Raw genomic sequence first — 57,671 nt, forward strand, 5'->3', positions numbered from 1 at the left:
TTTGGCACGCTGTTGAGTTCTCAAGGTACGGACGCTTCCTTTGTTCCCGTTTCCGGGCCCTCCGGGCGCTTCCTTCGTTTCCGACTCTATCAGACCGTTTCTCGATCCGATTTCCTCGGTGCTTTCCAGGTTTCCGCTTTCGCGTTTCCCTTTCCGGCGATTCCGACTCTATCAGAAGCGTTTCAGCCGAGCTAATCGGCTTCGTGATTCGAATCAATCGGAGATGGCTCTTCGGAAATTCAATTTCCGGTGAGAGCGAGAGAGATACTAGCCAGTTGCGCCCGAACTTGTCCAGTCCGTCGCAACCGTTTGAATCTACCTCCCCACGCTGACCGTGTCAACGGTTTTTGTGGGCGAAGAGGACAGTACCAGGTCAGAGGGGTCGTACGCACATCACGCGGCAGTGGGGAGACCCGCGCTGCGGTCCGGTTCGTCGACGTCGCCCGTCTCGCCCTCACGTACTGCCCGGCCGCCGAGCACGTACACGTACACGAGGAACGCCAGCTCGGCGGTGATGCCGATGGTGATGCGGGCCCAGGTGGGGAGACCCGACGGCGTGACGAAGGCTTCGATCAGGCCGGAGACGAACAGGACCAGAGCCAGGCCGATGGCCATACCCAGGGCCGCGCGGCCTTCTTCGGCGAGGGCGTCGCGGCGGGTGCGCGGGCCGGGGTCGATGACCGTCCAGCCAAGGCGTAGCCCTGTACCCGCCGCCACGAAGACAGCGGTCAGTTCAAGAAGGCCGTGTGGGAGGACCAGGCCGAGGAAGGTGTCCAGGCGGCCGGCCGAGGACATGAGGCCGATGCCCACGCCCAGGTTCAGCATGTTGGAGAAGAGGACCCAGAGGACGGGCAGCCCCAGGAACGCGCCCAGGACCAAGCACATGGCCGCTGCCTGCGCGTTGTTCGTCCAGACCTGGGCCGCGAAGGAGGCGGCGGGGTGGCTGGAGTAGTACGTCTCGTACTCGCCACCGGGTCGCGTCATGTCCCTGAGCGTCTCTGGGGCGGCGATCGACGACTGGACTTCGGGGTGGGTGCCGATCCACCAACCGATGATCGCGGCCAGGGCGGTCGAGAGCAGGGCCGCCGGAATCCACCATCTACGCGCGCGATAGACGGCTGCCGGGAATCCGGCGGTCAGGAAGCGGGCGGCGTCCCGCCAGGACGCGCGACGGGTGCCGGTCACCGTGGCGCGGGCTCGGGCGACGAGCTGGGTGAGACGGGCCGTGAGCTGCGGGTCCGGCGCCGAGGACTGTATCTGCGAGAGGTGCGTCGAGGTGCGCTGGTAGAGGGCGACGAGTTCGTCGGCCTCGGCGCCTGTCAGGCGGCGGCCACGGCGCAGCAACTGTTCGAGTCGGTCCCACTCGGGATGGTGGGCGGTGACGAAGACGTCGAGGTCCATGGTCGGCTGCTGCTCCAGGCACTGGGTGCGTACGGTCCGTACTACTGCGGCGCGCTGCGGGCCAGCTTGGCAGACTGAGGTTTCCGAGGGTCGGGGAAGGTCGCTGCTTCGGCGGCACTGGTGAAGGTGTCGCTTCGGCGGCGACGGTGAAGGGTGGGTACCGGTGAGTGCTCTGGTCACGGGGGACGCGGTCGTACTGGGGCTGCGGCCCGCACGGCTGCCCAGTCGCGCTTTCGCGCTCCTCATCGACATGGCTGTCGCTTGGGCCGCCTACCTGATCGTGTCGTTCGCCCTGCTGCTGGCCACCGCGTCGCTCGACGATGCCGCACAGGCGGCGATAGCCGTCGCGATGTTCGTCCTCGTACTCGTCGGAGTGCCCATAGCGGTCGAGACGCTGACGCACGGGCGCTCTTTGGGAAAGCTCGCCTGCGGTCTGCGGGTGGTGCGTGACGACGGCGGGCTGATCCGCTTCCGGCACGCGCTCGTGCGCGGGGCGATGGGCGTCGTCGAGATCCTGTTGACCTTCGGGGTCGTGGCCTGCATCGCGTCGTTGGTTTCGGAGCGGGGGCGGCGGATCGGGGACGTGTTCGCGGGGACCCTGGTCGTACGGGAGAGGGTGCCGGGCGGGCGGGCGGCTGCCGTGCCGCCCCCTCCGCCCTGGCTGATGGGACGTTTCTCCGGGCTCGATCTGTCGGCAGTGCCGGACGCTCTGTGGCTGGCGGTACGGCAGTACCTGACGCGGATGGGCCAGCTCGACGCGCAGGTGAGCTGGGCGATGGCCGTCCGGCTGGCCGACGACATGGTGGCGCGGACTGGAGCGCCGGCGCCGGAGGGTGTGCCCCCGGCCGCGTATCTGGCGGCGGTCATGGCCGAGCGGCAGACGCGGGACGCGCGACGGGCGTTCGGGGCGGCACGGGCGACTGGCGGGGGCAGCGGGCTCGGCGGCGACCTCACCGGAATCAGGGATTTCGGTACGCCGATGGGCGGGGCAGCATCGGCGATGGGCGAGCCGTCAGGCGGGAAGCCCGCCGCACCGGCGTCCCACGGCCTGGCGTTCCGCGGCCCGGTGCCCTACGGGGCGCTGCCCGCCCCGGCCGCGCCCGTCTGGGCCCCCACTCCCCCGCGTATGCCACCCGCGACCGCCCCGTCCGCATCCGCGGCATCCACCTCCAGCGCCTCCGCCCCCTCGGCGCCGAAGCCGGGGTTCGAGCCCGAGCCCGAGCCCGATGCCTGGTCCGCCACGGGCTTCGTACCACCTGCCTGAATCACCCGGCCCGCCCGGCCCTGCGCGATCGGCCGCCCCCAGGCCCCGGCCCCCGCCCGCCCGTCCAGGTCGCCCGCCCGCGCCTGCCAGGCACGAGCGGCACCGCGGGATGGATACCTACGGCGCCCAGACCGACGGCGGGCTTTCGAGGGATTCGAGCTCGATTCCAGGAGCTGCCAGGACCACGTCACCGGCGATGTGGACGAGGTGCTGTTCGCCCGTGTCCAGGGCGCTGACCTGGTATTCGTCCACGGTCAGAGGGCCGTTGTCAGTGGCGTGCGCTTCACTGTTCACCAAGGCCCAGGACTGGTCGAGGGTGCGGGGAGCCAGGACCGGGTCGGTGAAGGCGACGAGGCGTACGCGGGTCGCGGGGGAACCGGGGGTGAGGCGGAGCAGACGTGACGTGGCGATGAGGAATGCCGGGGAAGAGCCGGTGAAGGCGTGGGCGGGGACGTTGCCTTCGGTGGCGTGAGTGCCGGTGGGGTCGGTGCGGACCCAGGTGACGCCGTCGAGGGCGGCACCGCGCACCTGCCAGCTGCCGGCGTGGAGTTCGAGACGGATGGGGCGGCCGCGGTCGTCGAGGGCGAGGTCGACGGAGCCGGCGGGGTCGCCGGAGGGGGTGGTGATCTGGGAGACGTAGCGCCAGCCGGAGGGGCCGGGCGCGCAGTGGAAGTGTTCTTCGCCGAGGGGGGTGTGATCGTGCGGATCGTGAAGCGAATACCGGCCGCGGGGCATGGGGTCTTGTGGTCCTCGGGGGCGTAGGGGTGGACCGTTGTACGGAGCGGGGTACGGGGCAGGCCCCCGGCACGGGGGTCCGGGGGCCTGCCTTGTACCGCTGCTCTCGCTACTGCGTACTCGATACCGCGGCTGCTGAATCCGTTGGATCCGTTGGATCCGTCAGTCGCGGAATCGGTAGCCGGGTCAGTAGCGGTAGTGGTCCGGCTTGAACGGGCCCTCGACCTCGACGCCGATGTACGCGGCCTGCTCGGGGCGGAGCGTCGTGAGCTTCACGCCGAGCGAGTCGAGGTGGAGGCGGGCGACCTTCTCGTCGAGGTGCTTGGGCAGCACGTAGACGTCGGTCGGGTACTCCTCGGGCTTGGTGAACAGCTCGATCTGGGCCAGGGTCTGGTCCGCGAACGAGTTGGACATCACGAACGACGGGTGGCCGGTCGCGTTGCCCAGGTTCAGCAGGCGGCCCTCGGAGAGGACGATGAGGACCTTGCCGTCGGGGAACGTCCAGGTGTGGACCTGCGGCTTGACCTCGTCCTTGACGATGCCGGGGATCTTGGCGAGGCCAGCCATGTCGATCTCGTTGTCGAAGTGGCCGATGTTGCCGACGATCGCCTGGTGCTTCATCTTGGCCATGTCCGCGGCCATGATGATGTCCTTGTTGCCCGTCGTGGTGACGAAGATGTCGGCCTTGTCGACCACCTCGTCGAGCGTGGTGACCTGGTAGCCGTCCATCGCCGCCTGCAGGGCGCAGATCGGGTCGATCTCGGTGATGATCACTCGGGCGCCCTGGCCGCGCAGGGACTCCGCGCAGCCCTTGCCCACGTCGCCGTAGCCGCAGACGACGGCGGTCTTGCCGCCGATGAGGACGTCGGTGGCGCGGTTGATGCCGTCGATCAGGGAGTGGCGGCAGCCGTACTTGTTGTCGAACTTGGACTTGGTGACCGCGTCGTTGACGTTGATCGCCGGGAAGAGGAGGGTGCCGTCGCGGTGCATCTCGTACAGACGGTGGACACCGGTGGTGGTCTCTTCGGTGACGCCGCGGATCTCGGACGCCAGCTGCGTCCACTTCTGCGGGTTCTCGGAGAGGGTGCGGTTCAGCAGGGTGAGGATGTAGCCGTACTCCTCGCTGTCCGCGGTGGACGGGTCCGGGGCCGCGCCGGCCTTCTCGAACTCGACGCCCTTGTGGACCAGGAGCGTGGCGTCACCGCCGTCGTCCAGGATCATGTTCGGGCCGCCGGTCGGGGAGTTCGGCCACGTGAGGGCCTGCTCCGTGCACCACCAGTACTCCTCGAGCGTCTCGCCCTTCCAGGCGAAGACCGGGACGCCCTGGGGGTTCTCGGGGGCGCCGTTGGGGCCGACCGCGATGGCGGCGGCGGCGTGGTCCTGGGTGGAGAAGATGTTGCAGGAGGCCCAGCGGACCTCGGCGCCGAGGGCGACGAGGGTCTCGATCAGGACGGCGGTCTGCACCGTCATGTGCAGGGAGCCGGTGACCCGGGCGCCGGCGAGCGGCTGGGTGGCGGCGTACTCCTTGCGGATCGACATCAGGCCGGGCATCTCGTGCTCGGCGAGGGTGATCTCCTTGCGCCCGAAGGCGGCGAGGGAGAGGTCGGCGACCTTGAAGTCCTGGCCGGCGTCGACAGTCGTCATGGCGAGCTGCTCCTCGTGGATGGGTCGAGGGTGGGTACGGAAGGTCTGCGGGCGCGCCGGGGCACGGCGACGGCCACACGGACACCAGCGGGTGCCCGGGGCGGACATCGCGATGTCCGGGCGGACACCGGAGTGTCCGTGGGCACCAAGCGGTGCCCGTCGCGCTCACAGCGCAGTCCGTCGGAGGCCCTCTCTCCCTCGGCCGGTGCGCGTGGCGTACCGACCGACCGCCATCAGCAGCGACGTCTGGCTCTGGTCACGAATCTACACCGATCGGCCCAGCCGCCCCCAGCCCGTCCCGGATGACGAGGTGGCGAAATCCAGAGTCGCGAGCCTCCCCAAAGGGGGTCTTTCAGGACTCGGTGGCCCGTACTCGACGAGAACTCAGTGCCCCGTGCCGCCCGGCGTGGCCGCCGGGTCCGGGCCCGCCGCGGCTTCCGCGGCACTGTAGATGTCCGGCTCCAGGTAGATCACCCGGGCGATCGGGACCGCCTCGCGGATGCGGGCCTCGGCCGCGTTGATGGCGTGGGCGACCTCGGCCGCCGTGTCGTCGTGCTGGACCGCGATCTTGGCCGCGACCAGCAGTTCCTCCGGGCCCAGGTGGAGCGTACGCATGTGGATGACGGAGGTGACCGTGTCGCCGTCGACGATCGCCGTACGGATCTTCTCCACCTCCTCCATGCCGGCCGCCTCGCCGAGCAGCAGGGACTTCGTCTCGACCGCCAGGATGAGGGCGATAAGGATCAGCAGCGTGCCGATGCAGAGGGTGCCGACGCCGTCCCAGACGCCGTCGTCGGTGGCCAGCGCGAGGCCCACGCCGCCGAGGGCGAGGACGAGTCCGATCAGGGCGCCCGCGTCCTCAAGGAGGACTACAGGGAGCTCGGGGGCCTTCGCCCGGCGCACGAACTGCGACCAGGAGAGCGCGCCCCGCGTCTCGTTCGACTCCTTGATGGCCGTACGGAAGGAGAAGCCCTCGGCGACGATCGCGAAGACCAGGACTCCGACGGGCCAGTACCAGGCCTCGATCTGGTGCGGGTGCTTGACCTTCTCGTAGCCCTCGTAGAGGGCGAACATGCCGCCCACCGAGAACAGCACGATCGAGACGAGGAAGGCGTAGATGTAGCGCTCCCGGCCGTAGCCGAAGGGGTGTTGGGGCGTCGCCTCACGCTGCGCCTTCTTGCCGCCGACCAGCAGCAGCCCCTGGTTGCCCGAGTCGGCCAGCGAGTGGACGCTCTCCGCGAGCATCGACGACGAGCCACTGAAGAGGAACGCCACGAACTTGGCTGCCGCGATCGCGAGGTTGGCGCCGAGCGCCGCCACGATCGCCTTGGTTCCGCCTGACGCACTCATACGTGCACGTGTTCCCTTCGTCGGTGTCGCGGCCGCCCGGGTGCCGCCATACGGCCGCACATTGTTGCATCAGGCCACGACAGTGGCGCGAAAAACGGTGCCCGTTCCGGACAGTTCGGCCTTTTCGCCTGCCCGGACGAAGGCCGCCTGACCCGGGGCGAGCCGCAGGTCGCCGAGTTCCACCGCACCCGCCGTGCACAGGACGATCTGCGGGGTCCCGGCCGTCAGGTCCGTCGGAGCCGCGCCCTCCGCCCGTACGAAACGGGACAGGCGGAACTCGTCGATCGGGGTGTCGTAGAGCTCCTCGCCCATCTCCGACGCCTCGGGGCGCAGCACGCCCGGGTCATTGGCCTCGAAGCGGACGACCTGGAGGAGCTGGGGAACGTCCACGTGCTTCGGGGTCAGGCCGCAGCGCAGCACGTTGTCCGAGTTGGCCATGATCTCCACGCCCATGCCGCTCAGATACGCGTGCGGGACGCCCGCGCCGAGGAACAGGGCCTCGCCGGGCTGGAGCCGGACGTAGTTGAGGAGCATGGCCGCGATGACGCCCGGGTCGCCCGGGAAGTGGTGGGCGAGCGTGGCGTAGGCCCGGTAGGCGTCGCCGCCGAGGCGCTCGCAGGCCGCGGCGGCCTCGGTCACCGTCGCCGCCATCTCCTGCGGATCGGCGGTCAGTACGGCCGTGAGGACCTCGCGCAGCGCCGCCTCTTCGGGGTGGGCGCGCAGAAGGTCCACATACGGCTTGAGGGAGTTCACGTCGAGCGAGGCGAGAAGTTCCGCGGATTCTTCCGGAGCCCGGAACCCGCACATGCCTTCGAACGTTGTCAAGGCACAGATCAGTTCGGGCTTGTGGTTGGCGTCCTTGTAATTGCGGTGCGGGGCGCCGAGCGGAACGCCCGCGCTTTCCTCGTCCGCGTAACCCCGCTGCGCCTGGGCGAGATTGGGATGCACCTGAAGCGAGAGGGGGGCGCCTGCCGCCAGCAATTTGAGAAGAAAAGGAAGACGGGGGCCGAACTTGGCGACGGCCGCGTCACCGAGCTCCGTCGTCGGGTCCGCTGCGATGACGTCGGAGAGCGGGATCTCGCCCGCACCCCGGTCGATACGGGACGGGGCGCCCGGATGCGCGCCCATCCACATCTCGGCCTGGGGCTCACCGGTCGGGGTGGTGCCGAGCAGTTCCGGGATCAGCGTCGTGGAGCCCCAGGCGTAGGGGCGCACGGTGTTGGCGAGACGGTCCATGGTTCGCGTGGTCTCTTTCGCGTGGTCTCGTACGGGTTCGGTCGCTGTGCGCTTCGGCAGCTGTCGGTCTCGGTCTCGGTCACTGCGGGCAGCCGTCGGCGTCGGTCATGGTCGGCAGTCGTCGGCATCGGCCACGGCCGGGAGCAGTCGGCGTCGGCTCGGCGTCGCCCGCTGCTGTCCTCGGCCACTGGGTGTCCTCGGCCACGGGGGCGCGTCGGCACCGAGCTGCACCAGGCGTCATCGGGCTGCACCGGCGGCGCCCTACGCCGGGGGCGGCGTCGACGCGAGGGCGAGGTACGCGGTCGCGAAGTCCGTGAGGGCGAGGAGCTCCGCCAGGCATTCCAGCTCCGTGCCCTCCTCCGGCTCCAGCTCGCTGATCTGCGCCTCGTGGTTCAGGGCGAGTTCGCGTGCGGCCGGGGCCGCGGAGAGGCCGTCGGCCGGGCGGTCGCGCAGCAGGACGACCCGGGCGTGCAGCGTCGCGGGCTCTTCCACACGGTCGCGGAAGAAGTCGTCCGGGTCGGCGCCCTCCCCGAGGGCGCCCGCGAGCAGGATGCCGTGCGACGCCAGCGTCTCCGGCAGCTCGCCGGCGAGTGCGGGGCGCCCCGCGAGCTCGGCCAATACGGTCGCGAAGCGGCGGCCCGCCGGGGCGGCGGCCTCGCCCTCCGTCCAGACGAGGGGAAGCGAGTCGGCGAGTTCCGTCGCGAGGGTCTTCGCCGGGTTGCTGTACGTGGCGATGGCCGGGCCGCAGCGTTCCGCGGTGCGGTCAAGGCGGTCGGCGATCTTCTCCAGCGTCTCCGGAGGCGCGGACATCAGCCCGAGGCGGTCGAGCAGGGCGAGGATGGGGGTGAACAACGCCCACAACGCGCTCGGGGAGGCGGCCGGGGTCCTCCCGTCCTCGTACAGCTCGTGCGGGGCCGTCGCCAGCGGCACCACCAGGCCGTGCACACCGTCGACGGCCTCGGAGAGCGGGGAACCCTTCGGGGCGACGGCCACGACCGTGCAGCCCCGGCGGTAGGCCTGCTCCGCGAGGAGCGCCAGGCCGGGCTCGCTGCCGTCCGTCGTCGTGATGAGCAGGAGGTCGACGGAGCCCGCCCAGCCGGGCAGGTTCCAGCGAAGGGCGCCGGCCGCGGCGGCCACTCCTGTCGAGACGAGGCGGGCGACCGGCGCGGAGGCTCCGGCCAGCGCGGTGACCAGGTCGGCCACGCCCTCGGCGGCGGTGCCGGGGCCCGCGACGAGTACGGCTCGGGGGCGGCCCTCGGGCTGTAGCTCCGCGATGCCCGCCTCGATGGCGTGCCGGGCGGCGGTACGGACGCGGGCGCCGGCCTCCGCGGCTCCGCGCAGCAGACCGCGGCGGTCCGCGCGGGCCAGGGCTTCCGGCGCGTCGAGCAGCGACTCATCGAGCATGTGCGGCGGCCTCCGGGGCGATCGGGGTTCCGGGTCACTCGGTTCCCGGCTGGTGCGCCGGGCGGGGTCCGCGGGACCGGGGTCCGCGCGGGGTGGGGTCAGGCCGGGCGGCGGGCCTCGTCGACGAGGAGGACGGGGATGCCGTCGCGGACCGGGTACGCGAGGCCGCAGTCCGCGCCGGTGCAGACCAGCTCGGGCGTCTCCTCGGCCGTGGCGTCCTTGAGCGGGGCGTGGCACGCGGGGCAGGCGAGGATGTCGAGGAGGCCGGCTTCGAGCGGCATGGGGGTCCTTCCGGAACGTCTTCGTCGTCTACGTATACGTGAATCGGGTGCCGTGGATCAGGTGCCCGGATCAGGCCTTGTCACCCTACCGCCGGGGTGGGGTGTGGGCTCCCCGGATGGCGTGGCCGGACCGGTGGTGGCGGCGGATGCCGCACACCGGCCCGGGAGGCCGCCGGGACCAGGCCCGGCGGCCGAAATGGGACCCCGGCCCCCCACCGTCCGGCGCTGGACGGCGCTGGACGGCGCTGGAGAGCACGGGACGGCGCGGGACTACGCCCGTACCAGCGCCAGGACCTCGTCCCGCAGCTTCGCCATCGTCGGCTCGTCACGCGCCTCGACGTTCAGCCGCAGGAGGGGCTCGGTGTTGGAGGGGCGCAGGTTGAACCACCAGTCGGCCGTGGAGACCGTCAGGCCGTCCAGCTCGTCCATGGTGACGCCCTGACGCGTCGCGAAGGCCTCGCGGACCGCCTCCGTACGGGCGGTCTGGTCGGTCACCGTCGAGTTGATCTCGCCCGAGCCCGTGTAGCGGTCGTACGCCGCCAGCAGGCGGGAGAGCGGGGCCTTCTGGGTGCCCAGGGCGGCCAGGACGTGCAGGGCCGCCAGCATGCCGGTGTCGGCGTTCCAGAAGTCCTTGAAGTAGTAGTGCGCGGAGTGCTCGCCGCCGAAGATCGCGCCCGAACGCGCCATCTCCTGCTTGATGAACGAGTGGCCGACCCGGGTGCGGACCGGGGTGCCGCCGTTCTCGCGGACGACCTCCGGGACGGACCAGGAGGTGATCAGGTTGTGGATGACCGTGCCGCCCGGGTGCTTGGCCAGCTCACGGGCCGCCACCAGCGCGGTCACGGCGGACGGGGAGACTCCCTCGCCGCGCTCGTCCACCACGAAGCAGCGGTCGGCGTCGCCGTCGAAGGCGATGCCCAGGTCGGCGCCCTCGGCGCGGACGCGCTCCTGGAGGTCGACGATGTTGGCGGGGTCCAGGGGGTTGGCCTCGTGGTTGGGGAAGGTGCCGTCGAGCTCGAAGTACATCGGTACCAGCGTCAGCGGCAGACCGGCGAAGACGGTCGGGACGGTGTGGCCGCCCATGCCGTTGCCCGCGTCCACGACGACCTTGAGGGGGCGGATGCCGGAGACGTCGACCAGGGACTTGAGGTGGGCGGCGTAGTCCGCGAGGGTGTCGCGCTCGTCGAGCGTGCCGGCCGTCGCCGCGGCTTCCGGAGCGCCCGACTCCGACCAGGCCTCGACCAGGGCGCGGATGTCGGCCAGACCCGTGTCCTGGCCGACCGGGGCGGCGCCCGCGCGGCAGAGCTTGATGCCGTTGTACTGGGCCGGGTTGTGGGACGCCGTGAACATGGCGCCGGGCAGGTCCAGCTTCCCGGACGCGTAGTAGAGCTGGTCCGTGGAGCACAGTCCGATCATCGTGACGTCCGCGCCCTGGCGGGCCGCGCCGCGCGCGAACGCCGCCGACAGCCCGGGCGACGAAGGACGCATGTCGTGTCCGACCACGATCGCGTCGGCGCCCACCACCCGTACGAAAGCCGCTCCGAACAGCTCGGCCAGGGACTCGTCCCACTGATCCGGCACCACCCCGCGGACGTCGTACGCCTTCACGATCTGCGACAGATCAGCAGCCACGGCCCAACCCTTCTGAATTCATCTGCGGGGACATGCGGCCCCCTGGTCCGAGGCTACCGGCTGAGGCTGTCAGGGCTGCGGCGCCTGTGGAGAACCGGACGGCGGTGGAACTCGGCGGGCGTCGGCCCCGGCGGGCTCGGGGCGCGAAAGGGCGGGGCGCGAAAGGGCGGGGTGCGGAGGGGCGGGGCGGGGAGGGACGGTGCGCAAAGGGGCGGGGCGGGGAGTCGCGCGTCCAGCACGCTCAGCCCCCTCGGCCTCCTCGCCCCGTCAGGGCTCCGGTGAGCGCAGCACCCGGAGGTGGCCTCGGCGGGCGACCTCCATGGGGTCGGCCGCGCGGGCGCCGCCGGCTTCGGCGGCGCGTTCGTGGGGGCGGGCCGCTTCCCGTACCGCGTTGGCAAGCGCTTCCAGATCGTCGCCGCTGGGGCGACCGGGCGCGGACGCGTCGGTGAGGCGGACGACCTCCCAGCCGCGGGGCGCGGTGAGGCGCTCGCTGTGCTCGGCGCACAGGTCATAGCAATGGGGCTCGGCATAGGTGGCGAGCGGGCCGAGGACTGCGGTCGAGTCCGCGTAGACGTACGTCAGTGTCGCGACGGCAGGGCGGCCGCACGCGGTGCGCGAACAGCGACGTACAGGGCTCACGACGTTGGACGGTACCGCACTCTTGAGCGGGCCGCGACGACTCTCCACCGGGTCACTCCACCGTGTCGCGGTGTGAGCTCGGGCACAGCGGCCCCGTGAGCAACTGGGCTGACCTGCACGGGAAGAGGGCCGCACGGTCTGTGACCGGACCGATTACGTTCCGTACTTGAGAATCTTCCGGTCAAACGACGTGAAATCCACTGTCTCGTATGGGCCGGTAATCGCTCTCAAGCGAGAGGGAAACGGTCATCCCGCGACATGCCGCGGAACGGGCCGCCGCCGCGATCGCACGGCGCTTCGGAGGGCTACGCTGCGTCAGTGATGGACAGTTCCAGTTCCGGCATCGGCGCCGGCCCCGACTCCGTACCGGCCGGCCCGCGGCCCCGCCGCCGCGACCGGCACGGCAGGGGCATGCGCGGACCCGTGGCCCCGCCGCAGGTGCCGCTCTCGGCGAGCCGCGCGGAGAGCTTCCGCGACCTGGTGCGGGACTCGGTCGAGCGGCTGGAGCGACGTTGGCCGCAGCTGGCCGACGTCGACTTCCTCGTCTCCGACGTGCCGCTGCCCGAGTCCGACGACGACGGGTGGAGCGACGAGGCCGTGCCGCTGGGGCGCGCGCTGCCCGCGTCCAAGGGCTCGCCCGCGCGGATCATCGTGTACCGGCGGCCGGTCGAGATCCGCACCAAGAGCCGGGACGAGCGGGCCCTGCTCGTCCACGAGGTCGTGGTCGAGCAGGTCGCCGAACTCCTCGGCCTGGCACCGGAGTCGGTCGATCCCCGCTACGGACAGGACTGAACCGAACCGAACGCGTTCACACGCGGAAAGACTCAGTCGTCCAGTACCGACAGGTCCTGCTTCGCCGTTGGGACCGCGACCGTCCCCTTGTCGTCGGGGAGCGTCTGCACGGTGAACATCGGGATGCCGTCCTGCGGCAGCGCCAGGGTGCGGGAGGCGTAGACGGGGCCGCTGCCCGGCTGGGTCTCGACCGTCAGCGCGTACGAGCCCTTGAGCCCGGACGGGACCGGCGGCTCCACCGCCAGCGTGGTGCCGGCCTTCACGGTGTACGTCTTGGTCTGCGACTCGCCGCCCTCGGTGCCGGGCGACGCGGTGACCTTGACCGTGGCGGCGGCGGACGGCGCGGTGAGCGCCAGCGTCGAGCCCTTGGCCCGGTTGTCGGCGGCCGTGGACCGGTCGCCGACCGGCGCGGTGGCCGGAATGTATGCGGTCTCCTGCTTGTCACCCGTGCCGCGCACTACGCGCAGCGCCGCCACGATGGGCGTTTTTCCGCCATCCGAAGTTGGGGTGAGCAACAGGGAACCCGCCTCGCCCCTCATCACGTTCTTCAGATCAAAGGACGCCGTCATCCCCGACTTCACGTGGACGGTGTCCAGACCAGCAGGGGTGAAGCCGCCGCTCGCACCGGCGAGGCGCACCTTGAGATCGGCGTCATCGGCGCCCTTGGCGTACACCACCAGGCGTACGTCAGTGGCGTCGCCCGGGATGCCCGGGAGGACCTGGCTCGCCGCCGGGTCGGCCGACGCGGGCAGCCAGTCCGCGCCCGCCTTCGCGTCCGATGCCTGCACGACCGCGCCGACCCGTCCGGAGCGGGTCGTGACGTGAACCGTCAGGTCATCGGCCGCCGCCGAGGTCAACGTTGACAACAGAACAGGGACGCTGGATTTCGCGGGGACCGTAATGCCCTCCCCCACCTCCGACTTGATGACGCCGTCCTTGCCGAACAGCTCGATGTCGGCGACCGCCGCGGAGTCGTCGGGGTTGGTCAGGTGGACGTAGTCCTGACGGGTCTTGGCGGTGGAGGCGCCGGGGAACCAGAAGTCGGTGTCGGGTTCGGTGCAGCGGGTGCCGAGCACCGCGCGCGTGTCGCCCGCCGAGACCACCGTGGTCTGCTGCGCCGCCCAGCCGGGCGCCAGCGGGCCGTCGGCGGACCCGGCGAGCGCGGGTGCGTCGGAGCCGTCGGCCGTGGCCGACGCGGGCTTGCCGGGCTCCTTGAGGGTGACGACCGCCTTGTTGGGGTCGGGCTTCTCGGGGGTCTTCCCCTTTTTGCCCTTCTTGTCCTTGTCGGCCGCCTTGGCCGGGGTGCCGTCGGTGAGCGGGGTGACGGCGGGCTTCAGCACGGCGCTGCCCGCCGTGCCCGCCTTGGCGCCCGCGTCGCCGCTGCCCTTCGGGGTGTACGTGGTGTACGTGGTCTCCGCCAGGTCGGACAGGCTGGGCGCCGGGCACAGCAGGCTGGAGCGCTCGACGGGCAGTCGTGCCGGAGCCTTCGCGTCGGCCTTCCCCGAGTCGCCGCCCGGCGCCGTGACGGCCGCGAAGCCGGTGACGGCGGCGAGGGCGACGGCGGCCGCGATCAGGGAGAGAGTGCTGCGGTTCACTGGTTGCTCCCGTCGGGGCGGTGCGGCTGCTCGGTGTCGTGGCCCTGGCCGTCGTGGCCCTGGCCGTCGTAGCCCTGGCCGTCATGGCTCCGGCCGTCGTGGCCCTGGCCTCCATGGCCCTGGCCGGGGATGCGGCCGCCCTCGCCGCCCTGGCCCTGCGCGTGACCCTGCCCCTGGCCCGGCGCCTGGTCCGCGCCGTAGCCATAGCCGTAGGGGTCGTACGCGGTCTCCTGCGGCGGGTACTGCTGCTGTTGGTACGGGTCGTACTGCTGGTACTGCTGCTGGTACGGGTCGTACTGCTGCTGCGGGTACTCGGCGTTGGTGTACGTCGGCGCATCCCACTGTCCGTAGGACTGCTGCTGCGGGACGTCGGCGTACTGGGTGGCCGCGTACGGGTCGTGTTCGGGGGCCGGGGGCGCGGTGGCCGGCGGGGGCGGGAAGTCCTGGTCCGCCGGGTCCTCGCCCTGCGCGGACGGCTCGGCGCCGGCCGCCTCGGCCTCGGCCTCCGCCTGGGCACGCAGGCGGCGGGCCCGGCGGCCCTCGCCGTCCCGGGCGGGGGGCAGCACCGGCTGCTCCTCCTCGGGCAGGTCGTCGTCGATCCGGCGGCGACGGCCCGGCAGGGCGAGCACGACGAGCACCAGGGAGAGGAGCGACTGGGCCCAGATCCACGCGGTGTGGGTGAAGGGAGCGTCGTAGGTGATGTCCAGACGGCCGCCGTCGGCGGGGAGTTGGAAGCCCTGGGCCCAGCCGTCGACGGTGGTCTTCTTCAGCGGCTTGCCGTCGAGGGTCGCGGTCCAGCCGGGCGCGGCCCGGTCGGCGATCCGCAGGACGCGGCCGTCCGCACCGGCCGGGATCTTGGTGTGGACGTCGACCGGGTCGGCGGCGACGGCCACCGGCTCGGCGGTACTCGTCTGCGCCGCTCCCGCGGCGGCGGCGGAGGCGGCGGCGGGCGGCACGATGACGGCGCGGGCGACCTGCCGGTCGACGCGCCACAGGGCGCTGCCGTCGAGCTGGCTGAGCCGGCTGAGGCCGGGGGTGGTGTCCAGGACCCGGCCGAACGCGCCGGGCGCTCCGTCGCGTACCAGCACATAGCGCACGGCGAAGCCGCTGAGCTGGGAGGACTGGTCGGCGCCGGAGCCCGCGACCAGGTTGGCAACGACCTTGTCCAGGCGCGGGTCGCTGCCTCCGGAGACGGCGAGTTCGGCGTCGCCGAGGCGGCCGCCGGAGCCGCGGACCAGGGTGTAGGAGACCTTGGCGGCCGAAGTGCCGCCCAGGACGAGGGTGCGGGCCTGGTCGCGGGTGCCGCTCTCCTCCGCGACGAACGCGGGCACCTGCACCGGGTCGCGGCGCTCCAGCGGGCCGTCGGCGCCGCGCAGCATCCAGCCGCCCGCCGCGATCAGCGGAGCGGCAGCGGCGGCCAGGGCGATCAGCGCGGCGACGGGCTGGCGCCAGCCGAAGCCGTGGGCGGCGACGCGCTCCTTGGCGCCTTCGGCGCCGAGGACGGTTGCGGCGATCAGGGCGAGGCCGTAGAGGAGGGTGGCCGGGCCCGCCCAGCCGTCGTTGTTGGAGAGGGCGGCGAAGAGGAACCCGGTGAGGGCGACGGCCCAGGCGGTGCGGATCGCGAACTCCCGCTCGCCGCGCAGCAGTGCGGCGAGCGCGGCCAGCACGAAGCCGACGAGGAGCAGTCCGCCGACCGTCTTGGGGCCGCCGGGGCTGGCGCCGAGCAGGTCGAGCGCGGAGGCCGTGCCGTTGCCGTACTCCAGGCCGGCCTCACGGAAGAAGCCGGACGGGCCGGTGAGCAGGGTCAGCGACCAGGGGGCGAGGATCAGGAGAGGGGTGCCGACGGCGGCGAGGAAACGCAGTCCGTAGGCGGTGAGGTCGTCGCGGCGCAGCGCCAGGACCGCGAGGCCCAGGAGCACGGCGAGCGGCCAGACGACCGGGGTGAACGCCATGGCGGCGGTGAGCAGCAGCGCGTACGTCCACGTCGCGCGCCACGAGCCCCGGCCCTCGCCGCGGAACCCGGCGGCGGTGATGCCCGCGCGGGCGATCAGCGGGAGGAGCACGGCGAGGACGGCGGTGCCCAGGCGGCCGGTGGCGAGGGCGCCGGTGGCGGCGGGCAGGAAGGCGTAGGCGACGGCCGCCCAGGCGCGCAGCAGGCGCGACTCGACGAGCGGGCGGGAGGCGAAGTAGGCGGTGAGCCCGGCCAGCGGGACCGAGCAGACCAGCAGCAGGGTCAGTGCGAAGCCGGTAGAGCCGAAGCAGAGGGCGGCGAGGGCGGCGATGACCGCGAGGTAGGGCGGGGCGGTCTGGGTGCCGCCGGTGCCGATGGGGTGCCAGGCGTCCGCGTAGCGGCCCCACAGGTCGCCGACGTCCGGGGGCGCGGGGAGCAGGGCGCCGCCGGAGAGGGCGCCGCCGCCGAGCAGTTCGCGGCAGGCGACCAGCGAGATCAGCAGGAGCAGGGCGAACAGGACGGGCGCGGGTTTGCGGGCGATCTTCTTCAGCCGCGCGAACTGCTCGATCTCAAGGAAGTCGGCGTCGTCGCCGCCGGGCCCCGACTCGACGGCGCCGTGCCGGGAGCCGCCGGTGTCCTCGGTCCCGGCGCCGAGGCTGGAGGCGACCTGTTCGACGGTGGCGCGGACGGTGGCGCCGGGCGGCGGGAAGAGCGGTCGCAGCTCGCTCGCCTCCACCCCGCTCTTGCCGCGGGCGCGCCGTCCGGTGAGGATCCGGCCGGGCCGCAACAGGGTCGCGGACAGGCCCATGATCTCGTCGACGGCCTGGCCGGGAGCCTTGCCGAGCAGATACGCGAGGGTGCGCAGCACGGTGCCGACGAGGATGCGCAGGAAGACGTAGGGCAGCGCGGCGGGGCGCGAGTTGACGAGCATCGTGTAGACGGCGCCCGCCTTGTCGACCCGGTGCGGGTCGACGGCGGAGCGGCCCGCACAGTCGACGGTGCGGCGCTCGCGGGCGGCGGCCTCGGCGTGCCGTACGACGGCTTCGGGGGCGACGAGGACGGAGTGCCCGGCGGCGTGCGCGCGCCAGCACAGGTCGACGTCGTCGCGCATCAAGGGCAGTCGGCGGTCGAAGCCGCCGAGCTGCTCCCACACGTCGCGGCGGATCAGCATGCCCGCGGAGGACACCGACAGCACCGGGCGGACCTGGTCGTGCTGGCCCTGGTCCTGTTCGCGCCGGTCCAGGCCGGTCCAGCGGCGGCCGCTGCGGGCGATGGAGACGCCCACTTCGAGCAGCTGCTTGCGGTCGTACCAGCCGCGCAGTTTGGGGCCGACGATCGCGGCGTGGGCGTCGGAGTCGGCGACGCGCAGCAGTTCGGCGAGGGCGTCGGGCGCGGGGGCGCAGTCGTCGTGCAGCAGCCAGAGCCACTGCACGGGCTCGCCGTGCGGCAGTTCCGGCAGGTCGTAGGTGTCGTCCCGCCAGCTGCGCGAGACGGGGTCCCAGCCGCTGGGGCGCTTCAGGTACGGGAGCTCCTCCGGGCCGAGCACCCCCGCGGAGCGGACGGCCTCGTCGACGGCGGCGCCGAAGCCGGTGCGGCGCGCGAGGTGCAGGACGCGGTCGGCGCCCAGGGCCTCGGTGACCAGGCGGGCGGAGTCGTCGGCGCTGCCGGTGTCGGCCGCGTACGCGCTCTGCACGGGACGCTCCTGACCGAGCAGGCCGGCGAGGGCGTCGGGCAGCCAGCGCGCGCCGTCGTGCGAGACGAGCACGGCGGTGACGACGTGTCTGGGGAACTCGGGTGCCGCGGCCTCGGAGTACGGGGCCGTCGACTGGCTGTGCACGGACATCGAGGTACGGGCCCCTCCGGCCGGGGTCCGGGGGTTGGGGGCCCCGGAGGCTGCTGTGCTGACTGGCAGCGCCCCACACTAATGGTTGGGGAACGCGGCAGTCCGCCGCCTGCGCGGGCCGGGTGGAGCCGGAGGGGGCCCGGACGGGGTCCGGAGGGGGCAAAGCCCCCGAAAAAACTAGACCGCCGCCTTCTTCAGGCGGCGGCGCTCGCGTTCGGACAGTCCGCCCCAGATGCCGAAGCGTTCGTCATTCGCGAGGGCGTATTCGAGGCACTCGGAGCGGACTTCGCAGGCGAGGCAGACCTTCTTGGCCTCCCGGGTGGAGCCGCCCTTCTCGGGGAAAAAGGACTCGGGGTCGGTCTGGGCGCACAACGCGCGCTCCTGCCAGCCGAGTTCTTCGTCCACATCGTCGACCAGCAGCTCCTGGAACACCTCGGTCATGTGCACCCCTCGTCTGTCTTTGCTGCCCCGTGATGCTGCCGCTACCGATTTCGGGCGAACGACACGAGTGAAATTACAAGTGTGCGGATCCGGGCCAGTCAAGCCGAGATCTGCTATTGGGCCCCGTATTCACTCTGCGGAACCAAAGCTATACGGAAAGTGTTCAAATCGGCAAAAACCATGACACATGCCAATGGCTCAATCGCACCCTCCGTCACCTGCCCAGAGAAGACGAGCCCAATATCGATCTTGTTGCGTCCGGGTGACGGAAGCGACTGGGATCACAGTCCGGTCACGAGGGCGCGATGGCGTTTACACGCACGGTTGCAGCGCCACATCTCCGGTGGCGCCGGTGCACAAACCTTTCTCCGTACGCAGTAACCGGATGAGGTGAAACATTACGGCCAAATCGGGTATTGAGTTGACAGCCGGGCTCTTCTTGGTCACCTTTGTTGCATGCCAGCCACCGCAGCGCTCTTCGCGACCCACGTCCGTGGGTTCCGCAGCGCTGTCCAGGCGCGCTGTTGCTGTTCCAGCTGTTGATGCCGTAGCGCTCCAGCTTCTTCACCGCGTTCCCCCGCCCTTCCGGGCCCCCGCGAACACGCCTTTGCGACACCCCCGCACTGCTTCTTGAGTTACTGCCGAGGAACCACCGCATCCATGAACAGCGACAGCGACCTTCAGATCGCCGGCGACATCCTTGAGGTCCCGCACCTCCTCCAGCCCGCCCGCGAGCACCCGAGCACCGTCGCCGACTTCGTCGGCCTGGCCCGCTCGCTCGCGGCCGACCCCGCCCAGTGGGAGCAGCTCGTCCAGTACGACGCGGCCAGCCGCTGGTACCACCGGCTGCGCACCGGACCCGGTTACGAGGTCTGGCTGCTGTCCTGGGTACCCGGGCAGCGCAGCGGGCTGCACGACCACGGCGCATCCTCGGGCGTACTGACCGTGCTCCAGGGCGAGTTGACCGAGCGCACCGAGCGCGGCGCCCGCACCCTGGCGGCCGGGGCCCAGCGGGTCTTCGCGCCCGGCTATGTCCACGAGGTCGTCAACGACTCCCTGGAACCGGCCGTCAGCCTGCACATCTACTACCCGGGTCTGACCGACATGCCGATGCACAGCACTCAGGCCGAGTTGTCCACAGCCGCCGCCCCCGATGTCGTGCCCGCCTGACAGACTGCTGTGCATGCGCATTGTGGTTCTGGCCGGCGGCATCGGCGGTGCCCGTTTCCTGCGCGGCCTCAAGCAGGCCGCGCCGGACGCGGACATCACGGTGATCGGCAACACCGGTGACGACATCCATCTGTTCGGGCTGAAGGTCTGCCCCGACCTCGACACGGTGATGTACACCCTGGGCGGTGGCATCAACGAGGAGCAGGGCTGGGGCAGAGCCGACGAGTCCTTCCACGTCAAGGAGGAGCTCGCGGCGTACGGGGTGGGGCCCGAGTGGTTCGGTCTCGGCGACCGCGACTTCGCGACCCACATCGTCCGTACGCAGATGCTCGGCGCGGGCTATCCGCTGAGCGCGGTCACCGAGGCGCTCTGCGCCCGCTGGCAGCCGGGCGTCCGGCTGATCCCGATGTCCGACGACCGGGTCGAGACGCATGTGGCGATCGAGACGGACGGCGAGCGGAAGGTCATCCACTTCCAGGAGTACTGGGTGAAGCTGCGGGCGTCCGTCGAGGCGACCGCGGTGGTGCCGGTCGGGGCGGAGCAGGCCAAGCCCGCGCCCGGCGTCCTGGAGGCGATCGCCGCCGCCGACGTGATCCTCTTCCCGCCGTCCAACCCGGTCGTCAGCGTCGGCACCATCCTGGCCGTCCCCGGCATCCGCGAGGCGATCGCGGAGGCGGGCGTTCCGGTGGTCGGGCTCTCACCGATCGTCGGGGACGCGCCGGTGCGGGGCATGGCGGACAAGGTGCTGGCCGCCGTCGGCGTCGAGTCGACGGCAGCGGCGGTCGCCGAGCACTACGGGTCGGGGCTGCTCGACGGCTGGCTGGTCGACACCGCCGACGGGGCCGCCGTGGACCGGGTGGAGGAGGCGGGCATCCGCTGCCGCGCGGTCCCGCTGATGATGACGGACCTGGACGCGACGGCGGCGATGGCGCGTGAGGCGCTGACGCTGGCGGAGGAGGTGCGCGCGTGAGCACCGACGCCGCGAGCTCTGACGTCACGAGCGCCCCGCCCTCGCACACCGACGCCGCGAGCTCTGACGTTACGAGCGCCACGGCCTCGCACACCGACGCCGCGGGCATCCCGCCCTCGTACACCGGCGCCACGAGCACGCCGGCTCCGTGCGCCGACTCCGCGAGCGCCCCGCCCTCGTACACCGACTCCGCGAGTGCCCCGCCCTCGTACCGCGTGCGGGCCGTCGGCGGGATACCGGAGGTGCGGGCCGGGGACGATCTCGCGAAGCTCATCGCTGCGGCCGCGCCCGACCTCGTGGACGGGGACGTCCTCCTGGTCACCTCAAAGATCGTCTCCAAGGCGGAGGGGCGGATCGTCGAGGCGACCGACCGGGAGGCGGCGATCGACGCCGAGACGGTACGGGTGGTGGCCCGGCGCGGCGCCCTGCGCATCGTCGAGAACCGGCAGGGCCTGATCATGGCCGCGGCCGGGGTCGACGCCTCCAACACTCCCGCCGGGACCGTGCTGTTGCTGCCCGAGGACCCCGACGCCTCGGCCGAGGCGATCCGCTCCGGGATCCGGGCCGCGCTCGGCGTCGAGGTGGGCGTCCTGGTGACGGACACCTTCGGGCGGCCGTGGCGCTCCGGGCTCACCGACGTGGCGATCGGCGCCGCGGGCGTGCGCGTCCTGGACGACCTGCGCGGGGGCACGGACACGTACGGCAACGAGCTGAACGCGACCGTGGTGGCCAGCGCCGACGAGCTGGCCGCCGCGGGCGACCTGGTCAAGGGCAAGGCGTCCGGCTTCCCGGTCGCGGTGGCCAGCGGCCTCGCGCACCTCGTCTCGGCGGACGCCGAGGGTGGCACCCAGGCGCTGGTGCGGGGCGCGGCCGACGACATGTTCCGCCTCGGCACCTCGGAGGCGATACGGACGGCGGTGACCCAGCGGCGTACGGTCCGCGCGTTCACGGACGAACCCGTGGACCCGGGCGCGGTGCGCCGCGCGGTGGCCGCGGCCGTCACGGCGCCGGCGCCGCACCACACCACGCCATGGCGGTTCGTGCTGCTGGAGTCCGAGGGGTCGCGGGTGCGGCTGTTGGACGCGATGCGGGACGCGTGGATCGCGGACCTGCGGCGCGACGGCAAGTCGGAGGAGTTCATCGCCAAGCGGGTCCGGCGGGGCCAAGTGCTGCGCGACGCGCCGTACTTGGTGGTGCCGTGCCTGGTGATGGACGGCTCGCACACCTACGGCGACGCGCGCCGGGACGCGGCCGAGCGCGAGATGTTCGTGGTCGCCACGGGCGCGGGCGTGCAGAACTTCCTGGTGGCGCTGGCGGGCGAGCGGCTCGGCTCGGCGTGGGTGTCGTCCACGATGTTCTGCCGCGATGTCGTACGGGAGGTGCTCGGGCTGCCCGAGAGCTGGGACCCGATGGGCGCGGTGGCGGTCGGACACCCGGCGGAGGAGCCGAAGGAGCGGGCGGGGCGGGTGGCGGATGCGTTCATCGAGGTCCGGTGAGGGGTTCGGCCGCGGAGGGTCGGCCCCTGAGGGTCCGGCCGATACGGCCGGTGAGGGACCTGGCCGGTGACGGGTCCGGCCGGTGACCGGTCCGGCCGCTGACCGGTCCGGCCGGTGACGGGTCCGGCCGCTGGGGATCCGCCGCTCGGCTAGAGCGGCGCGATGTCGCGCGGGGACAGCCGGGGCGCGCGGCGGGGCGGGGTGCGGCCGCTGAGCAGGATCAGCCGGGCGGCGCGGTGGCGCTGACCGGCGTACGGGGCGAGGAGCTCCAGCATCGCGGCGTCGTCGGCGGTACGGTCGCCGGCCAGGGCGTACCCGACGATGCCCGGCAGATGGAAGTCCCCGACGCTGACCAGGTCGGGGGCGCCCATCGCGCGCTGCAGCGTCTCGGCGCTGGTCCAGGGGCCGATGCCGGGGACGAGGTGGAGCCGGGCCGCGGCCGCCTCCGGGGTGAGCGCGGCGGCCTCCTCCAGGCGGCGGGCCACGCGTACCGCGCGCAGGATCGTCGAGGAGCGCTTGGCGTCCACGCCGGCGCGGTGCCACTCCCAGGACGGGATCAGGGCCCAGGTCCTGGGGTCGGGCATGACGTACATACGGGCGGGGGCCGGGCCCGGGGCGGGCTCGCCGTACTTGCTCACCAGCAGCCGCCAGGCGCGGTACGCCTCGTCCGTGGTGACCTTCTGCTCCAGGATCGAGGGGATCAGCGACTCCAGGACCAGACCGGTCCGGGTCAGGCGCAGGCCGGGGCGGAGGCGGGCGGACTCGGCGAGGAGTCGGTGGCGGGGGGCGAACTCCTCCGGGGCGTCCGCGTCCCCGAGGAGCGCCGGGAGGTGCCCGAGCAGCCACTCGGCGCCCGGGCCCCACGCCTCGGCCTCCGCCCGGCCGGCGCGCATCGCCACGCGGAGGGTGCCGGGGCCGTCGGGGGTGCGGGAGGTGCGCCAGGCCGAGCCGTCGGGGGTGGTGCGGAAGGTGGGGTCGGCGGGGCCCCTTCGCAGGGGGCCCAGGACCAGGGCGAGGTCCAGGGGGCCGGGGGGTGTGTAGTGGCGGGTCGCCTTCGCCGTCGCCTTCGCCGTCGCCTTCGCCGTCACCGCGCGGGTGGGCTGGACGGGGGTGGGTAGGGGGACGTGGCCGCCGCGCACGGTGGTGCGGGTGGGGGTACGGGGGTTGAAGCGGCCGGCCACGCCTTCGAGACTACTGGTCCTTTTCCCCACCCCGCCCCTTCCCTGCCGCGACATGCGCGGCTCCGCCGCGTGGCCTGGGCGGGCGGCCGGGTGGGGGCCGGGGTCCGCCTGCTGGGGGCTCCGCCCCCAGACCCCACCGCGGGGCTACGCCCCGGCGCCCCCGTTCACCTGCAGGCCGGTGGGGGCTCGTCGCGCAGTTCCCCGCGCCCCTTAGGCAACCGGGGCTGCACGCACCCGCGCGGCGAAGCCACATACGTCACAGCCCCGCACCCCTGAAAACCTGGCCGGTCGTCGAGTGCAGGTCCGCTTCGGCCGGTCGCGCAGTTCCCCGCGCCCCTGAGGCGACTAGGCAACTGGGGCCGGACACGCCCGCGCGGCGAAGCCGCATACGCCACAGCCCCGCGCCCCCTAGGCAACTCGGGCCGGACGCACCCGCGCACCGAAGCCACATACGTCACAGCCCCACGCCCCCGGCAACCCGGAGCCGGACGCACCCGCGCGGCGAAGCCGCACGTGGCCCCTCAACCCCCGTGGGTGTCTGCCGCACCGGGCAGGCTCAGCCCCAACCCCCCAGGGGCACGGGGAACTGCGTGACCGGCCACACACAACCCGCAGACAAACAGGGGCCCGGGGCGGAGCCCCGGGGGCAGGAGTAGGGGCCGCAGGCCCCGCGGAGGGGCCCTGGGCGGAGCCCCGGGGGGCAGGTGTGGCGGTCGCGGGCCCCGGAGGGGCCCCCGGGCGTAGCTTCCCCGGGAGGGCGCCTGCGGGGGTTACTCGTCCGGGGTGAAGCGGAGGGCTGCGGGCGGGATGGTCGCGTCGCACCACACCCGTATCCCCTCGCGGAGCTCGTTGTCCGGGCCCACCCGCGCGCCGTCGCCGATCACCGCGCCGTCCAGCACACAGCGCGCCCCGACCACCGCGCCCGCGCCGATCAGGGAATCCGTGATCACCGCGCCCGGCTCGACCACCGCGTCCGCCAGGACCGTGCTGCCGGTGATGCGGGCGCCCGCGCCGATCACCGCGCGCTCCCCGACCACCGTCCCGCCGGTGAGCTTGGCGTCCGGGGCCACACTGGCGCCGGGCAGGACGAGGCGGTCGCCGCAGCGGCCCGGCACCGCCGGGGACGGGGCCCGGCCCAGGACCAGGTCGGCCGAGCCCCGGACGAAGGCCTGCGGGGTGCCCAGGTCCAGCCAGTACGTGGAGTCCACCATGCCCTGGAGGTGGGCCCCCGCCGACAGGAGGCCCGGGAAGGTCTCTCGTTCCACCGATACCGGGCGGCCCGCCGGGATCTCGTCGATCACCGAGCGTCGGAACACGTACGCCCCCGCGTTGATCTGGTCGGTGACGATCTCCTCCGGGGTCTGCGGCTTCTCCAGGAAGGCCTCGACCCGGCCCTCGGAGTCCGTCGGGACCAGGCCGAACGCCCTGGGGTCCGCCACCCGCGTCAGGTGCAGGGAGACGTCCGCCCCGGAGACGGAGTGCGTGGTGACCAGGGCCTCGATGTCCAGGCCCGTCAGGATGTCGCCGTTGAAGATGAGCACCGGGTCGTCCGGCCCCGAGTCCAGCCGCGACGCCACGTTCCTGATCGCGCCGCCGGTGCCCAGCGGCTCCACCTCCGTCACGTACTCCAGGCGCAGCCCGAGCTCCGAGCCGTCGCCGAAGTACGGTTCGAAGACCTCGGCCAGATAGGACGTCGCCAGCACGATGTGCTCCACGCCCGCCGCCCGCGCCCGGGCCAGCTGGTGGGTGAGGAACGGGACGCCCGCCGCCGGGATCATCGGCTTGGGCGTGTGCACCGTGAGCGGGCGCAGCCGCGTGCCCTTGCCGCCGACCAGGAGGATCGCTTCAGTCACCTGTCGTCTCTGCTTCCTGCTGGGGCCGGGCGGAATCGCTGGTTCAACTATGGCCGGCCAGTTTATGCAGACGGGTCGCGCCCGGTCCGTACGCCCCCGGCCGGGTCAGCGCCGGCCCTGGAGCCGGGCCGAGGACGACCGGGCCTTGCCGAGCTTCTTGTAGAGGCGCGCCCCCGGGCAGTCGGTGGCGAAGCCGTCGCGGTGTCCGGAGATGACGTTGAGCCTGACGCTTCGCCCCTTGCGGTAGAGATTCCCGCCGCCGGACGTGAGATGCGTGGTGCCCTTCGGATTCACCCCGTACAGGCCGAGCTTCCAGGCCGTCAGCCGGGCGAGCGCGTCGAGGGCGGCGGCGGACGGGTTGGCGGAGCTGTACGTTCCGATGACCGCGACGCCCATGGAGTTGGTGTTGAAACCGAGCGTGTGCGCCCCCAGGACGGGCTTGGCCACACCTCCCGCGCGGCCTTCGTAGATGTTGCCGCACTTGTCGACGGCGAAGTTGTAGCCGATGTCGCGCCAGCCGCTGCTGAGGACGTGGTAGCGGTAGATGCCGCGCAGGATGGAGGGCGCCTGTGAGCAGCGGTAGTTGTTGCCGGACGCCGTGTGGTGCACGAAGGCGGCCTTGACCTGGTCGGTGTACACGTAACCGCCCTCGCGCAGGTTCTCGTCGGCGCCCCAGCCGTGGCGCGTGATGATGCGCGGGCGCGGGCCGATGTACGGGCGGGCCGCGGCGGCGCCGCGCGCCCCGGGCGACAGGGCCCGGTCCTGAGCCGGCTCTGCCCCCTCCTGCTCTGCCCCCTCCTGCTCCGCCTCGTCCGCCGCCCCCGTTCCGTCCGGGTCCTCGCCCGGGTCGACCAGGTCGATGTGCAGGCCCCGGGGCAGCGCGTCCGGCGTCGACCGGCCGGTCCCGGCCATGTCCGGCCGTACGCGCACCTGGACGCCGTCCGAATGGCCCACCCACAGCGGGGCGGTGGCGCCGTGGATGCGCGCGCCTTCGGCTTCGCGGGTGCCGGGGTCGGGGGCGTGCTCCTGGTTGTGGGTGTCGACGTCCTGCCAACCGGACCAGGTACGGGAGCCGACGGCCCGGGTGCGGACCTGGACCGTGCCGCGGAGTTCGGCCCTCGCGTCGTCCCAGACCACGCCGAGCAGGGAGAACGGTTCCGTGTTCCGCTCCGGCAGCCCCTGGGCGCGGGCCGCGCCCAGCGTCCGGTCGGTCGCCCCCAGCGGCGCGAGCGGCAGCGACTGGGTCGACCCGGCCAGTTCGGTGGAAGCGGCAGCAGACGAGGACGACGAGGAAGTGGACGCGGGCGCGGGCGCGGACGTGGACGGCGAAGCGGACGCCGGGCTCGCCACGGCGAGCGGCAGGGCGAGTGCGGTGGCGCACGCGACCGAGATCGAGGATGCAAGGAGTGCACGCATGCTGACGATCATGGACATACGCGTATAAGTCTGTCCATCCCAGAACCGCCCCGGAACTGACGGGCCGTCGGCCGAACCGGTGTACGCGGACGGCGCTCTCCCCCGGGCGCGCCGCGCGCCCCCACCCGTACGCTTGCCGCGTGAACGCCAGCGACCGCACCCCCGCCGACCTGCTGCGATCCGCGCTCGCCGCGGACCCGGCCCGCCCCCTCGTCACCTTCTACGACGACGCCACCGGCGAACGCGTGGAACTCTCGGTGGCCACCTTCGCCAATTGGGTGGCCAAGACCGCCAATCTGCTCCAGGGCGACCTCGGCGCCGCGCCCGGCGACCGGCTCGCGCTGCTGCTGCCCGCGCACTGGCAGAGCGCCGTCTGGCTGCTCGCCTGCCACTCCGTCGGCGTGGTCGCCGAGGTCGGCGGCGACCCGGCGGGCGCGGACCTCGTGGTGGCGGGGCCGGACGCGCTGGACGCGGCCCGCGCCTGCTCCGGCGAGCGGGTGGCGCTCGCGCTGCGCCCGCTCGGCGGCCGCTTCCCGCAGCCGCCCGCCGGGTTCCAGGACTACGCGGTCGAGGTGCCCGGCCAGGGCGACCGGTTCGCGCCGTACGCCCCGGTCGACCCGGCCGGGCCCGCGCTCGCCGTGGACGGCGCCGAGCTGACCGCGGCCGGGCTCGTGGAGCGCGCCCGCGCCGACGCGGCGGCCCTGGGCCTGGAGCCCGGCTCGCGGCTGCTGTCGGCGCTCCCGTACGACAGCTGGGAGGGGCTGGCGCGCGGCCTGTACGCGCCGCTGGCCTCGGGCGGCTCGGTGGTCCTCTGCCGCAACCTCGGCCAACTGGCCGACGGCGGGCTGGAGAAGCGGATCGAGAGCGAACGGGTCACGCACCGGGCGGTGTGACCATCGCCCCGACGCCACCCTTGTGGCCCACAGCGGGCCGAGTCCCTTGGGTCCCGGCGCCAACTCCGGTGGATGATCGGCGGTACGCCACACAACCAAGCGCGCGCGACGACCGTCTACCGGGGTGCCCGGGCGGCTTTCCGCCCGCCGCCGACCCGTGAAGGATGGACGCCGACGTGACCGACAGCCCGCCCCCCGAGCCCGACCACCGGGCCGGGGACGAGCCACGACCGGACACGCCGACACCGGACGACACACCGGTCCCGGACGACACACCGGCCCCCGGCGACACACCGGTCCCGGACGACACGCCCGGCGAGGCGCCGAACGGCACACCGGCCGCGGACGAGACACCGGCCCCGGACGAAGCGCCCAGCGAGGCGCCGAACGACACACCGACGCCGGAGGAGACCCCGACTCCGGACGACACGCCCGGTGAGGGCCAGGGCAACCGCCGTCGCCATTGGGTGCGTTGGACCGCCCTCGGGGTCTCCTGCCTCGTGCTCGCCGCCGCCGGTACCGGCTGGTGGTTCTACAAGAAGCTCGACAACAACATCCGCACGGACACCACGGCCGCCGCCGAGCTGGAGCGCTACGACAAGGAGCGCCCCCCGCCCGGCGCGGGCAACGCGCAGAACCTGCTGCTCATCGGCTCGGACTCGCGCTCGGGCAGCAACAGCGCGTACGGCCGCGACGACGGCGGGAGCCAGCGCTCGGACACCACGATCCTGCTGCACCTCGCGGCGGACCGGAAGTCCGCCACCGCCGTCTCGCTGCCGCGCGACCTGATGGCGGACGTCCCGGACTGCCTCAAGCAGGACGGCGCCCGCACCAGGGCCCAATTCAGGCAGTTCAACGAGGCGTTCGAGGTCGGCGGCGCCGCTTGCACCATCCGTACGGTGGAGAAGCTCACCGGAATCCGGGTCGATCACCACATGGTCGTCGACTTCAGCGGCTTCAAGGACATGGTGGACGCGGTCGACGGCGTCGAGGTCTGTCTCAAGGAGCCGGTGGACGACCGGCAGGCGCATCTGAAGCTCCCGGCGGGCCGCCAGACGCTCCACGGCGAGCAGGCGCTGGGATTCGTCCGTGCCCGGCACGGCTTCGGTGACGGCAGCGACACCGAGCGCATGGACCGCCAGCAGCAGTTCCTCGGCTCGCTGGTGCGCAAGGTGCAGAGCAATGGCGTGCTGCTCAATCCGACCCGGCTCTATCCGGTGCTCGACGCGATGACGAAGTCGCTCACCACCGACCCGGGGCTGAATTCCCTGAAGGATCTGTACGACCTGGTGCGCGGGATGCGTGGAATCCCGACCGAGAAGGTGCAGTTCCTCACCGTGCCCCGCAAGCCGTACGTGTACGACACGAACCGCGACGAGCTGGTCCAGCCGGCCGCGCGGCTGCTGTTCCAGCAGCTGAGGGATGACCGGCCGCTCCAGGTGGCGCCGACCGGAGGCGTGGAGAAGGACAAGGGGGACGGGAATGCGCGGACGGGGAGTCCGGAGGGGTCGGACGGCTCGTCGTCGGACGACAAGCCCGATGATCCGGTTTCGCCGAGCCCGGCACCGACGTACTCGGGTTCGAATGCCGCCGTGGGCATGTGCGGGTAAAGCGTGTGCCAACGGAGAAGAGGCGGGGATGCGGATTGGGCGGATTGCCCGGTTGTAAGGGGCGTGGAATTTGTCACGGCCGTCGCTCTTCGCTCAACTGGACAGATAGTGTGACGCGACCCGTGCTTGTGGCCACCGTGGCCGCGCACTGCAGGATCGAATGACTGAGCGCTTTGGGGGAAGTGACTCGCGTGGCACCGACGGAGGACTAAGGCAACCGTGGATGCGCAGAGCCGTGGGCGGGCGGAAGAAGTCGACCCGGCAGACCAGTGGGTGCTCAACCCGCAGACGGGCAATTACGAATTGCGACTGAGTCCTTCCGGACCGCAGTCGTCGCCGTCGGCAGGTACTCCCCCGCGCAGAACCACGGCCCCCGGCAGAGGCGGCCCGTCCCGTCGTGACGCCTCCCGTCGTGACGTCCCCGGCCAGCGCGACAACCGCCGCTCGGGCAACACCCAGGACGGCCCCCAGGCAGCCGCCGGCCGGCGCAAGCGCAAGCCCAAGGCGTCCCGCAAGAAGAAGGTGCTGCTGTGGACGGGCGGGGTGATGGGGTTCATCCTCGTCGCCGGCTCGACCGGCGCGTACCTGCTCTACCAGCACTTCAACAACAACCTGAACACCGTGGACGTCGGTGACGCGGGCAGCAAGCACGCCACCTCCGACGGACCGGTCAACATCCTGATCATCGGTACGGACAAGCGCACCGGCAAGGGCAACGAGGGGTACGGCGACAAGGGCAGCGAGGGCCACGCCGACACCAACATCCTCTTCCACGTCTCCAAGGACCGGACGAACGCGACCGCGCTGTCCATCCCGCGCGACCTGGTCACCAACATCCCCGAGTGCCCGACCAAGCAGAAGGACGGCACCACCAAGACGGTGCGGTCCGAGACGAACGTGCGCTTCAACACCAGCCTGGGCCAGGAGGGCCGCGACCCGGGCTGCACCATGCGTACGGTCAAGGAGCTCACCGGGCTGAGCGTCGACCACTTCATGATGGCCGACTTCAACGCGGTCAAGGAGCTGTCGACGGCCGTCGGCGGCGTCAAGGTGTGCCTGGCCAAGCCGGTGAACGACCCCAAGTCGCACCTCAAGCTCCCGGCCGGCGTCTCCAAGATCAAGGGCGAGCAGGCCCTGGCGTTCGTACGGACCCGGCACAGCTTCGGCAACGAGAGCGACCTGGACCGGATCAAGCAGCAGCAGCAGTTCCTCAGTTCGATGATGCGGCAGATGAAGTCCGACTCGACGCTGAGCAGCCCGACCAAGATGTACGGGCTCGCGAACGCGGCGACCAAGGCGCTCACGGTCGACTCGGGGATAGGGTCGATCAAGAAGCTGACCAGCCTCGCGCAGGACCTCAGCAAGGTCGATCTGAAGAACGTCACCTTCACGACCGTTCCGGTCATCGACAATCCGGCGGACGGCAAGGTGCACAAGACCGTCGTCGTCGACCCGGTCAAGGCGCCGCAGGTGTTCAGCATGATGCGCTCGGACGTGTCCTTCACCGAGGTGAAGAAGAAGGAGAGCGAGGCCAAGGACGCCCAGGCGGCGCTGCTCAAGGGCGCCCGCGCCCAGGCGTCCGCCGTGCGCGTCCAGGTACTCAACGGCGGCGCGGTGGCGGGCTCCGCCTCCCAGACGCTGCTGTGGCTGCAGAACACCAAGGGCGTGCTGAAGTCGGACAACGGCGGCAACGCCCCGGCGAAGCTGACGGCCACCACGCTGGCCTACGCGCCCAACCAGGCGGACCAGGCACGTAAACTCGCCGATCTGATGGGCTTGCCCGCGACCGCGCTGAAGCCCGGGACCCAGGACGCGGTGGGCAGGACGCCGATGGTGCTCACCCTCGGCGCGGACTTCAAGGGCGCCGGAATTCCGATCGCCGCTCCGGCCAAGGCGCCCGAGGGCATCCAGAAGGTCGAAGCGGACAAGTCGGTGTGCGCCAAGTGACACCCGTACGCAACTGATGCGTACGCGACTGACGTGTGCCAAGTGACAACAGGTTTCCGGCCCTCGCGGGCTGCGGAGACCACCTGAGACAGGGGGTATTGGGGTGGGGCAGAACAGCGTGCGCGGGGAGGGAACGCGGCCGCGGCGCGTCCAAAACGCCGATCAGCTCGGCTGGGACGAGTCGCTCTACGGCGAGGAGGCGGGCGACGGCAAGCCGCCCGCCCCGCGCTCGTCCGGCGACGGGCCGGGCGACGGCAAGGGCGCACCCGAGAAGGAGACGGCCGCCGACGGCAGCGGCCACCGGCGCGGCGGTCCGCGCAAACGGGTGAAGAAGAAGGGCAAAAGACGCATACTGCGCTGGGTCGCCTCGACGCTCGCCCTGCTCATACTCGGCACGGCCGGCGCCGGATACCTGTACTACCAGCACCTCAACGGCAACATCCGCAAGGGTGACCGCAGCGCGGGCGGCTCCAACGCCAAGAAGTCCGCGGCCAACGCCGACGGCCAGACCCCGCTCAACGTCCTGCTGATCGGCTCCGACAGCCGCGCGGGCGACGAGAACGTCAAGCTCGGCGGCGCCAGGGACACCGCGGGCGACCCGCCGCGGGCCGATGTGCAGATGCTGATGCACGTCTCAGCGGACCGCAAGAGCGCCTCGGTGGTCTCCATTCCGCGCGACACCCGCGTCGACATCCCGTCGTGTGTGGACCCGAAGACCAAGAAGACCATGCCGGCCACCAACACCCTCATCAACGAGGCGCTGGGCCGGGGCGGCGCGGGCTGTGTCCTGGACACCTGGGAGAAGCTCACCGGCGTCTACATCGACCACTGGATGATGGTCGACTTCTCGGGCGTGGTGGCGATGGCGGACGCGGTCGGCGGCGCCGACGTGTGCGTCAAGCAGAACGTGTACGACGGGCCCAAGCCCAAGGTGCCCGGCGGCTCGCACCTGCGGCTGACCGCCGGCACGCACCCGGTCAAGGGCGAGCAGGCGCTCCAGTGGCTGCGCACCCGGCACGCCTTCGAGAGCGACTTCGGCCGGGCCAAGGCCCAGCACATGTACCTCAACTCGGTGATCCGCCAGCTGAAGAAGCAGAACGCGTTCACCGACACCGGCCGGATCATGGGCCTCGCCGAGACCGCCACCAAGTCGCTCCAGGTCTCCCGCGAGCTCGGCACGGTCAAGAAGCTCTACGACCTCGCCATGGAGCTCAAGAGCGTTCCCACGGAACGCATCAACATGCTGACCATGCCGCGGATCGAGGACTACAAGAACAGGGACCACGCCCTTCCGAAGCCCGGCGCGGCCGACGCGCTGTGGTCGATGCTGCGCGAGGACAAGCCGCTCGACAAGAAGGACGACGGCCCGGCCAAGCCGGAGAACAAGGGCCCGGCGCCCACCCCGGCCGGCTCGCTCGCGCTCAGCGTCGTCAACGGCACCGGCGTCAACGGCGCGGCGCCCACCCAGAAGCGGGCGTCCACGGTCTCCGACACCCTGAAGAACAAGGGCTTCTACAAGGCGAAGGCCTCCGACACCCGCGGCTCGTCCTCGGTCACCACGCTCACGTACCCCAAGAGCGCGGGCGCGCAGGGCAAGGCCGACGCGATGTCGGTGGCCACGGCGATGGAGCTGCCCTCCAGCGCGGTGAAGGTCTCCGCCGACGTCTCCACGCTGACCCTCACCGTCGGCGCCGACTGGCGCACCGGCGCCACGTACCCGAAGCAGGCCGCCGAGAACAGCGACCCGCTGAAGGACACGGAGAACGTGAACGGCGCCAGCAAGTCGGACTGCATGGACGTGTACTGGCCCTACCGCTGGTAGGCGCGGGTTCCGCGTACGCGAAAGGGGGCGCCCGGTGCTGTGAAGCACCGGGCGCCCCCTTTCGTACGTATTACGTACGCGAGGTCAGACCTTGACCGCCGGGCGGCGGCTCGCGATGACCTTCTTGGCGAGCGCCTTCGGGCTGGTCAGGAAGCCGTAGCCCCACGACATGTGCATCGTGGCGAGCGCCACCGGGATCTGGAGGCGGGCCTTGAGCGGCAGCCCCTTGCCCGCCGGGAGCGAGCCCGCCGCGATCGCGGCGAGGTAGCCGGCCGGGATCACGAAGCCCACCGGGGTGAGCACCGCGCCCACCACGACGCCCGCCGCGATCGCGCAGACGGCGGTCGGCGGGGCGAGGTAGCGCAGGTTGAGGGAGCCCTCGTGGTAGCGGGCGACGACGTGGCGCCAGCGGCCGTAGTCCTTGTACTGCTTGGCCAGGGCGCGCACGCTCGGGCGCGGGCGGTACTGGACCTTCAGCTCGGGCGAGAACCAGATCAGGCCCCCGGCCTCGCGGATGCGGAAGTTCAGCTCCCAGTCCTGGGCGCGGATGAACTCCTCGTTGTAGCCGCCCTGTTGCTCCAGGGCCTCGCGCCGGAAGACGCCCAGGTACACCGTCTCGGCCGGGCCCGCCGCGCCGCCGGTGTGGAAGGCCGCGTTGCCGACGCCGATCTTCGACGTCATGGCGGCCGCGACCGCGTCCTCCCAGGCGTTCTCGCCCTCGGCGTGCATGATGCCGCCGACGTTCTGCGCGCCGGTCTCCTCCAGGAGGCGGACGGCGGTGGCGATGTAGTTCGGGGAGAGCATGCCGTGGCCGTCGACCCGGACCACGATCGGGTGACGGGAGGCCTTGATGGCCGCGTTCAGGGCCGCCGGCGTGCGCCCGGTGGGATTGGGGACGGTGTGGACGCGGGGGTCTTCCCGTACCAGCTCGGCGGCGATCTCGTCGGTGCGGTCCGTGGACGGGCCGAGCGCGATCACCACCTCCATCTCGCCGTCGTACTCCTGTTCCAGGATGTGGCGGACCGAGTTGCGCAGATGCCGCTCCTCATTGAGGACCGGCATGATCACGGAGACAGCGGGGTGCGTGGCGTTCATCGTGGTTCACGTTACCGCGAACGGGGGACAGCGTTGCGCGCGGCCGGGGCGGCGCCGGTTGTCGCAGATCGTATGGGCCTACCGTGCCACCTGTCCCCCTTTCGCCCGCGGAGGTCCCCGTGCCCACGCCGCCCCGCTCCCGTTCCCCCCGTACCGACCGGCCCCGCAGCAGACAGCAGGACGAGCGGCCCCGCTGGGGCATGCGGATGGCGACGACCTTCTCGGTCCTCGTGCTCGGCGCGGGCGGGGTCGGCCATGCCGTGGTGACCAGTCTGGACGGCGGGATCGGGCGGGTGGACCCGTTCAAGGACATGAAGAACCGGCCGCAGGCGGGGCACGGCACCAACATCCTGCTGGTCGGCACGGACGGCCGGGACACGGTCACGCCCGAGGAGAAGCAGAAGTACCGCCTGGGCGGGGCGCCCTGCCACTGCACCGACACGATGATGATCGTGCACATCTCGGCGGACCGGAACCGGGCGAGCGTGGTGAGCATCCCGCGCGACAGCTGGGCGGAGGCCCCCGAGCACACCGACCAGAACACCGGCGAGCACCACAACCAGCACCCCGTGAAGATCAACGCGGCGTACGCGGAGGGCGGGCCCGCGCTGACGGTGCGCACGGTGGAGCACATGACCGGCCTCAAGATGGACCACTATCTGGAGGTCGACTTCACCAGCTTCATGAAGACGGTGGACGTGCTCGGCGGGGTGCAGATCTGCACGGCCCGGCCGATGACGGACTCGTACACCGGGCTCGACCTCCCGGCGGGCACGCACCAGCTCGACGGCGGGCAGGCGCTCCAGTACGTACGCTCCCGGCACACCGACGGGTCGGCGGACCTGGGCCGGATGCAGCGCCAGCAGAAGTTCATGGCGGCGCTGATCCACACGGCGACCGGGTCCGGCGTGCTGATGAACCCGGTGCGCTTTCGCGAGGTCGCCTCGACGCTGCTGTCGTCGGTCCGCGCGGACCAGGGGTTCGGGGCGGAGGAGATCCTCTCGCTCGGGAAGACGATGCGGGGCTTCTCTCCCGCGTCGTCGGAGTTCGCGACCGTGCCGATCGGGCAGATGAGCTTTCCCGTGAAGGGGATCGGCTCGACGGTGAAGTGGGACGCGGCGAAGTCGAGGAAGCTCTTCTCCGAGCTGCGCGAGGACCGGCCGCTGGCGCGGAGCGGGGTGAGCGGGCAGCAGGACGGCAAGGGCCACGCGCCCGGCGCGATGGTCGAGGTGGCGCCGGACCGGATCCGGGTGCAGGTCTACAACGGCACCCGTACGGACGGGCTGGGCCGCCGAGTCGACGACGCGCTGCGCGCCACGGGCTTCAGGACGACGGGGACGCCCATGGCGGGCGGCACCCGCGACCTGCCGCACACGCTCGTCGAGTACGACCCGCGCTGGGACCGCTCGGCGCGGTCCCTGGCGGCGGCCCTGCCCGGCGCGGAGCTCCGCCCGGTCAAGGGCCTCGGCCCCACGATGAAGGTGACGGCGGGCACGGACTTCAAGGCGGTGCGGCCGGTACGGGCGGAGGCGGCGGGGGCGGGCGAGTTCGAGACGGTACGGGGGGACGAGGCGGTGTGCCCGTAGGGCTTCAGGGCTGCGGGGCGCGGCCGGGGACGACACACCCGCAAGCGGCGGCCGGCTAGTCGTCCAGCCCCTCGGAGGCTCGCTTCTCGCGGAGCTCCAGGATCGCCCGGCGGCGGGCCAGGCGGTGGGTGCGGCGGATCTGGGCCTCCTGGTAGCGCCGCTCGTCCCGCTCCGTCTCCGGCAGCACCGGCGGCACCGTCCGCGGCTTGCCGTCCGCGTCGACCGCCGCGAAGACCAGGTACGCGGAGCCGACCTGCTGGGCCGGGGTGGACTCGTTCCAGCGCTCGGCCAGGACCCGCACGCCGACCTCCATCGAGGACCGGCCGGTCCAGTTGACCTGGGCCTTCACATGGACCAGGTCCCCGACCCTGACCGGCATCAAGAACGCCATCTCGTCCATGGAAGCCGTGACCGCCGGGCCCCCGGAGTGCCGTCCGGCGACCGCCCCCGCCGCGTCGTCCACCAGCTTCATGATCACGCCACCGTGCACCGTGCCCAGCAGGTTCGTGTCATGGGCGGTCATGATGTGGCTCAGGGTGGTACGGGACGCCGAGGTCGGCTTGCCCGGAAGATCAGTCATACCGCCCAGCTTATGCGCGGCCGCCCCTGTGCTCATGGCGTGCCCGTCACGCGTACGGCGTGCCCGTCACGCGTACGGCGTGCCCGTCACGCGTACATTGCATCAGCTGTGCAACAGCCCGGACCCAGATCCCCACCCGGCCTGTCAGACACGCGGGGGACCCGTGCATGCTTGACGGCATGAACGACGGATGGTCTGACGACGACCGCGGCGAGCGCTACGGCCGCGGCAGCTCCGCCGCGCAGCCGGAGGGCCCGCGCGTGATGCGACACGTGCAGCGGCCCGTGGGCTCCGCGCCCGCGCGCCCGCAGCGCCCGGTCCCGCCGCAGCAGCCCTCGTACGACGACGGGCCCGGTTACGGACAGCAGCAGTACGGCAACGGTGTGCCCGCGCCCGGCGCGTACGACAGCGGCTACAGCGACGGCCAGGTCTACGGCAGCCCGGCCGGACGCGGCCCCGGCGGTCCCGGCGGCCGCGGTACGGGCGGGCCGGGCGGCCCGGGCGCGGCGAGTGCCCCCGCCAGGCCGCGGCCGAACTGGAAGCGCCGCATCATGATCGGCTCGGCGGTCCTGGTGGTCGCTGTGGTCGGCGTCTCCGTCGGCACGTACTTCTGGGCCGACGGCAAGGTGCGCCGCGAGGTGGACCTGTCGAAGGTCATCGACCGCCCCGGCGACGGCAAGGGCACCAACTACCTCATCGTCGGTTCGGACTCCCGCGACGGGCTCTCCAAGGACGAGAAGAAGAAGCTGCACACCGGCTCCGCCGAGGGCAAGCGGACCGACTCGATGATGATCCTGCACACCGGTGACAACGGGAACACGATGATCTCGCTGCCGCGCGACTCGTGGGTGCAGATCCCCAGCTTCAAGGGCTCCCAGTCCGGCAAGCTGTTCCCGGCCAAGGGCCACAACAAGCTGAACGCGGCATACGCGATGGACGGCCCCGAGCTGCTGGTGCGCACGATCGAGGCCAACACCGGGCTGCACATCGACCACTACGCCGAGATCGGCTTCGCGGGCTTCGCGAACATCGTGGACGCGGTCGGCGGCGTCGAGATCGACATCCCGCAGGACATCAAGGACAGGGACTCGGGCGCCGACTTCAAGAAGGGCAAGCAGACCCTCGACGGCCAGCAGGCCCTCGCCTTCGTCCGCAACCGCCACGGGTACGCGGCGGGCGACCTGGAGCGCACCAAGAACCAGCAGCGCTTCCTTTCGGCCCTCGCCGCGCAGACGGCGACCCCGACGACCGTGCTCAACCCGTTCAAGCTGTACCCGGTGATGGGCGCGGGCCTGGACACGCTGATCGTCGACAAGGACATGAGCCTGTTCGACCTGGGCGACATGTTCTGGGCGATGAAGGGCGTCACCAGCGGCGGCGGCACGTCGATGAACATGCCGATCTCCGGCAACGGCCCGCAGACCTCCCTGGTGTGGGACAGCGCGAAGGTCAAGCAGCTGGTGAACGAGCTGAACAACGACCAGAAGGTCACGGTGACTTCATCGCGCTGACGCTCCGTCAGGAAGTCGCTCCGTCAGGAAGACGCTCCGTCAGGAAGTGCCGGACGCGACAAGACTCACAGAGAAACCACAGCGAACTGCACAACTGCCCGCCAATGCCCCGCTTTGCCCGCCCCTCCGGCGGACAGGGCGGGGCTTTTGGCGTAAAGAAAGCCCTGTAAGCGCCCCTTGTCCGGGTCATACGATCACCGGTATCCACGCTTTCCCTCATTCAGCTTTCCTCGGACCGAGAATCTGACCCAGAAAAGGGCTCAAGTGAACATTCGCCGTGCTCTGGCGACGGCCGTCGCCGCCGCTGTGACCGCGCCCGTGGTGATCCTGTCGGCCGGACCCGCGCTCGCCGACACCAAGCCGGCCGCGCAGGCGCAGACGCAGAAGAAGCCGACCGTCGAGGAGTTGGAGAAGGCCGCCGCCGCGGCGAAGAAGGCGTACGAGGACGCGCAGGCCAAGGAGAAGGCGGCGCGCAAGGTCCTGGACGACCTGGACTCCCCCGCCAACCCCCTCCGGGCCGCGTACGTGGCCGCGGACAAGGCGGCGGACAAGGCGACCGCCGACAAGGCCGTCGCCGACAAGGCGCTCACCGACGCCCAGTTCGAGCTGGAGAAGCTGCCCGCCGACGCGACGCCGGAGGACCGGGACGCCAAGAAGAAGGCGGTCGACGAGGCGAAGAAGGCCGCCGAGAAGGCAGCCCTCGACCAGACCCGGGCCAAGGCCGACCTCAAGGCCGCCGACGACGCCCTGGACGACGCCCGGGTCAAGGCGGCGCAGGAGATCGACAAGGCGCAGAAGGAGGTCGCCAGGGCCCTCGCCGCGAAGGAGGCCGCCGACAAGGCGCTCGCCGACGCGAAGAAGGAGGCCGAGGACCCGACCTGCGACTACACCGCGAAACTCACCACGGTCGCGACCGGCCTGCCCTCGAAGATCGTCGCGGGAACGACCACCGACTTCTCGCTCCGGGTCGCCAACGGCACGGGCCGCACGCTCGACAAGGTCTGGCCGTTCACGTACCTCCACGCGACCGACAAGAGCGGCTACAAGGTCACCGACGACCTGCTGCACCTGCAGTGGTCCACGGCCGCCTCGGGCGGCTGGAAGGACCTCGACAAGGTGCACCGCACGGGCGTCATCACCAACCTGCGCGACGGCGGCCACGTCGACGTCAAGCTCCGCCTCAAGGTCGACGCCAAGGCCCCGGCGGGCCCGGGCCTGGCGTTCGTCGCCGGTGACTACAAGAACGCCGACGGCTCGTGCGGCGGATCGCCCGACCTGACCGAGTACGGCTTCGAGATCCTCGCGGCCGGCGCCAAGCCCGGCCAGGTCGACCCGGCCAAGCCCGGCAAGGGCAAGGCGAACACCCCGGACAACAAGCCGCAGGGCACGACGTCCAGCACCCCGCTGAACCCCACCACCGGCACCCTCGCCGCCACCGGCTCCTCCTCCGCCACCCCCAAGCTCGCCCTCGCGGGCGGCGCGGCGGTAGTGGCCGGCGCGGGCGCGCTCCTGGCCGTCCGCCGCCGCCGCACCGACGGCTGAGCAGGACCCCCGGACACGCGTCGGGCCCGTATCCGCGCCACACGGATACGGGCCCGACGCGCTTGCGGCTACGGCAGGTTGCGCGCCATGACGATGCGCTGGACCTGGTTCGTGCCCTCGTAGATCTGGGTGATCTTGGCGTCGCGCATCATGCGCTCGACCGGGTAGTCGCGGGTGTAGCCGTAGCCGCCGAGGAGCTGGACGGCGTCCGTGGTGGCCTCCATCGCGACGTCCGAGGCGAAGCACTTCGCCGCCGCGCCCAGGTAGGTCAGGTCCGCGTCGCCGCGCTCCGAGGCCGCGGCGGCCTGGTACGTGAGGGCGCGGGCGGCCGAGATCTTCATCGCCATGTCGGCGAGCATGAACTGGATGCCCTGGAAGTCGGCGATCGGCTTGCCGAACTGCTTGCGCTCCTTGACGTAGCCCTTGGCGTAGTCGAGGGCGCCCTGGGCGATGCCGAGGGCCTGGGCCGCGATGGTGATGCGGGTGTGGTCCAGGGTCTTCATCGCCGTGGCGAAGCCGGTACCCTCCTCGCCGATCATGCGGTCGGCGGGGATGCGCACGTTGTCGAGGTAGACCTCGCGGGTCGGGGAGCCCTTGATGCCGAGCTTCTTCTCCGGGGCGCCGAAGGAGACGCCGGGGTCCGACTTCTCGACCACGAAGGCGGAGATGCCCTTCGAGCGCTTCTCCGGGTCGGTGACGGCCATCACCGTGTAGTAGTCGGAGACGCCCGCGTTGGTGATCCAGCGCTTCACGCCGTTGAGGACCCAGAAGTCGCCGTCGCGGACCGCGCGGGTCTTCATGCCCGCCGCGTCCGAGCCCGCGTCCGGCTCCGAGAGGCAGTACGAGAACATCGCGTCGCCCTTGGCCAGCGGGCCCAGGTACTTCTTCTTCAGCTCCTCGGAGCCGGAGAGGATCACCGGGAGCGAGCCGAGCTTGTTCACGGCCGGGATGAGGGAGGAGGACGCGCAGACGCGGGCCACCTCCTCGATCACGATGACAGTGGCGAGCGCGTCGGCGCCGGCGCCGCCGTACTCCTCGGGGACGTGGACCGCGTGCAGGTCGTTGGCGACCAGCGCGTCCAGCGCCTCCTGCGGGAAGCGGGCCTCCTCGTCGACCTCGGCCGCGAACGGCCCGATCTTCGCCTCGGAGAGCGAGCGGATCGCGTCGCGGAGCATGTCGTGTTCTTCGGACGGGCGGTACAGGTCGAAATCAGCCGTTCCGGCCAAGGTGACTCACTCCCCAAGGGCGCTAACTACCGTTAAGTAACCTCAATTTTAGTGGGGTGTACGGCTCGGGGCATACGTGAGTTTGACGACAGCCCCCGACCTGGTGTTCCGGTGCGGATCACGGGCCCCGCCAGGCCCGGACTATGCTCGGGCAGCGCCCTCAAGCCCGTACCTTTCAGGAGTACCGCATGGCCCTCAAGATCACTGTGATCGGCACCGGATACCTCGGGGCCACCCACGCCGCGGCCATGGCGGAGCTGGGATTCGAGGTGCTCGGCCTCGACGTCGTCCCCGAGAAGATCGAGATGCTGGCGCAGGGGCGCGTGCCCATGTACGAGCCGGGCCTGGAGGACCTGCTGCGCAAGCACGTCGCCGGGATCGACGGGTCCAGCGGGCGGCTGCGCTTCACCACCTCCTGGGAGGAGGCCGGCGCCTTCGGCGATGTGCACTTCGTCTGTGTGAACACCCCGCAGAAGCACGGCGAGTACGCGTGCGACATGTCGTACGTCGACTCCGCCTTCGGGTCGCTGGCGGCGCATCTGCGCGAGGGCGCGCTGGTGGTGGGGAAGTCGACCGTGCCGGTCGGGTCCGCCGCCCGGCTCGCCGCGACCCTGCCCGAGGGCGTGGAGCTGGCCTGGAACCCCGAGTTCCTGCGCGAGGGCTTCGCCGTGAACGACACCCTGCACCCCGACCGGATCGTGGTCGGCGTGGAGAGCGAGCGGGCCGAGAAGCTGCTGCGCGAGGTGTACGCGACCCCGGTCGGCGAGGGCTCCCCGTTCGTGGTGACCGACTTCCCGACCGCCGAGCTGGTGAAGACCTCCGCGAACTCCTTCCTGGCCACCAAGATCTCGTTCATCAACGCCATGGCCGAGGTGTGCGAGGCCGCGGACGGGGACGTGGTGAAGCTCGCCGAGGCCATCGGGCACGACGAGCGGATCGGGAAGAAGTTCCTGCGGGCCGGGATCGGTTTCGGCGGCGGCTGTCTGCCCAAGGACATCCGCGCGTTCATGGCGCGGGCCGGCGAGCTCGGCGCCGACCAGGCGCTCACGTTCCTGCGCGAGATCGACTCCATCAACATGCGCCGCCGCGGCCAGATGGTCGAGATGGCGCGGGAGGCGCTCGGCGGCGGGTCCTTCCTCGGCAAGCGGGTGGCCGTGCTGGGCGCGACCTTCAAGCCGGACTCCGACGACGTACGCGACTCGCCCGCCCTCAACGTGGCCGGGCAGATCCACCTCCAGGGCGGCCAGGTCACCGTCTACGACCCCAAGGGCATGGACAACGCCCGCCGTCTCTTCCCCACCCTCGGGTACGCGGACACCGCCCTGGACGCGGTCCGGGGCGCGGACGTGGTGCTCCACCTCACCGAGTGGCGCGAGTTCCGCGAGCTGGACCCGGCCGCGCTGGGCGAGGTGGCCGATGCCCGGATCGTGCTGGACGGGCGGAACGCGCTGGACGCGGTGAAGTGGCGCGAGGCGGGCTGGACGTTCCGGGCGATGGGGCGCCCGCGGGCATAGCACTACCGGGGGTCGAGGTCCTCGATGGTGGCGGTGGAGGGGCCGCGCCGGGGCTGGGCCGCGCGGGCGGCGAAGTCCACGTCGCGGATGACCCGGGCGAGGTTGCCCCAGGTCAGCGCGGCGAGATCGGTGTCGTCCCAGCCGCGGTCGATCAGCTCGGCGAGCAGGACGGGGTAGCAGGAGGCGTCCTCCAGGCCGACCGTGCGCGGGGCGTCCCCCGTCAGGCCGTACCCGCCCGAGAGGCCGATGTGCTCCGGCCCGACCACGTCGCGCAGGTGCTGGATGTGGTCGGCGACGTCCTCAGTGCAGGCGGGCCGTCCGGCCCGGGCGACCTGCGCGGGGGCGAAGCTCACCAGACACACCCCGCCGTTCTCCGGGAGCCCGGCGACGAGCTCGTCGGTCACATTGAGCGGGTGGTCGGTCAGGGCGCGGGCGGACGAGCGGGTGAAGATCAGCGGCGCGTTGGCGGCGCCGAGGATGTCGCGGGCGGTCTCGGGAGCGGCGCCGGACAGGTCGATGAGCATGCCGAGCCGGTTGAACTCCCGTACGGCCTCCTGCCCGAAGCGGGTCAGGCCGGTGCGGGTCCAGCTCGTGGTGGCGGTGAGGGCGACCGCGCGTACGCCGAGGGCGTGGTACGCCCGGACCGTGCCCAGCGAGTCGCCCAGCGCGTGGGCGGCGACGGGCCCGAAGAGCGACGCGATACGGCCGTGGTTACGGGCGTCGGCGAGGTCCCCGACGGCCTGCGCGAGCCGCAGCCCCTCCGGGCAGGCGTCGACGAGCGTACGGATCCGGTCGACGCGCTCCAGGGTGGCGCTGACGGGGTCCGGGCAGTCGGCGGGGACCATCAGCGACCAGAACTGCGCGCCGACGCCGCCGTGCCGAAGCCGGGGGATGTCGGTGTCGAGCGAACTCTCCCCGAGCTCGACGTCGTGCCACGGGGTGTTCACGAGCACCTGGGCGAGGGTGTTGTAGCCGTCGGCGACGGGGTGTTCGCGCAGGAGGGCGGTGACACGGGCGCGGACGTCCGGGTCGAGGGGGTCGGGGGGTGCGTCGGCCTGCGGCCCGTGGGTGGGCGCGGGCGCGGGACCGGCGGTGGGCGCGGCCGCGGACCCGGGCGCGGGTTCTTGGGCCTCGGCCCGGGGGGTGGGCTCGGGCCTGGGTCGGTCCGGTGCGCCTATCGCGGCGGTGGGGGCGTCGGGCTCGTCCTGCAGATCTGCCATGACGGTCTCCCGGTTCGGCATCGACGACGGCAGTACGGCCACGATCACACGTCGACGGCGCCAGGTCACGACGACCGTGGCGTTCGGGGGAGCCCCCGCCCCCCTGCCGGGGCTACGCCCCGGGCCCCTTGGTCCGTCTGCGGACCGTGCATGGCTGGTCGCGGCCCCGCGCCCCTTATAGGGCCGGTGTTCATCTGCGGACCGGTGGGGGCTGGTCGCGCCCACGCGGCGGAGCCGCACATGTCACAGCGCCGCGCCCCTGAAGATCCGGCCGTCGATTGTCTGCGGGTTCGTTTGGGCTGGTCGCGCCCACGCGGCGGAGCCGCACATGTCGCGGCCCCGCGCCCCTGAATGCGCCCCTTCGGGGCGCCCAGGGGCTGCCGCGCAGCGGCATTCAAGGGGCGCGGGGAACTGCGCGACCAGCCCCCACCGGCTCGCAGACGAACAGGGACCCGGGGCGGAGCCCCGAAAGCGGGGTGCAGGGGCCGCAGGCCCCGCCCGGGGGCCGGGGGCGCAGCCCCCGGGAAACGCGCCCTCGGCCGGCCGGGGGGCCTAACCGTCCAGGGACTCCCGCGTCGCGTTCGACGGCCCCCGGCGGGACCGCTCGTCCCGCCCCACCGCCTCCGCATCCCGCAGCACCCGCACCGCGTTCCCCCACGTCAGCTTCGCCACGTCCCCCTCCGACCAGCCGCGGCTGAGGAGCTCGGCGATCAGGTTGGGGTAGCCGGAGACGTCGTCCAGGCCGGACGGGGTGAACGCCGTGCCGTCGAAGTCGCCGCCGATGCCGATGTGGTCGATCCCGGCGACCGCCCGCATGTGGTCGAGGTGGTCCGCCACCGTCACCACGGTCGCGACCGGGCGCGGGTGCGCCGCCTCGAAGGCCGCGTGCAGCGCCATCGCCTCCGGCGAGGTGTCCAGCGCGTGCAGCCCGTGCGCGCGCAGGTTCTCGTCCGCCGCCGCCGTCCACTCCACCGCCGCCGGCAGGATGAACTTCGGGACGAAGGTCACCATCGCCACTCCCCCGTTGGAGGGGAGCAGCCCCAGCACGTCGTCCGGCACGTTGCGCGGGTGGTCGCACACCGCCCGCGCCGAGGAGTGCGAGAAGATCACCGGCGCCGACGACGTCGACAGCGCGTCCCGCATCGTCGTCGCCGCCACGTGCGAGAGGTCCACCAGCATGCCGAGGCGGTTCATCTCGCGGACCACCTCGTGGCCGAACGGGGACAGCCCGCCGACCCCCGGCGCGTCCGTCGCCGAGTCCGCCCAGGCGGTGTTGTCGTTGTGGGTGAGCGTCATGTAACGCACGCCCAACGCGTACAACGCCCGCAGCGTGGCGAGGGAGTTGTTGATGGAGTGGCCGCCCTCCGCGCCCTTGAGCGAGGCGACGCGGCCCTCCCCCCGCGCCTTCTCCATGTCGTCCGCCGTCAGCGCCCCGGCCAGGTCCCCGGGGTAGCGCGCGATCAGCTGGTCCACGCAGTCGATCTGCTCCAGCGTCGCGCTGACCGCCTCGTCGCCCGCCAGGTCCGTACGGACGAACACCGACCAGAACTGCGCGCCGACGCCGCCGGCCCGCAGCCGGGGGATGTCGGTGTGCAGGTGGCCGGTCTGGTCCTGGCCCACGTCACGGCGCGCCAGGTCGTAGCGGACCTGCTGGCGCAGCGCCCAGGGCAGGTCGTTGTGGCCGTCGACGACGGGGTGCTGGGCCAGCAGCGTACGGGCCCGCGCGAGGTGGTCCACCGTGCTCACTTTCCGAAGCCGAAGGACGCCGCCGCGGACTCGACCTTCGAGCGAAGACGCCTGCCCTTCTCGGTCGCCTGGTCGTTCAGCTCCTGCTGGAACTCCCGCATGCGCGCGAGGAGTTCGGGGTCGTGGGAGGCCAGGATACGGGCGGCGAGCAGACCCGCGTTGCGGGCCCCGCCCACCGACACCGTCGCCACCGGCACCCCGGCCGGCATCTGCACGATGGACAGCAGCGAGTCCATGCCGTCCAGGTACTTCAGCGGGACCGGGACACCGATCACCGGCAGCGGGGTCACCGAGGCCAGCATGCCGGGCAGGTGGGCCGCGCCGCCCGCGCCCGCGATGATCGCCTTCAGGCCGCGGTCGGCCGCCTGCTCGCCGTACGCGATCATCTCGTGCGGCATCCGGTGTGCCGAGACGACGTCGACCTCGTACGCGATCTCGAACTCGGCCAGGGCCTGGGCTGCGGCCTCCATGACCGGCCAGTCCGAGTCCGAGCCCATGACGATGCCGATGACGGGACCGTTGACGGGGGTGGCGCTCATTCGGTGATCGTTCCTCTGAGGTAGTCGGCCGCGTGACGGGCGCGCTCGCGTACGTCCGCGAGGTCGTCGCCGTAGGTGTTGACGTGGCCGACCTTACGGCCGGGCTTCACGTCCTTGCCGTACATATGGATCTTGAGCTGGGGGTCGCGGGCCATGCAGTGCAGATACGCGTAGTACATGTCCGGGTAGTCGCCGCCGAGCACGTTGCACATGACCGTCCACGTCGACCTCGGGCGCGGGTCGCCCAGCGGAAGGTCGAGCACGGCCCGGACGTGGTTGGCGAACTGCGAGGTGATCGCGCCGTCCTGGGTCCAGTGGCCGGAGTTGTGCGGGCGCATGGCCAGCTCGTTGACGAGGATGTGCGACCGACCGTCGGCGTCGCGGGTCTCGAAGAGCTCGACCGCGAGGTGGCCGACGACGCCCAGCTCGTCCGCGATGCGCAGGGCGAGCTGCTGGGCCTCGCCCGCGAGCTCCTCGGCGAGGTCCGGCGCGGGGGCGATCACCGTGTCGCAGACGCCGTCGACCTGGACCGACTCGACGACCGGGTAGGCCACCGCCTGGCCGTGCGGGGAGCGGACCACGTTGGCCGCGAGCTCCCGTACGAAGTCGACCTTCTCCTCGGCCAGGACCGCGACGCCCGCCTTGAAGGCGTCCGCCGCGTCCGCCTCGGAGCGGACGAACCACACGCCCTTGCCGTCGTAGCCGCCCCGGACGGTCTTGAGGATGACGGGGTATCCCTCGCCCTCCGCCGCGAACCGCGACACGTCGGCCGGGTCCGCCACCAGCCGGTGGCGGGGGCAGGGCGCGCCGATCTCGTCGAGCTTGGCGCGCATCACCCCCTTGTCCTGGGCGTGCACCAACGCGTCGGGCCCCGGCCGGACGGGAATGCCGTCCGCCTCCAGGGCCCGCAGGTGCTCGGTGGGTACGTGCTCGTGATCGAACGTGATCACGTCACAGCCGCGCGCGAAGGCACGCAGCGTGTCCAGGTCGCGATAGTCGCCGATGACGACCTCGCTCACCACCTGGGCCGCCGAGTCCTGGGGGGTGTCACTGAGCAGCTTGAATCTGATGCCGAGGGGGATGCCCGCCTCGTGGGTCATACGGGCGAGCTGACCGCCGCCGACCATGCCGACTACCGGGAACGTCACACCCCCAGGGTATCCGCCGCCCCCGGGGCCCCCGGAAGGTGTGGGTCCGGGCGCCCGCAGGGCCCGGGCGTGGCCGGGATTTACGGGCGTCCACGAGCGATGCCCACAGGCGCTGGTTAGCATGGCCGGGTTGGCGTACGAGGTATGACACCGATCTGAGAACGACATCGAATCCGAACGGGGCTGGGCGATCACCATGAGTGAACGGGGCGCATTGCGTACGCGGCTACAGCTGCTCGCCCGGGAGATCGCGAAGTTCGGGGCCGTGGGCGCCATCGGGTTCGTCGTCAACGCGATCGTCTTCAACCTGTGCATGCACGTGGCCCACCTCGCGGTGGTGCGCTCCGGTGTCATCGCCACCGCCGTCGCCATCGCCACCAACTACGTCGGCAACCGCTACTGGACCTACCGGCACACCGACAGCGGCCGGCGCACCCGTGAGCTGATGCTCTTCCTGCTGTTCAGCGGCATCGGCCTGGTGATCGAGAACGGTGTGCTCGCCCTCTCGCACTACGGCTTCGGCTACACCTCGACGGTCGCCGACAACGTCGCCAAGAACGTGGTGGGCCTGGGCCTGGGCACGGTCTTCCGGTTCTGGTCGTACCGCACCTGGGTGTTCCGGGCGCTGCCCGGCCGCGAGGCCGTCCAGACCGCCGAATCCTTTCTCGGCGACGCCCCCCAGCCGTACGCCCGCCACCACTCGGGGTCCTAGGGCCTGCCTGTACCAGGGCGTGAAACCGGTCATCTGATCGTCGGCTCGGGCTCGCGCGGGCCGCGCGCCACCCGGCTCAGGAACAGCGCGAACACCGCGGGCTGCTGCTGGAGCATCTCCAGGCGGCCGCCGTCCGCCTCCGCCAGGTCGCGGGCGACGGCGAGGCCGATGCCGGTGGAGTTGCGGCCGCTGATGGTCCGCTCGAAGATCCGCGCCCCCAGCTCGGGCGGTACGCCCGGCCCCTCGTCGGTGACCTCGACCACGGTCTGGTTGCCGGTGACGCGGGTGCGCACCGCGACCGTGCCGCCGCCGTGCATCAGCGAGTTCTCGATCAGCGCCGCGAGCACCTGGGCGACCGCCCCGGGGGTGCCCACCGCCCGCAGCCCCTGCTTGCCGGAGCGCACGATCGCGCGGCCCGCACTGCGGTAGGCCGGGCGCCACTCCTCCAGCTGCTGCTTGACCACCTCGTCGAGGTCGAAGACGACGGCCGAGCCGATCCGGGGGTCGCGGGAGTTGGTGAGCAGCCGCTCCACCACGTCGGTGAGCCGCTCGACCTGGGTGAGCGCGATCGTCGCCTCCTCCTTGACCGTGTCCAGGTCGTCGGTGAGGGCGATCTCCTCCAGCCGCATCGAGAGCGCGGTGAGCGGGGTGCGCAGCTGGTGGGAGGCGTCGGCGGCGAGCCGGCGCTCGGCGGTGAGCATCCGGCCGATCCGCTCGGCGGAGGAGTCCAGGACGTCGGCGACCCGGTCCAGCTCGTGCACCCCGTACCGCTTGTGGCGCGGGCGTGGGTCGCCGGAGCCGAGCCGCTCCGCGGTCTCGGCCAGATCGGTGAGCGGGGAGGCCAGCTTGTTGGCCTGGCGTACGGCGAGGAGCACCGCGGAGACGATGGCGAGCAGCGCCACCGCGCCGATGATCAGCAGGGTGCGTCCGACCTCCCGGGTGACCGTGGAGCGGGACTCCTCGACCAGGACGTCCTCGCCGCGCGCGCCCTTGGCGGTGCCGCTGATGCGCGAGCCGCCCGGCCGGGTGCCCAGCTCGATGGGGGCGCGGCCGGGGATCTCGATCCGGGCGTAGCGGTCGGGGCCGACGCCGGCCAGCGACTGCGGGCCGATCGTCTCGTTGGCGAGCCGGCGGCTGTCGATGACGCTGACCAGCCGCAGCGCCTCGGAGTTCACGCTCTCCTGGGCGCTGCTGCTGATCGTCCTGGTCTCGACGATGACGAGGGAGACGCCGAAGACGGCGATCACCACGAGCACCACGGCGAGCGTGGAGTTGATCAGTCGGCGGCGCATGGCTCAGTGTCCCAGGACGTACGCGAGGAGTGTGGCGTCGTACGCGACGTCGGCTCGTCAGCTCTTCTCGAAGCGGAAGCCGACACCGCGGACGGTGGCGATGTAGCGCGGGTTGGCGGCGTCGTCGCCGAGCTTCTTGCGCAGCCAGGAGATGTGCATGTCGAGCGTCTTGGTCGAGGACCACCAGGTGGTGTCCCAGACCTCGCGCATCAGCTGGTCGCGGGTGACGACCCGGCCCGCGTCGCGCACCAGGACGCGCAGCAGGTCGAACTCCTTGGCGGTGAGCTGGAGCTCCTCGTCGCCCATCCAGGCGCGGTGCGACTCGACGTCGATCCGTACGCCGTGGGTGGCGGGCTGGGGAGCCGGCTCGGTGGCGCCGCGCCGCAGCAGGGCCCGCACCCGGGCCAGCAGCTCGGCGAGGCGGAACGGCTTGGTGACGTAGTCGTCGGCGCCGGCGTCGAGACCGACCACGGTGTCCACCTCGTCGGCGCGGGCGGTCAGCACCAGGATCGGGACGGTGTGGCCCTCGGAGCGGAGCCTGCGGGCCACCTCCAGGCCGTCCATGCCGGGCAGCCCGAGGTCGAGCACGACCAGGTCGGCGCCTCCCTGGAGTCCGGCGTCGAGGGCGGTCGGGCCGTCCTCGCGGACCTCGACCTCGTAACCCTCCCGACGCAGTGCGCGGGCCAGCGGCTCCGAGATGGACGCGTCGTCCTCGGCGAGCAGTACACGGGTCATGGGGGTGATGGTAGTCCGCGACCGGGAGGGGCTGTCCGTGGAACCCGTCAGGGACCGGCCGGGGTTGGGCGCCCCGCCCGCTCCTGGTCGTCCCATGATCGCGCGCTGCCCGTCCGCTGATCGCCTCTTGATCGTCCGGCAGCCGTTCCTTGATCGTCTTTTTCGCGTCCGCCCCTGCGGCTCTGGGATGCGATCCTGTTAACCACCTTCGAAAGTGGGCGGATGGTTCCAGCGACGCCTGTGATCCATCTCTCAAGTCCTTCCATATGCGGCGGTGTGGTGTCGTATGGTGTCTCAACGCCTTTAGCACTAACTCGGGGACCTTTGGCCTGCTTGGCGCGCCAAAGGTCTCTTTTCTGCAAAGGGACCGGAATTACTGGTTCCGAAGACAGTGAATGACCTATGGGCCGGGCCCCGGGCGCGATGTCGCGCCCCGGGCGTGGATCCCGGTGGGTCCGTCCTCTCGACTCCGTCACCACGGAGCGAACCCCTCGGGCGTAGGGGCGGGGCGGCTCCCCTGCCGGTGCCGGCCACCCCCCACCGGGCGCGATCACCGCTCACGAAGCGCGCGTCCCGAGCAAGCAAGGATCGACCATGGCGTCCAGCCTGACGAAGGACTCGGCCAGCATCACCGGATCCGACAAGACCTTCTTCGGCCACCCCCGCGGCCTGGCCACTCTCTTCATGACCGAGATGTGGGAGCGCTTCTCCTACTACGGCATGCGCGCCCTTCTCGTGTACTACCTGGTCTCGGGCGGTGCCGACGCGGCAACCGGCGCCCAGGGCGGCGGCCTCGCCATGCGGGCCACCACGGCCACGGCCATCTACTCCGTCTACGTCTCCATGGTCTACCTCATGGCGATGCCGGGCGGCTGGTTCGGCGACCGCGTGTGGGGTGCCCGCAAGACGGTCACCATCGCCGGTTTCGTGATCATGAGCGGTCACCTTGCGCTGGCGCTGCCCGGCCAGGCGCCGTTCTTCGCCGGCCTCATCCTGGTCGCCGTCGGCTCCGGTCTCCTCAAGGCCAACATCTCGACGATGGTCGGCCACCTGTACGAGGGCCCGGACGACCCGCGCCGTGACGGTGGCTTCACCGTCTTCTACATGGGCATCAACCTCGGCGCCTTCGCGGCTCCGCTGGTGATCGGCACGGTCGGCAAGGAGCACAACTGGCACCTGGGCTTCGCCCTCGCCGCGCTCGGCATGGCCCTGGGTCTGGCGCAGTTCCTCCTCGGCACCAAGAACCTGAGCCCGAAGAGCAGCCTCGTCCCGAACCCGCTCTCCGCCGAGGAGCGCAAGGGCGTCCTCACCAAGGTCGCCGCTGTCGTCGCCGCCATCGCCGTCTTCTACGGCGTCGTGGTCGCCCTGGGTGCCTACACGCTGAACTGGGCGCTGGTCCCGCTCACCCTCGCCGGTCTGATCATCCCGATCGCGGTTCTGGTCCGCATCAAGCGCGACAAGGACCTGTCGACGACCGAGCAGTCGAAGATGAACGGCTACATCTGGCTGTTCGTCGCGGCGGCCGTCTTCTGGATGATCTACGACCAGGGTGGTTCGACCCTGTCGCTCTTCGCGGACGCCAAGACCACCGACAACGTCGGCGGCATCCACTTCTCGGCCACCTGGTACCAGTCGCTGAACCCGCTGTTCGTGATGGCGCTCGCACCGGTCTTCGCCTGGCTGTGGCTGTGGCTGGCCCGTAAGAACCAGGAGCCGAACACCATCGTGAAGTTCGCGATGGGCCTGGTCATCATCGGTGCCTCGTTCTTCGTCTTCATCGTCCCGATGAACATGGCGGGCGACGGCAAGGTCTCCCCGATGTGGCTCGTCTCGATCTACATGATCCAGACCATCGGCGAGCTCTGCCTCTCCCCGGTCGGCCTCTCGGTCACCACCAAGATGGCGCCGCAGAAGTACGCCTCCCAGATGATGGGCGTCTGGTTCCTCGCGGTCACCGCGGGCGACTGCTTCACCGGTCTGCTCTCGCTGGCGGGTGTGAGCCTCGACGGGCTCGGGATCATCGCGATGGAGGCCTCGATGGCCGCCGTCGCGGGCCTGGCGATCTACATGTACCGCAAGAACGTCCAGGCGCTCATGGGCGGCGTCCACTAAGCGCCGCACACGCCGCACGGCCAGGGGCCGCCGCACCTTCCGGGGTGCGGCGGCCCTTCGCGTATCCCTCCGCCTTCCCGCGTACCTACGTACGCGTGCCGCGCAGCCGCCTCCAGGGGGTGAAGGTGAAGACCGCGCCGCCGAGCAGGACGGCGGTCCCGGCGATGAGGCCGAGGGCGCGCAGGGCGCCGTGGTCGTTCGCGCCGGTCTGGGCGAGGCCGCCGGACGCGGCCGTGCCGCCGGTGGTGGACGCGCCGCCGGAGGACGAGCCGCCCGACGTGCTCGTGCCGCCGGACGCGCCGCCCTGCTGGGCGGTGGTGTCGAGCTCCAGGGACACGGGCGGCGTGCCCGTGACCGTACAGGGGATGGTGATCTTCGAGCCGCCCAGCGTCACGTCGATCGTCAGGGCCCCGGGGCTGAGCGTCGACTTGCCGCTGGCGCCCGGTTTGTAGGTGCCGGTCATGTCGGAGAGGCTGACCGGGTCGCCGGTGTTCAGGGGGCCGGAGTTCGGCGCGCCCGTCACCGTCACCGAGCCCTTGTCGGCGCCGCCGACGGTGACCTGCATGGAGGGCTTCAGCGCGCCCGCGGGGAGCGGGGCCGGGCTGTTCATGACGCCCTTGGCGGTCTTGACCGTCAGGGCGTAGCTCCCGCCGCTCTTCTTGGCGTCGATCGTCACCTTGGAGTTGATGCTCGCCGGACCGGGCGACTTGCAGGCGAAGGTGACCGCGACTTCCTTGCCGGGGAAGTCGGTCTGGCCACCGGTGCCGCCGGTGGTGCCGCCCGTGGAGGTGGTGCCGCCGGAGGCCGTGGTCCCGCCCGAGGTGGTGGTACCGCCGCTCCCGGTCGTGCCGCCGGACGTCGTCGTACCACCGGACGTGGTGGTCCCTCCGGAGGTCGTGGTGCCGCCGCTCCCGGTCGTGCCGCCGGACGTCGTCGTACCACCGGACGTGGTGGTGCCGCCCGACGTGCCCCCGCCCTCCGTCACCTTGATCGTCGCCCCGGCGCCGACCGTCTCCTTCGGGGAGCACTTGGTGTCCGTCGAGAGGGGCTTGCTGACGTTGATGGTGTACTTGTCCGGCGCGAGCGTGACGTCGCCCGCCTTGGTCAGCTTCAGCTTGGCCTTCATGTCGGGCAGGACCATCGGGCTGTTCTTGGGGATCGGCGGGTTCTGCCGCGGCCCCTCCACCGCCAGGTCGGCGCTCTGCGCGCCGGCCACCTTGACGGTGCCGGTCGGCTTCACGGTGTCCGTCTCCAGGTCGAGCACATCGGGGTTCTTGGACGCGGCCTGGACGGTCTTCCACACCACTTCGACCTCGTCGCCGACCTTCGCCTCGGCGGGCGCGGTGATCTGCACCTTGGTGGTGCCCTCGACGGGCGGCAGGCCGGAGATGGGTGGCGGGATGCACTCGGTGGCGTAGGAGACCTCTGCCGCCCGGGCGGGCCCGGCGGCCAGAATGATTCCCGCGCCGCCGAGCATCAGCGCGACTCCGGCCGCGCTCATCCTCCGTTGCGTGGTCACGGATTTCCCTTCGTCGTGGGGGTGTTGGGACGGTTCTCGGTCGGTGCGGAGTCCGGGGTGAACCACGGCAGGGGTGTCGTCGCCGTGGTGCTGGTGGGGGTGGAGGCGCCCTCGGCCGGGGGCTGCGGGGGCTGCGACGGTTCGGCGGCGGCCCTGCGGACGGGCCGGCGCGGGCGGACCCAGCGGGCGAGGCCGTCTTCCCCGCGCCCCCGCCGTGCGTGCCCCGCCCCCCTCGGCCGGACCCGGTCCACCACCGCCATCCCGACGCGGAACACCGCCGCCGGGACGACCACGCACAGCAGGATCCAGAAGAGCGTGACGCCCCACGGGCGGCCCACCCCCCACGGCTGGGTGGCGAGCACCTTCTGCCCGTACCTCACGGAGACCTGGTAGTCGCCGTGCGCGCCCGCCGACAGCTCGAAGCCCAGTCTGACCTCGGCCTTGCCGCCGGGCTTGATGGTGCCCTTCCACTGCCGGTCCTCCCACCGCGGCGCGAACACGCCGTGTGAGGTGCCGACCTGGAAGACGGGGTCCTTGACCGGGGCCGAGCCGAGGTTGCCGACGGTGAGGACGAGCGTGCGCGAGGGCGGCGCCCCGAACCAGGTGAGGATCCCGCTGCTCCCGTCGAGCTCCGGCGCCGTCAGCACGCTCAGGCGCCCGGTGCCCGACTGCTCGGGCAGCGGCGCCACCGGATGACCGGTGATCCTCAACTCGGTGTCCACGGCCGCCTGTTCGCCCGTCACGGTGGCCACATGCACCACACACGGGCAGGGCTTGGGCGGCGCGGCCACCGGCAGCGCCTTGCTGAAGGCACCCTTGGCGTCGGTGGTCACCGCGCGCCCGTCGGCGTTGGCGCAGGAGTTGGTGCCGCCGATCACGCCCTGCCCGGGGGTGGACTGGCCGCAGAGCAGCAGCATCAGGAGCGTGCCGGGCCGCCAGCCGGTGCCACTGGCGGTGATCTCGGTCCCCTTGGCCGCCTCCTGCTGGGACAGCGTCACGGCGGGCTTCGCGTCGTCGGCGCTCGCGGCCGTCGCCGGCAGCGCCCACACCAGCGGGAGCAGCAACAGCACGGCCGCGACGAGCGCCGCCCCTCTCGTACGCGGTTTCACGATGCTGCTCCCGTCGTCGCCAACTCGCTTACGGACTCGAGGTCCACGGGGCCGCCCGGCCCCCGGCGCCGCCGCCCGCGCACCCACAGCGCCGCGCCCGCGCCCACCGCCACACACCCGGCGCCCGCCACCGGCCCCCACGGCACGAAGACCGCCGAGGCGCCCGCCCCGCTCGGGGCGGCCCCGCCCGCCGCCACGGTCAGCCGCACCTCGACGCGGTCCAGGGCCGGCGGGCGCCACGGCTCGGTCAGCTCGACCCGCTGACCGGGCAGCAGCTCCACCGGCAGCGGCCTGGCCGGGCGCCGCAAGGACGCGCCCAAGAGCCCGTCGGCGCGTACCGCAAGGCTCGGCGCGAGCGTCGTGTTGCCCCGGTTGACCAGGGCGTAACGAATGAGGGAGCGGCCCTTGTCGACGCTCACGTCCTCCACGGTGAGCGCGGGCAGCACCGGGCCCGCGACCCGCACCTGGACCCGCACCCCCGCCTCCCGGCCGCCGCCGGACGCCACCAGCACCGCCGGGTGGTCGCCGGGGGCGGCGCCCGGCGGGACGGTGACCGCGAACGGCACCTCGGCGCGGGTCCGCGCCGGGATCCGCACCTGCGCCGAGGCGAGCGCGAGCCAGGGATCGGCGCCGGGCCGTACCGCGAGGGCGCCGGTGGAGGTGGTGCTGGCGGCGGCCCCGCGCAGCCGCAGGGTCAGCGGGCGCGCGGTGGGGTTGGTGAGCGAGAGCCGGTCCTCCAGTACGGAGCCGGGCGCGCCCTCCAGATAGAAGTACGGTCTGCCGTCGCCGCCGGGCCGCGAGCCGCCGCCGGAGGCGGGTGCGGCGCTCCACTCCCCGTCGGCGGACCGCTCCCCGTCGGCGGCGCGCGCGGCGGGGGCGGACAGGACGGTCAGGACGGACAGGACGGTCAGGGCGGACAAGGCGGTCAGGGCCAGGGCCGCGGCGAGCACGGCCAGGCGGATCGGGCGTGGCGGCATCAGCGGCTCCCCGGGGCGACGAAAGACCTCAGCCGTGCGCCCGGGCGCCGCGCCGGGTCAGCCAGAGCACCCCGGCCGCGCCGGTGAGCAGGACCGTGCCGCCGAGCGTGCCGAGGGCCACGGCCGAGTCGAGCGGGCCGGTCTTGGGCAGCGGGTCGACGGGCGCGGAGGAACCGGAGCCGGTGACGTCCAGCGAGAGGGAGGGGCCGGGGCTGTTGCCCGGGGTGCAGGTCGTGGTGGTGCCCAGCGCCTTGATGGTGAGGATCGAGGCGGTGAAGGTGACCTTGCCGGACGCCTTCGGCGCGTACGTACCGCTCAAGTCGCTTATCTTGATCGGGGAGTTGGCGGGGATCTCGGCGGTGTTGGCCGGTCCGGACACCGCCACCGTCCCCTTGTCGGCGCCGCCGAGCTTGATGACAGCGCTCGGGTTCATCGCCCCGGAGCCCAGCGCCACCGGGCTGGAGGAGACGCCCTTCTGGAACGACATGGTCAGCTTGTAGGCGCTGCCGCTCTTGACGGCCCTGATGTCGATGGGCGAGACCGCGCTCTTGGGGCCGATCGGGGTCTCGCACTTGTAGTTGACGTCCACGACGTCGGCGTGGGCGGCCGGGGCGGCCATCAGCACCACCGGGCCCGCCAGGGCAGCCGCAAGGGCGAGTGCTGTCCGCTTCTGGTACGACACGTACGACACCTCGAATTTCCCTCGTTCCCGAGGCCGTTCACGTTACTGACGGCACATCAGATTGGGCGTCAAGGTACGCCGGGGACCTTGGAGAGGGAAGACACACAACACAGGGAAGACACACAACACAGGGGATGACGGACGGAAGTGACGCGAGTGCCCAGCGCGGGTGCGCGGCGCGGGTGCGCGGCGCGGGTGCGCGGCGCGGGTGCGCGGCGCGGGTGCGCGGCGCGGATGCCGATCGCCGGGAAGGCGCCCTGTCACGCCGGGAAGGTGCCCTGTCACGGGTGCGCGGCACGCACACCGGGTCGCGCGCGGAAGGCGACCCCGCGCGGGTGCGGCGGGAGTCCCGCCGCGGCGTGCCTACGCGGGCGCGGCGAGCTCCGCCCAGACCGTCTTGCCGGGCACTCCGGGGGTCCGTACGACCCCCCAGTCCAGACAGAGCCGCTGGACGATGAACATGCCGTGGCCGCCGGGCCGCCCCGCGCGGTGCGGGGTGCGGGGCGCGGGCTGGCCCGAGCCGCGGTCGGTGACCTCCAGGCGCAGCACCTTGGGGGTGCAGGCGACGCGGAGCTGCTCGGGGCCCTCGGCGTGCAGACAGGCGTTGGTGACCAGCTCGGAGACGACGAGCAGGACGTCCTCCGCGGCCGCGCGCCGGTCGGCGGTGGCGGCGGGCAGCCAGCCCCATTCGTGCAGCGCCTGGCGGGTGAAGTCGCGCGCGAGCGGCACTATGCCACTGGCGCCGTACAGGGCGAGGACGCGAGAGGCCGCGGCCGGAGCTCCGTCCGGCTCGGGGCCACGGTCGCCCGGCTGATGCTGCCGGGTGGTGCTCATCAGCGCTTCACCTCACCGATTCACCGAATGCCTGGTTCGCCAACGTCTTGAGTCTGGTCTCCTGCCCCACCGCGGCGCGGTCAGTCGTCCAGTGCGGCTTCGAGCGAATCATGCACGGTGAAGACCGCTTCCGCTCCGGTGATCTCGAAGACGCGGGCCACCACGGGGAGCATCCCCGCCAGGTGGACCCCGCCACCGGCGGCCTCGGCCTTGAGCCGGGCGCCGAGCAGCACGTTCAGTCCGGTGGAGTCGCAGAACTCCAGCTGGGCGCAGTCGACGACCAGCCGGCTGCGGCCCGCCTCGACCGCGCTCTCCAGCGGCTCGCTGAGCAGGTCCGCCGTGTGGTGGTCGAGCTCGCCCACGGGCGTGAAGATCTCGCTGCGGCCGTGCGAGCGAACGCCGACCTTGAGCCGGCCCCGATTCGCGCTGCCGACCGTGCCGCGGTCCATGCCCGTCCCTCTTCGCCATGATTCGCCGTGCCGCACCGTGACCGGCGCGACAGTGGTTTCCGTGTGCCCTTCGGGTGCGGAAACTGTGCTCCCCGTCACAAGTGACGCACCTCTCCGCATACGTCACCAAAGACGGCTCCGTACACGCGGACTCCCCGAGAACACTACGCCTTCCCTACGCGCCTCGGAAGTCGAACACCACCCTGAACTGGACATATACGGACAATGCGACCTTGCGGCGGTACAACCAAAGCGGGTAGGGGTAGTAGAGACAGTTTTTCACCGCGACCGGCCATGGAGGCGCCGCACACCGATTCGCCACGTATGGGCATCGGCAGCCATATGCCGAGAACGATGGAGGAGACCCCATGTCACCCCGGCTCGACGAATCCATGGATGCGTCGACAACGCACGTACCGCACACCCCGATCGAGGGACTCGACGGCCTTCCGGAGATCCCTCCCTACGAAGACATCGCGCCGCTGGACGCGCGGGCCCTGTCGAAGACGCTCTTCGCCCGGCTCGACTCCCTCGAAGAGGGCACGTACGCGTACTCCTACGTGCGCAACACGCTCGTCGAACTCAACCTGGCGCTGGTCAAGTTCGCCGCCTCCCGGTTCCGCTCGCGCAGCGAGCCGATGGAGGACATCATCCAGGTCGGCACCATCGGCCTGATCAAGGCGATCGACCGCTTCGAGTACGACAGAGGCGTGGAGTTCCCGACCTTCGCCATGCCGACCATCGTCGGCGAGATCAAGCGCTTCTTCCGCGACACCTCCTGGTCGGTCCGGGTCCCCCGGCGCCTCCAGGAACTCCGCCTCGACCTGGCCAAGGCGGGCGACGAACTCGCCCAGCAGCTCGACCGCGCACCGACGGTGGGCGAGCTCGCCGAACGCCTGGGCATCAGCAAGGAAGAGGTCGTCGAAGGGATGGCGGCGAGCAACGCGTACACCGCGAGCTCGCTGGACGCCCAGCCC

Annotated in this window: 47 protein-coding genes (1 of these 47 running past the window's edge); 17 read left to right on the plus strand and 30 right to left on the minus strand. The window is 71.9% G+C overall.

The features are described from left to right. A partial coding sequence (locus AB0G17_RS23415; RefSeq protein ID WP_361386037.1) for a hypothetical protein occupies positions 1-195 on the plus strand: 195 nt, incomplete at its 5' end. A 198-nt stretch (positions 196-393) separates the two neighbouring features. Here AB0G17_RS23415 and AB0G17_RS23420 read toward each other — a convergent pair. Next, complete coding sequence (locus AB0G17_RS23420) at positions 394-1,401, minus strand: stage II sporulation protein M (protein WP_361386040.1); 1,008 nt, start codon at positions 1,399-1,401, stop codon at positions 394-396. Between the two features lie 163 nt (positions 1,402-1,564). Between AB0G17_RS23420 and AB0G17_RS23425 the strand changes: the two genes are divergently transcribed. Beyond that, entirely contained in the window at positions 1,565-2,665 is a 1,101-nt protein-coding gene (locus AB0G17_RS23425; protein ID WP_361386044.1) for an RDD family protein, read from the plus strand. A 117-nt stretch (positions 2,666-2,782) separates the two neighbouring features. Here the strand turns inward: AB0G17_RS23425 and AB0G17_RS23430 are convergent, their stop codons facing one another. From AB0G17_RS23430 to AB0G17_RS23465, 8 genes are all read right to left on the minus strand, one after another. After that, a complete protein-coding gene (locus tag AB0G17_RS23430; RefSeq protein WP_361386047.1) occupies positions 2,783-3,400 on the minus strand; it encodes a hypothetical protein in 618 nt (205 codons plus the stop codon). A gap of 186 nt (positions 3,401-3,586) precedes the next feature. Continuing rightward, positions 3,587-5,044: an adenosylhomocysteinase gene (ahcY, locus tag AB0G17_RS23435; RefSeq protein ID WP_361386050.1), complete on the minus strand. Its 1,458-nt coding sequence runs from the start codon at positions 5,042-5,044 to the stop codon at positions 3,587-3,589. A gap of 384 nt (positions 5,045-5,428) precedes the next feature. Next, positions 5,429-6,394: a cation diffusion facilitator family transporter gene (locus AB0G17_RS23440; protein ID WP_361386053.1), complete on the minus strand. Its 966-nt coding sequence runs from the start codon at positions 6,392-6,394 to the stop codon at positions 5,429-5,431. Between the two features lie 69 nt (positions 6,395-6,463). Further along, positions 6,464-7,630, minus strand: coding sequence for a mannose-6-phosphate isomerase, class I (gene manA, locus AB0G17_RS23445; protein WP_361386056.1), 1,167 nt, complete (start codon positions 7,628-7,630; stop codon positions 6,464-6,466). Between the two features lie 261 nt (positions 7,631-7,891). Continuing rightward, the gene (locus AB0G17_RS23450) at positions 7,892-9,034 is read right to left on the minus strand and encodes an SIS domain-containing protein (protein WP_361386059.1); all 1,143 of its coding nucleotides are present in this window, start codon (positions 9,032-9,034) and stop codon (positions 7,892-7,894) included. A gap of 98 nt (positions 9,035-9,132) precedes the next feature. After that, a complete protein-coding gene (locus tag AB0G17_RS23455; RefSeq protein WP_067159781.1) occupies positions 9,133-9,315 on the minus strand; it encodes a Trm112 family protein in 183 nt (60 codons plus the stop codon). Between the two features lie 270 nt (positions 9,316-9,585). Next, positions 9,586-10,947 carry a phosphomannomutase/phosphoglucomutase gene (locus AB0G17_RS23460; protein WP_361386063.1) on the minus strand — a complete coding sequence of 454 codons (1,362 nt, stop codon included), beginning with the start codon at positions 10,945-10,947 and terminating at the stop codon, positions 9,586-9,588. Between the two features lie 267 nt (positions 10,948-11,214). Next, positions 11,215-11,634, minus strand: coding sequence for a DUF3499 domain-containing protein (locus AB0G17_RS23465; protein WP_266980284.1), 420 nt, complete (start codon positions 11,632-11,634; stop codon positions 11,215-11,217). A gap of 273 nt (positions 11,635-11,907) precedes the next feature. Between AB0G17_RS23465 and AB0G17_RS23470 the strand changes: the two genes are divergently transcribed. Beyond that, a complete protein-coding gene (locus AB0G17_RS23470; protein ID WP_361386068.1) occupies positions 11,908-12,378 on the plus strand; it encodes a metallopeptidase family protein in 471 nt (156 codons plus the stop codon). 32 nt (positions 12,379-12,410) lie between these two features. Here AB0G17_RS23470 and AB0G17_RS23475 read toward each other — a convergent pair whose 3' ends face one another. The 3 genes from AB0G17_RS23475 to AB0G17_RS23485 all read right to left on the minus strand — a co-directional run bounded on the left by AB0G17_RS23475 (position 12,411) and on the right by AB0G17_RS23485 (position 18,208). After that, positions 12,411-13,973, minus strand: coding sequence for a DUF5719 family protein (locus tag AB0G17_RS23475; RefSeq protein ID WP_361386071.1), 1,563 nt, complete (start codon positions 13,971-13,973; stop codon positions 12,411-12,413). Further along, positions 13,970-17,767 (minus strand): glycosyltransferase, encoded by a 3,798-nt coding sequence (locus tag AB0G17_RS23480; protein WP_361386074.1) that lies wholly within the window; start codon positions 17,765-17,767, stop codon positions 13,970-13,972. The genes AB0G17_RS23475 and AB0G17_RS23480 overlap by 4 nt, the downstream gene beginning before the upstream one ends. Before the next feature lie 177 nt (positions 17,768-17,944). Then, complete coding sequence (locus AB0G17_RS23485; RefSeq protein ID WP_067159810.1) at positions 17,945-18,208, minus strand: WhiB family transcriptional regulator; 264 nt, start codon at positions 18,206-18,208, stop codon at positions 17,945-17,947. 660 nt (positions 18,209-18,868) lie between these two features. Here AB0G17_RS23485 and AB0G17_RS23490 point away from each other — a divergent pair. Genes AB0G17_RS23490 through AB0G17_RS23500 form a run of 3 tightly spaced genes read left to right on the plus strand, consistent with a single transcriptional unit; the run spans position 18,869 to position 21,844 of the window. Further along, complete coding sequence (locus AB0G17_RS23490) at positions 18,869-19,378, plus strand: cysteine dioxygenase family protein (RefSeq protein ID WP_361386077.1); 510 nt, start codon at positions 18,869-18,871, stop codon at positions 19,376-19,378. 13 nt (positions 19,379-19,391) lie between these two features. After that, on the plus strand, positions 19,392-20,348 hold the full coding sequence (gene cofD, locus AB0G17_RS23495; RefSeq protein WP_361386080.1) for a 2-phospho-L-lactate transferase: 957 nt from the start codon (positions 19,392-19,394) through the stop codon (positions 20,346-20,348). Next, a complete protein-coding gene (locus tag AB0G17_RS23500) occupies positions 20,345-21,844 on the plus strand; it encodes a coenzyme F420-0:L-glutamate ligase (protein WP_361386083.1) in 1,500 nt (499 codons plus the stop codon). Before cofD ends, AB0G17_RS23500 begins: the two co-directional genes overlap by 4 nt. Before the next feature lie 149 nt (positions 21,845-21,993). Here AB0G17_RS23500 and AB0G17_RS23505 read toward each other — a convergent pair whose 3' ends face one another. The 3 genes from AB0G17_RS23505 to AB0G17_RS23515 form a co-directional block, all read right to left on the minus strand. Further along, on the minus strand, positions 21,994-23,025 hold the full coding sequence (locus AB0G17_RS23505) for a DNA-3-methyladenine glycosylase 2 family protein (protein WP_361386086.1): 1,032 nt from the start codon (positions 23,023-23,025) through the stop codon (positions 21,994-21,996). Positions 23,026-23,795: 770 nt separating this feature from the next. Further along, positions 23,796-24,878, minus strand: a complete 1,083-nt coding sequence (locus AB0G17_RS23510) for an NDP-sugar synthase (RefSeq protein ID WP_361386089.1) — start codon at positions 24,876-24,878, stop codon at positions 23,796-23,798. 105 nt (positions 24,879-24,983) lie between these two features. Continuing rightward, the gene (locus tag AB0G17_RS23515; protein ID WP_361386092.1) at positions 24,984-26,294 is read right to left on the minus strand and encodes a peptidoglycan recognition protein; all 1,311 of its coding nucleotides are present in this window, start codon (positions 26,292-26,294) and stop codon (positions 24,984-24,986) included. A 140-nt stretch (positions 26,295-26,434) separates the two neighbouring features. On the opposite strand from AB0G17_RS23515, the gene AB0G17_RS23520 reads away from it, so the two are divergent. From AB0G17_RS23520 to AB0G17_RS23535, 4 genes are all read left to right on the plus strand, one after another. Then, positions 26,435-27,187: a TIGR03089 family protein gene (locus AB0G17_RS23520; RefSeq protein WP_361386095.1), complete on the plus strand. Its 753-nt coding sequence runs from the start codon at positions 26,435-26,437 to the stop codon at positions 27,185-27,187. A gap of 164 nt (positions 27,188-27,351) precedes the next feature. Further along, complete coding sequence (locus AB0G17_RS23525) at positions 27,352-28,797, plus strand: LCP family protein (protein WP_361386098.1); 1,446 nt, start codon at positions 27,352-27,354, stop codon at positions 28,795-28,797. A gap of 219 nt (positions 28,798-29,016) precedes the next feature. Next, complete coding sequence (locus AB0G17_RS23530) at positions 29,017-30,744, plus strand: LCP family protein (protein WP_361386101.1); 1,728 nt, start codon at positions 29,017-29,019, stop codon at positions 30,742-30,744. Between the two features lie 103 nt (positions 30,745-30,847). Further along, positions 30,848-32,566 carry an LCP family protein gene (locus AB0G17_RS23535; protein WP_361386103.1) on the plus strand — a complete coding sequence of 573 codons (1,719 nt, stop codon included), beginning with the start codon at positions 30,848-30,850 and terminating at the stop codon, positions 32,564-32,566. Positions 32,567-32,650: 84 nt separating this feature from the next. Here the strand turns inward: AB0G17_RS23535 and AB0G17_RS23540 are convergent, their stop codons facing one another. Then, complete coding sequence (locus AB0G17_RS23540) at positions 32,651-33,661, minus strand: glycosyltransferase family 2 protein (protein ID WP_361386105.1); 1,011 nt, start codon at positions 33,659-33,661, stop codon at positions 32,651-32,653. Between the two features lie 200 nt (positions 33,662-33,861). Here AB0G17_RS23540 and AB0G17_RS23545 point away from each other — a divergent pair, with 200 nt between their 5' ends. Further along, the gene (locus AB0G17_RS23545) at positions 33,862-35,247 is read left to right on the plus strand and encodes an LCP family protein (protein WP_361386314.1); all 1,386 of its coding nucleotides are present in this window, start codon (positions 33,862-33,864) and stop codon (positions 35,245-35,247) included. A gap of 55 nt (positions 35,248-35,302) precedes the next feature. On the opposite strand, the gene AB0G17_RS23550 is transcribed toward AB0G17_RS23545, so the two are convergent. Continuing rightward, entirely contained in the window at positions 35,303-35,827 is a 525-nt protein-coding gene (locus AB0G17_RS23550) for an acyl-CoA thioesterase (RefSeq protein WP_361386108.1), read from the minus strand. A 179-nt stretch (positions 35,828-36,006) separates the two neighbouring features. Here AB0G17_RS23550 and AB0G17_RS23555 point away from each other — a divergent pair, with 179 nt between their 5' ends. Beyond that, the gene (locus AB0G17_RS23555) at positions 36,007-37,338 is read left to right on the plus strand and encodes an LCP family protein (protein ID WP_361386111.1); all 1,332 of its coding nucleotides are present in this window, start codon (positions 36,007-36,009) and stop codon (positions 37,336-37,338) included. A gap of 264 nt (positions 37,339-37,602) precedes the next feature. Beyond that, complete coding sequence (locus tag AB0G17_RS23560; protein ID WP_361386114.1) at positions 37,603-38,880, plus strand: LAETG motif-containing sortase-dependent surface protein; 1,278 nt, start codon at positions 37,603-37,605, stop codon at positions 38,878-38,880. Between the two features lie 68 nt (positions 38,881-38,948). On the opposite strand, the gene AB0G17_RS23565 is transcribed toward AB0G17_RS23560, so the two are convergent. Then, positions 38,949-40,106 (minus strand): acyl-CoA dehydrogenase, encoded by a 1,158-nt coding sequence (locus AB0G17_RS23565; protein WP_361386117.1) that lies wholly within the window; start codon positions 40,104-40,106, stop codon positions 38,949-38,951. Positions 40,107-40,294: 188 nt separating this feature from the next. Between AB0G17_RS23565 and AB0G17_RS23570 the strand changes: the two genes are divergently transcribed. After that, complete coding sequence (locus AB0G17_RS23570) at positions 40,295-41,620, plus strand: UDP-glucose/GDP-mannose dehydrogenase family protein (protein ID WP_361386120.1); 1,326 nt, start codon at positions 40,295-40,297, stop codon at positions 41,618-41,620. Between the two features lie 2 nt (positions 41,621-41,622). Here AB0G17_RS23570 and AB0G17_RS23575 read toward each other — a convergent pair whose 3' ends face one another. The 4 genes from AB0G17_RS23575 to AB0G17_RS23590 all read right to left on the minus strand — a co-directional run bounded on the left by AB0G17_RS23575 (position 41,623) and on the right by AB0G17_RS23590 (position 46,273). Then, positions 41,623-42,840 carry a dipeptidase gene (locus AB0G17_RS23575; RefSeq protein ID WP_361386123.1) on the minus strand — a complete coding sequence of 406 codons (1,218 nt, stop codon included), beginning with the start codon at positions 42,838-42,840 and terminating at the stop codon, positions 41,623-41,625. A gap of 552 nt (positions 42,841-43,392) precedes the next feature. Beyond that, positions 43,393-44,577: a dipeptidase gene (locus tag AB0G17_RS23580; RefSeq protein ID WP_361386317.1), complete on the minus strand. Its 1,185-nt coding sequence runs from the start codon at positions 44,575-44,577 to the stop codon at positions 43,393-43,395. Between the two features lie 5 nt (positions 44,578-44,582). Beyond that, complete coding sequence (gene purE / locus AB0G17_RS23585) at positions 44,583-45,125, minus strand: 5-(carboxyamino)imidazole ribonucleotide mutase (RefSeq protein ID WP_361386126.1); 543 nt, start codon at positions 45,123-45,125, stop codon at positions 44,583-44,585. Beyond that, positions 45,122-46,273 (minus strand): 5-(carboxyamino)imidazole ribonucleotide synthase, encoded by a 1,152-nt coding sequence (locus AB0G17_RS23590; protein WP_361386129.1) that lies wholly within the window; start codon positions 46,271-46,273, stop codon positions 45,122-45,124. The genes purE and AB0G17_RS23590 overlap by 4 nt, the downstream gene beginning before the upstream one ends. Positions 46,274-46,469: 196 nt before the next feature. On the opposite strand from AB0G17_RS23590, the gene AB0G17_RS23595 reads away from it, so the two are divergent. Then, positions 46,470-46,985: a GtrA family protein gene (locus tag AB0G17_RS23595; RefSeq protein WP_361386131.1), complete on the plus strand. Its 516-nt coding sequence runs from the start codon at positions 46,470-46,472 to the stop codon at positions 46,983-46,985. Positions 46,986-47,014: 29 nt separating this feature from the next. Here AB0G17_RS23595 and AB0G17_RS23600 read toward each other — a convergent pair whose 3' ends face one another. Together AB0G17_RS23600 and AB0G17_RS23605 are read right to left on the minus strand one after the other, a co-directional pair. Beyond that, positions 47,015-48,277, minus strand: a complete 1,263-nt coding sequence (locus AB0G17_RS23600) for an ATP-binding protein (RefSeq protein ID WP_361386134.1) — start codon at positions 48,275-48,277, stop codon at positions 47,015-47,017. Between the two features lie 57 nt (positions 48,278-48,334). After that, positions 48,335-49,012: a response regulator transcription factor gene (locus AB0G17_RS23605; protein ID WP_100574199.1), complete on the minus strand. Its 678-nt coding sequence runs from the start codon at positions 49,010-49,012 to the stop codon at positions 48,335-48,337. A gap of 594 nt (positions 49,013-49,606) precedes the next feature. Between AB0G17_RS23605 and AB0G17_RS23610 the strand changes: the two genes are divergently transcribed. After that, positions 49,607-51,124: an oligopeptide:H+ symporter gene (locus AB0G17_RS23610; protein ID WP_361386138.1), complete on the plus strand. Its 1,518-nt coding sequence runs from the start codon at positions 49,607-49,609 to the stop codon at positions 51,122-51,124. An 85-nt stretch (positions 51,125-51,209) separates the two neighbouring features. Here AB0G17_RS23610 and AB0G17_RS23615 read toward each other — a convergent pair whose 3' ends face one another. The 6 genes from AB0G17_RS23615 to AB0G17_RS23640 form a co-directional block, all read right to left on the minus strand. Next, the gene (locus AB0G17_RS23615) at positions 51,210-52,625 is read right to left on the minus strand and encodes a hypothetical protein (protein WP_361386320.1); all 1,416 of its coding nucleotides are present in this window, start codon (positions 52,623-52,625) and stop codon (positions 51,210-51,212) included. 14 nt (positions 52,626-52,639) lie between these two features. Then, the gene (locus tag AB0G17_RS23620; RefSeq protein ID WP_361386323.1) at positions 52,640-53,755 is read right to left on the minus strand and encodes a hypothetical protein; all 1,116 of its coding nucleotides are present in this window, start codon (positions 53,753-53,755) and stop codon (positions 52,640-52,642) included. Then, entirely contained in the window at positions 53,749-54,729 is a 981-nt protein-coding gene (locus AB0G17_RS23625; protein WP_361386141.1) for a hypothetical protein, read from the minus strand. Before AB0G17_RS23625 ends, AB0G17_RS23620 begins: the two co-directional genes overlap by 7 nt. Before the next feature lie 28 nt (positions 54,730-54,757). Next, positions 54,758-55,411: a peptidase gene (locus tag AB0G17_RS23630; RefSeq protein WP_361386145.1), complete on the minus strand. Its 654-nt coding sequence runs from the start codon at positions 55,409-55,411 to the stop codon at positions 54,758-54,760. 363 nt (positions 55,412-55,774) lie between these two features. Then, entirely contained in the window at positions 55,775-56,245 is a 471-nt protein-coding gene (locus tag AB0G17_RS23635) for an ATP-binding protein (protein WP_361386149.1), read from the minus strand. A gap of 80 nt (positions 56,246-56,325) precedes the next feature. After that, on the minus strand, positions 56,326-56,694 hold the full coding sequence (locus tag AB0G17_RS23640) for an STAS domain-containing protein (protein WP_361386152.1): 369 nt from the start codon (positions 56,692-56,694) through the stop codon (positions 56,326-56,328). A 392-nt stretch (positions 56,695-57,086) separates the two neighbouring features. Here AB0G17_RS23640 and AB0G17_RS23645 point away from each other — a divergent pair, with 392 nt between their 5' ends. Beyond that, positions 57,087-57,671 carry the 5' portion of an RNA polymerase sigma factor SigF gene (locus AB0G17_RS23645; RefSeq protein ID WP_361386326.1) on the plus strand. The gene runs 264 nt beyond the window's last position, so 585 of the gene's 849 nt are visible here — the first part of the coding sequence; the start codon lies at positions 57,087-57,089; the stop codon falls past the right edge of the window.

It is taken from the genome of Streptomyces sp. NPDC023838 (genome assembly GCF_040639555.1).
Taxonomy (GTDB): domain Bacteria; phylum Actinomycetota; class Actinomycetes; order Streptomycetales; family Streptomycetaceae; genus Streptomyces.

What these genes read in the sequence shown, in the direction of transcription:
- AB0G17_RS23420 (WP_361386040.1), bottom strand. Translation starts at nt 1,401, where the DNA reads ATGGACCTCGACGTCTTCGTCACCGCCCACCATCCCGAGTGGGACCGA.
- AB0G17_RS23430 (WP_361386047.1), bottom strand. Translation starts at nt 3,400, where the DNA reads ATGCCCCGCGGCCGGTATTCGCTTCACGATCCGCACGATCACACCCCC.
- ahcY (WP_361386050.1), bottom strand. Translation starts at nt 5,044, where the DNA reads ATGACGACTGTCGACGCCGGCCAGGACTTCAAGGTCGCCGACCTCTCC.
- AB0G17_RS23440 (WP_361386053.1), bottom strand. Translation starts at nt 6,394, where the DNA reads ATGAGTGCGTCAGGCGGAACCAAGGCGATCGTGGCGGCGCTCGGCGCC.
- manA (WP_361386056.1), bottom strand. Translation starts at nt 7,630, where the DNA reads ATGGACCGTCTCGCCAACACCGTGCGCCCCTACGCCTGGGGCTCCACG.
- AB0G17_RS23450 (WP_361386059.1), bottom strand. Translation starts at nt 9,034, where the DNA reads ATGCTCGATGAGTCGCTGCTCGACGCGCCGGAAGCCCTGGCCCGCGCG.
- AB0G17_RS23455 (WP_067159781.1), bottom strand. Translation starts at nt 9,315, where the DNA reads ATGCCGCTCGAAGCCGGCCTCCTCGACATCCTCGCCTGCCCCGCGTGC.
- AB0G17_RS23470 (WP_361386068.1), top strand. Translation starts at nt 11,908, where the DNA reads ATGGACAGTTCCAGTTCCGGCATCGGCGCCGGCCCCGACTCCGTACCG.
- AB0G17_RS23480 (WP_361386074.1), bottom strand. Translation starts at nt 17,767, where the DNA reads ATGTCCGTGCACAGCCAGTCGACGGCCCCGTACTCCGAGGCCGCGGCA.
- AB0G17_RS23485 (WP_067159810.1), bottom strand. Translation starts at nt 18,208, where the DNA reads ATGACCGAGGTGTTCCAGGAGCTGCTGGTCGACGATGTGGACGAAGAA.
- AB0G17_RS23490 (WP_361386077.1), top strand. Translation starts at nt 18,869, where the DNA reads ATGAACAGCGACAGCGACCTTCAGATCGCCGGCGACATCCTTGAGGTC.
- cofD (WP_361386080.1), top strand. Translation starts at nt 19,392, where the DNA reads ATGCGCATTGTGGTTCTGGCCGGCGGCATCGGCGGTGCCCGTTTCCTG.
- AB0G17_RS23515 (WP_361386092.1), bottom strand. Translation starts at nt 26,294, where the DNA reads ATGCGTGCACTCCTTGCATCCTCGATCTCGGTCGCGTGCGCCACCGCA.
- AB0G17_RS23525 (WP_361386098.1), top strand. Translation starts at nt 27,352, where the DNA reads ATGGACGCCGACGTGACCGACAGCCCGCCCCCCGAGCCCGACCACCGG.
- AB0G17_RS23540 (WP_361386105.1), bottom strand. Translation starts at nt 33,661, where the DNA reads ATGAACGCCACGCACCCCGCTGTCTCCGTGATCATGCCGGTCCTCAAT.
- AB0G17_RS23545 (WP_361386314.1), top strand. Translation starts at nt 33,862, where the DNA reads ATGCGGATGGCGACGACCTTCTCGGTCCTCGTGCTCGGCGCGGGCGGG.
- AB0G17_RS23550 (WP_361386108.1), bottom strand. Translation starts at nt 35,827, where the DNA reads ATGACTGATCTTCCGGGCAAGCCGACCTCGGCGTCCCGTACCACCCTG.
- AB0G17_RS23555 (WP_361386111.1), top strand. Translation starts at nt 36,007, where the DNA reads ATGAACGACGGATGGTCTGACGACGACCGCGGCGAGCGCTACGGCCGC.
- AB0G17_RS23570 (WP_361386120.1), top strand. Translation starts at nt 40,295, where the DNA reads ATGGCCCTCAAGATCACTGTGATCGGCACCGGATACCTCGGGGCCACC.
- AB0G17_RS23575 (WP_361386123.1), bottom strand. Translation starts at nt 42,840, where the DNA reads ATGGCAGATCTGCAGGACGAGCCCGACGCCCCCACCGCCGCGATAGGC.
- purE (WP_361386126.1), bottom strand. Translation starts at nt 45,125, where the DNA reads ATGAGCGCCACCCCCGTCAACGGTCCCGTCATCGGCATCGTCATGGGC.
- AB0G17_RS23595 (WP_361386131.1), top strand. Translation starts at nt 46,470, where the DNA reads ATGAGTGAACGGGGCGCATTGCGTACGCGGCTACAGCTGCTCGCCCGG.
- AB0G17_RS23600 (WP_361386134.1), bottom strand. Translation starts at nt 48,277, where the DNA reads ATGCGCCGCCGACTGATCAACTCCACGCTCGCCGTGGTGCTCGTGGTG.
- AB0G17_RS23605 (WP_100574199.1), bottom strand. Translation starts at nt 49,012, where the DNA reads ATGACCCGTGTACTGCTCGCCGAGGACGACGCGTCCATCTCGGAGCCG.
- AB0G17_RS23610 (WP_361386138.1), top strand. Translation starts at nt 49,607, where the DNA reads ATGGCGTCCAGCCTGACGAAGGACTCGGCCAGCATCACCGGATCCGAC.
- AB0G17_RS23615 (WP_361386320.1), bottom strand. Translation starts at nt 52,625, where the DNA reads ATGAGCGCGGCCGGAGTCGCGCTGATGCTCGGCGGCGCGGGAATCATT.
- AB0G17_RS23625 (WP_361386141.1), bottom strand. Translation starts at nt 54,729, where the DNA reads ATGCCGCCACGCCCGATCCGCCTGGCCGTGCTCGCCGCGGCCCTGGCC.
- AB0G17_RS23635 (WP_361386149.1), bottom strand. Translation starts at nt 56,245, where the DNA reads ATGAGCACCACCCGGCAGCATCAGCCGGGCGACCGTGGCCCCGAGCCG.
- AB0G17_RS23640 (WP_361386152.1), bottom strand. Translation starts at nt 56,694, where the DNA reads ATGGACCGCGGCACGGTCGGCAGCGCGAATCGGGGCCGGCTCAAGGTC.